The sequence below is a fragment of the Streptomyces sp. NPDC051105 genome, assembly GCF_040682795.1.
GTDB lineage: Bacteria > Actinomycetota > Actinomycetes > Streptomycetales > Streptomycetaceae > Streptomyces.
In genome coordinates, this window is sequence record NZ_JBFBBR010000009.1 from 335274 (window position 1) to 376332 (window position 41059).

A 41059-nucleotide genomic window follows, 5' to 3' on the forward strand; every position below is an offset into this window, starting at 1 on the left:
CGGTACAGGGCCGCCCGGTCGTCCAGGGTGTCCGGAATGGCGGAGTCCGGGGTGCCCAGGGCGCGGAGGAAGGAGCCCAGGACCGTCTCCGGTTCCGCCGCCCGGGGCCCCGCCCCTTGCAGGTCGACGTACAACTGGCCGTCCGGGAAGGACGATCGGGCCTGGTGGGCCACATGGACGGCCAGCGTGGTCTTGCCCACGCCGCCGATGCCGGCCAGCGCCGACACGGCCATCACCCGGCCCTCCGCCGACGCCAGCACCTCGCTCAGCTCGGTGACGCTGCCGGCCCGGCCGGTGAAGTCGGGCACGGTGGCCGGGAGCTGGGCGGGGCGGACCAGGGTGGCCGGGGGGTCCGCGGCGGGCGAGGAGGGTTCCGCCAGGGCCGGGTCGGCCTGCAGGATCCGCTGCTGGAGGTCCCGCAGGCCGGGGCGCGGGTCGACGCCCAGCTCCTCGCCAAGCAGACGGCGCGTGTCCGCGTACACGGCGAGGGCCTCGGCCTGCCGGCCGCTGCGGTACAGGGCCAGCATCAGCAGCTCGCGCAGCCGCTCCCGGAGCGGATGGGCCGCGGTCAGCGCGGTCAGCTCCGACACCGCCTCCGCGTGGCAGCCCTGCTCCAGGTCCATGTCCAGGCGGGACTCCAGGAGCTGCAGCCGCCACTCGTCCAGGCGGACCCGGTGCGCGTCGGCGTACGGGCCGGGGACGCCGGCCAGCGCCTCGCCGTCCCACTGGGACAGGGCGCGCCCGAGCAACTCCCTCGCCCGGCCCAGGTCCCCGCCGCTCCGCGCCTTCTCCGCCTCCGCCGACAGGTCCTGCACCACCGCCAGGTCCAGGGCGCCCTCGCCGAGGCCGCGCACCGCGTAGCCGCCGGACTCGCTGACCAGGACGCCCGGGTCCAGGATCTTGCGCAGCCGGGACGCGTACGTGCGTACCGCCGCCAGCGCCTGCGACGGCGGCTCGGGGCCCCACAGCGCGTCGATCAGCTCGGCCGCGGTCGCCGTGCGGCCCTCGCGCAGCAACAGGGCGGCGAGCAGGGCGCGTTGCTGGGGGGAGCCGGTGTTGAGCGGCTGTCCCTCGCGCCATGCGCGCACCGGACCGAGCACACTGAAGCGCAACGCCGCCTCCGCCGAGGAGGAGGGGCGCCGCTGCTCCGGTACCCGCGGTCCACCGTCCATGCCCGTCCCCCTAGACATCCCGATCCACCCCGTCAGTTTGCCTTGTTCACGGGAGTCGCGTCAGCCTGGCGAGACACCGATCACAGGGCGACACACGGTGGTCCACACAGTCTTCACACGGCAGTGGCCTCCGTGACAGGCCCGGTTCGTGAGGGAACGTTTCCGCCGGGCGGGGTCCGCGTCCTCCGCGCCGGAGCCCCGCAGTTCCTCCCGCACCGCCCGCCGAGCCGGTCCCGGCGGTGCGGCCGCCGCTCCCACCGGCCGGCCGTCCCCGCCCCGGCACCCCGCCCGCGGAGGTCCGGCCAACCGTCCCCCCACTAGCTGACGGTTCGTCAGATCGGCGCTACCGTGAGCGCCATGGACACCCATGACGGCACCTTTCCGCTGATCATCTCCGTCGACGACCACACCGTGGAGCCGCCGGACGTCTGGCAGTCCCGCCTCCCGAAGAAGTACCTGGACACCGGGCCGCGCATAGTCCGCGCCCCGCTCCGGGAGATGAGCTTCCTCGGCGGCCGGTTCAAGCCCGTCATGGGCAGGCCCGGGGAGGACGGCCCCACCGGCGACTGGTGGATCTACGAGGACCTGCACCGCCCCCTCACCCGCCTCGACACCGCGGTCGGCTACAGCCGGGACGAGATCAGGCTGGAGGTGATCACCTACGAGCAGATGCGGGCCGGATCGTACGACGTCCCGCAGCGGCTCGCCGACATGGACGTCAACCACGTCCAGTCCGCGCTCTGTTTCCCGACCTTCCCGCGCTTCTGCGGGCAGACCTTCACCGAGGCCAAGGACCGTGAACTGGCCCTGCTCTGCGTCCAGGCCTACAACGACTGGATGGTGGAGGAGTGGTGCGGCCCGCCGGCCCAGGGCCGTCAGATACCCCTCGCCCTCATCCCGCTGTGGGACGCCGGACTGGCCGCCGCCGAGGTCCGCCGCAACGCGGCCCGCGGTGTCCGGGCCGTCGCCTTCTCCGAGATACCCCCGCATCTCGGGCTGCCCTCCGTCCACACCGACGCCTGGGACCCCTTCCTCGCCGCCTGCGACGAGACCGGCACGGTCGTCGCCATGCACATCGGCTCCAGCAGCAAGATGCCCTCCACCTCCGCCGACGCCCCGCCGGCCGTCGGCTCCACGATCACCTTCGCCAACTGCTGCTTCTCGATGGTCGACTGGCTGATGAGCGGCAAGTTCGAGCGCTTCCCGAACCTGAAGGTGATGTACGCGGAGGGCCAGATCGGCTGGATCCCCTACATCCTGGAACGCGCCGACGTCGTCTGGGAGGAGAACCGCGCCTGGGGCGGCGTCGCCGACAAGGTCACCCGCCCGCCCTCCGAACTCTTCGCCGAGCACGTCTACGGCTGCTTCTTCGACGACGCCTTCGGCCTGAGGAACCTGGACGCCATCGGCATCGGCAACGTCCTCTACGAGACCGACTACCCGCACTCCGACTCCACTTGGCCGAAGTCACGCGAGGTCGGCGAGGCCCAGATGGGCCACCTGGCCCCGGACGTGGTGGAGAGGATCGTGCGGGGGAACGCGATCGAGCTGCTGGGACTGACGGCCGACGGGCTGTGGGCGGGCTGATCCGGATGCGCCGGCCCCCGTCCGCGGGGGTGCGGTCACCGTCCCGCGCCCGCGTCCCGGGCGCGGAACGCGCCCCGGTCGGACCGCCCTCACCCGGTGACAGGCCCGGGACATGACCACGACGGCCCCGGGCCGATCGGTCGGAGCGGCGGACGATCCGCACCGGACGAGCACGTCCCCCACCCTTGTCTGACGGTACGTCAGGTACGACGATGGCTCCGGCAATCCGTGATGTGACGACCCATCAGATTCAGGAGGGTTCGTGTCCGTCCAAAGCCTGCCGGAGGGGCGTCCGGCCTACGGGATACAGCTCCCCGTCCAGTCCCGGTCCACGATCTACGCCGAGGGCTGGGAGGCCGGGGCCGGTGCCGCGGACCTGGTCGAGATCGCGCGGGCCGTCGACCGGGCCGGCTTCGCCTACCTCGCCGTCTGCGACCACGTGGCGATCCCGCACCGGCTGGCCGAGGCCATGAGCACGGTCTGGTACGACCCGGTGGCCACCCTCGCCCACCTGGCCGCCGTGACCGAACGGGTGCGGCTGCTCAGCCATGTCGCCGTCGTGGGCCTGCGCCACCCCCTCCTCTCCGCCAAGCAGTACGCGACCCTCGACCACCTCTCAGGCGGCCGGCTGATCCTCGGGGTCGGGGCGGGGCACGTGCGGGAGGAGTTCGAGGTGCTGGGGGTGGACTTCGAGCAGCGGGGCGCGGTGCTCGACGAGGCGATCGACGCGTTGCGCGCCGCGCTCGGGCCGGACGAATTCCCGTCCCACCACGGCAAGTTCTACGACTTCGAGGGGCTCGGGCAGCGGCCCCGGCCCGCGCAGGAGCGGGTGCCGGTGTGGGTCGGCGGGTCCTCGCCGGCCGCCGTGCGGCGGGCCGCGCTCAAGGGTGACGGCTGGCTGCCGCAGGGCGACCCGCGGGACCGGCTCCCGGCGCAGATCGCCCGCCTGCGGCGACTGCGCGAGGAGGCCGGCGTCGAGGAGCCGCTGACCGTCGGCGCGATCACCGAACCGCTGTACGTCGGCACTCCGGACTGGGCGGTGGGCCGCCGCACCCTCAGCGGCACCCCGGAGGCCATCGCCGAGTCGCTGCGGGCCTACGGCGCGATGGGCGTGCACCAGATCCAGGTGCGGTTCCGCAGCCGGAGCCGGGCCGAACTCATCGACCAGATCGCGGCGTTCGGGGCGGACGTCGCGCCCCGACTCACCTGAGGGAGTGGCATGGGCAAGCTGGACGGGCGGGTCGTCATCGTCACCGGGGCGGCGCGCGGACAGGGCGAGCAGGAGGCGCGGCTCTTCGTCGAGGAGGGCGCGAGCGTGGTCGTGGCGGACGTGCTGGACGACCTGGGTGAGGCGCTCGCCAAGGAGATCGGGGCCCGCTACGTCCACCTGGACGTGGGCGTGGAGGCGGAGTGGCAGGCCGCCGTCGCCGCCACGAAGCAGGCGTACGGCCGGCTCGACGGGCTGGTGAACAACGCGGGCATCCTGCGGTTCAACGCGCTCGTGGACACGCCCCTCGACGAGTTCATGCAGGTCGTGCAGGTCAACCAGGTCGGTTGCTTCCTGGGCGTGAAGACGGTGGCGCCGGAGCTGGCCGACGGCGGGACCATCGTCAACACCGCCTCCTACACCGCGCTCACCGGCATGGCGGCCGTCGGCACCTACGCCGCGACCAAGCACGCGGTGCTCGGGCTCACCCGGGTCGCCGCGCTGGAGCTGGCCGACCGGCGGATACGCGTCAACGCGATCTGCCCGGGCGCCATCGACACCGCGATGTCCAACCCGGCGCGGCTCGACCCCACCGCCGACCCGGAGGAGACGAGCCGGGCCCTGGACGAGCTGTACCGCAAGCTGGTGCCGCTGGGCCGGATCGGGCGGGCCGAGGAGGTGGCCCGGCTGGCGCTGTTCCTGACCTCGGACGACTCGTCGTACATCACCGGGCAGCCGTTCGTGATCGACGGGGGCTGGCTGGCCGGGGTCTCGGTAATCTGACGGCCCATCAGCTATTGACGGTGGCAGCGGCCGGTGCGACAGTCGGCCAACGAACGGTATCTGACGGTGTGTCAGGAACTATGGGACGGTGAACCGCCTTGGAATTCGGGCTCTTTGTACAGGGATACGTGGGCAAGCGCGCCGAGACCGACCCGCTGGCCGAGCACAAGGCACTGATGGAGGAGACCGAGTACGTCATCGAGGCGGACAAGTCCGGCTTCAAGTACGCCTGGGCCTCCGAGCACCACTTCCTGGACGAGTACTCGCACCTGTCGGCGAACGACGTCTTCCTCGGGTACCTCGCGCACGCGACCGAGCGCATCCACCTCGGGTCCGGCATCTTCAACCCCCTCGCCCAGGTCAACCACCCGGTGAAGGTCGCCGAGAAGGTCGCCATGCTCGACCACCTCACCGGCAACCGCTTCGAGTTCGGCAGCGGGCGGGGGGCCGGGTCGCACGAGATCCTCGGGTTCATCCCGGGCGTGACCGACATGAACTACACCAAGGAGATCTGGGAGGAGACCATCGCCGAGTTCCCCAAGATGTGGCTCCAGGACGAGTACGTCGGCTTCCAGGGCAAGCACTGGCAGCTGCCGCCGCGGAAGGTGCTGCCGAAGCCGTACGGCAAGTCCCACCCGGCGATGTGGTACGCGGCCGGTTCACCGCCGTCGTACGCCATGGCGGCGAAGAAGGGGCTGGGCGTGCTCGGCTTCAGCATCCAGAAGGTCTCCGACATGGAGTGGGTGCTCGAGCAGTACAAGACGGCGATCGTGAACGCCGAGCCGGTGGGTGACTTCGTCAACGACAACGTGATGGTGACGACGACGGCGATCTGTGCGCCGACCCACGACGAGGCGATCCGTATCGCGGCGTCCGGTGGGCTGCACTACCTCCCCTCGCTGGTGTTCCGGTACCACGACACGTTCCCGCGACCCGAGGGCTTCCCGATGTGGCCGGAGACGCTGCCGGAGTACACGCCGGAGTTCGTGGAGCTGCTCGTCGAGGAGGAGCTGCTGATCTGCGGCGATCCGGACGAGGTGCTGCGGCAGTGCAAGCGGTGGGAGCAGGCGGGGGCGGATCAGCTGAGCTTCGGGCTGCCGGTGGGGGTGCCGAAGGAGGAGACGCTGCAGACGATCAGGCTGATCGGGGAGCACGTGATTCCGAAGATCGATACGGATCCGGTGCACCGGACTTCGCGGTTCCGCGAGGCTGCCTGAGGTCGTACGGCGGCTGCGGGTGCGTGGGGACTGGTCGCGCAGTTCCCCGCGCCCCTTTAGGTAGGACAACGCCCCGCGGTTTCAAAGGGAGCCCCCATGCTTGATCACCTCATCAAGGGCGCGACCGTCGTGGACGGGACGGGCGCGCCCTCGTACACCGCCGACGTCGGCATACGCGACGGCCGGATCGCCGTCGTCGGAACCGTCACCGAGGAATCCCGCACCACCGAGGACGCCACCGGGCTGGTCCTCACCCCCGGGTTCGTCGACCCCCACACCCACTACGACGCGCAGCTCTTCTGGGACCCGTACGCGACCCCCTCCCTCAACCACGGGGTCACGACGGTCGCCGCCGGGAACTGCGGGTTCACCCTCGCCCCGCTGAAACCGGGGGACGCCGACTACACGCGCCGCATGATGTCCAAGGTCGAGGGGATGTCGCTGGTCGCGCTGGAGGAGGGGGCGCCCTGGAGCTGGCGTGGCTTCGGGGAGTATCTGGACGCGCTCGAGGGGCGGATCGCCGTCAACGCCGGGTTCATGGTCGGGCACTGCGCCCTGCGCCGGTACGTGATGGGGCCGGACGCGGTCGGCGGGCAGCCCAGCGAGGAGCAACTCGCGGAGATCGTACGGCTGCTGCACGAGGCCATGGACGCGGGCGCCTGGGGCTTCTCCACCACCCAGTCCTCCACCCACTCGGACGGCGACGGACAGCCGGTCGCCTCCCGGCACGCCCGCCCGGCGGAGCTGCTGGCCCTCTCGCGGGCCGTCGGGGAGCACGAGGGGACGCAGATCGAGGCGATCGTCGCCGGCTGCCTCGACCAGTTCAGCGACGCCGAGATCGAACTGTTCGCCGAGATGAGCGCGGCGGCCGGCCGGCCCCTGAACTGGAACGTGCTCACCGTCGACGCCGCCGTGCCGGAGCGGGTGCCCCGGCAGCTCCAGGCCAGCGAGCGGGCCCGGAAGGCGGGCGGCCGGGTCGTGGCGCTGACCATGCCGATCCTCACGCCGATGAACATGTCCCTGGGCACCTTCTGCGCGCTGAACCTGATCCCCGGCTGGGGCCCGATCCTCGGGCTGCCGGTACCCGAGCGGATCGAGAAGCTCCGGGACCCGGACGTACGCGCGGAGATGCTGGAGCGCGCCCACTCGAAGGAGGCCGGTGTCTTCCGGCGGCTGGCGAACTTCGGCCGGTACGTCATCGGCGACACCTACAGCGAGGCCAACGCCGGACTGTCGGGCCGGGTGGTCAAGGACATCGCGGAGGAGCGGGGGCAGGACCCGTTCCACTGCCTGGTCGAGATCTGCGCGGCCGACGGACTCCGTACGGTCCTGTGGCCCATGCCCACCGACAACGACCCCGCCTCCTGGGCGCTGCGCGCCGAGACCTGGCAGCACGAGGACGTGCTGCTGGGCGGATCCGACGCGGGAGCGCACCTGGACCGGATGTGCGGGGCGCCGTACACGACCCGGTTCCTCGGCGACTGTCTGCGCGGCCGCAAGCTGCTCGGCCTGGAACAGGCGGTGAAGATGCTGACCGACGATCCCGCCCGGCTCTTCGGGCTGCGGGAGCGGGGCCGGATCGCGGAGGGCTGGCATGCGGACCTCGTGCTCTTCGACCCGGAACGGATCGCCGCCGGCCAGGCCACCCTGGTGCACGACCTGCCGGGAGACAGTCCCCGCCTGGACGCGAAGGCGATCGGGGTGCGGGCGGTCTGGGTGAACGGGGTCGAGGCCATCCGCGACGACGTGGTCAGCGGCGCCGTGCCCGGGAAGGTGCTGCGCTCCGGGCGGGACACCAGGACGGTGAGCACCCGGTGAGCGACACGGCCGAAGGACAGCGGCTGTTCGTCGGAGGGCGCTGGATGGACCCCGACGGCGGGCACTACGCCGTCGTCGACCCGGCGACCGAGGGGACCGTCGGCTGGGCCCCCGAGGCCTCCCAGGAACAGGTCCTGGCCGCCTGCGCGGCCGCCCGGGAGGCCTTCGACGGCTGGTCGCGGACGCCGGCGGCGGAGCGGGCGGCGGTACTCGGCCGGGCCGCCGACATCATCCGGGGCCGGCTGAAGGAGTACGCCGACCTGGCCCGGGCGGAGACCGGCGCGACCACCGGGACCGCCCGGGCGATGCAGGTGGGGGTGGCCGCGGCCCGGTTCCGCCGCTACGCCACCGTCGAACCCTCCGAGTGGGCGATCCCCCCGCAGATCAACGAGGCCGGGCAGGGGGGCACCTCCCACGCCTCTCGGGCGGTGGGGGAGGGGAAGGCCGGGGTGATGGGCGCGCTGGCCGTGCGCCAGCCGGTGGGAGTGGTCAGCTGCATCACGTCGTACAACAACCCCTGGGCCAACCCGGCGGGCAAGGTCGCGCCGGCGCTGGCCATGGGCAACACGGTGGTGGTGAAACCGGCCCCGCAGGACCCGCTCTCCGTCTACCGCATGGCGGAGGCACTGGAGGCGGCGGGCGCCCCGCCGGGCGTGGTGAACGTCGTCTCCGGACGGTCGACCGGCGTCGGCGAGACCGCCGTGGCCTCGCCCGACGTCGACATGGTGAGCTTCACCGGGTCCACGGCCGTCGGGCAGCGCATCGCCGAGGTGTGCGGGCGGGACATGAAGAGGCAGCTGATGGAGCTGGGCGGGAAGGGCGCGGCGGTCGTCTTCGCGGACGCGGACGTCGGCTCGGCGGTGGCGGGCATCGGCACCACCTTCTCCTTCTACAGCGGGCAGATCTGCACGGCGCCCACGCGGGTGCTGGTGCAGCGACCGTTGTACGACCGGCTGGTGGAGCAACTCGCCGCCTACGCAGGCCGGTTGAAGGTGGGCGACCCGGCGGAACCGGACACGGTGGTCGGACCGCTGATCACGGCCGAACACCGGGCGCGGGTGGAGTCGTACGTCGAACTCGCGGGGAAGGAGGGCGCGACGGTGGTGACGGGCGGGGAACGACCGCCTCTGGAACGGGGGTTCTACCTCGGGCCCACGGTGCTCGCCGACTGCCGTAACGACATGCGCGCCGCCCGCGAGGAGATCTTCGGCCCGGTCGTCTCCGTCATCCCCTTCGACGAGGAGGAAGAGGGCATCGCCCTCGCCAACGACTCCGACTACGGCCTCATCGACTACGTCTGGTCGGGAGACGTGGCCCGTGCCTTCCGGGTGGCGCGGCGGCTTCGGGCGGGGGGCGTCGGCATCAACACCGTCGGGCGGAACATGGAGGCCCCCTTCGGCGGCTTCAAGAAGAGCGGGGTGGGCCGGGACGTCGGCTCCTACGCCCTGCACGCCTACAGCGAGGTGCAGGCGATCGTCTGGCCGGGGTGAGGGACCGCGTCGGCAACGGCCGCTGCTCCTGCCGTGTGGTCCGCGCGGCGGGGCGCGCCGGGAGGCGGTCGGCGTCCCGTAGAAAGGCGGGGCGGGTTGCCGACTGTGGGAGGACGTCTTGCCGAGTACTGATCCGATCCTGGTCACCGGGGCCGCCGGTGGTGTCGGAGGCGTGGGCGGGAGGGTCGTCACGGAACTGCGCCGGCACGGGTTGCCGGTCCGCGCCCTCGTCCACCACGACGACGACCGCGCCACCGCGCTGCGGGCCGTCGAGGGCGTCGAGGTGGTCGTCGGCGACCTCACGCGCGGCGCGGACGTGGTGGCCGCACTGGAGGGGTGCCGCAGGGCCTACTACGGGATGAGCCCGTCGCCCGCGTACCTGGAGGCCACGGCGACCGTGGCGGCGGCGGTCCTTGCGGGCGGGCGCCTCGAACTGCTGGTGCACATGTCACAGATGACCGTCTCCCAGATGACCCTCACCAGCAGCGCGGAGTCGCACCAGCAGCGGCTGCACTGGCTCTCCGAACACGTCATCAACTGGTCCGGGCTGCCGGTCGCCCACGTCCGGCCGACGGTGTTCATGGAGAACCCGCTCTTCGGCATGCTCGCCGTCGCCTCCGTGCGACGCGACGGCACCATCCGCCTCCCCTTCGGCACCGCACGCACCTCGCCCGTGGCCGCCCGCGACGTGGCCGCGGTGGTCGCCCGGCTGCTGCTCGACCCGTCACCACCGGTCGGCCGGGTCTACGAACTGACCGGCGCCGCCTCCCGCGACATGACCGCGATCGCCGCCGAGTTCTCCGAGGCGCTGGGGCGCACCGTGACGTACGTCGACGTGCCGTACGACGAATGGATCGAGCACGACCTCAAGCCGCTGGGCCTGACGCAGCACGTCTCCGACCACATCGCCACGATGGCCCGCCTGCACGGGGAGAACCGCTACGACCGGGCGACCGACGACGTGACGGAACTCCTGGGCCGCCCGCCGTCGGGTTTCGACAGCCTGCTCGACGCGATGCCGGGATTGCGGGCGGGGCAGGGGTAGCCGCCGGGGCGGCAGCGGAGCGGGTCGGGTCCGGCGGCCGGCACCCGGGCCCGCTCAGGCGTCCAGGTCCACACGCACCGTCAGCAGGTTCGTCCCGAGCAGCCGTACGGCCGCGCTGTTGCCCCGGGGCAGGGTGCGCAGCCGGGCCACCGGGTCGTCGTCGGGCATGAGGTGGGCCGTCCCCGCGTGCCACTTCCCGCCGATGCGTACCCGCACCCTCGGGTCGGCCTTGATGTTGCGGACGTACTGCGAGTGCTCGCCGAACTCCGACACCAGCCAGAAGGCCCCGCCGACCCGCCGGCCGCCCAGCGGCGTACGGCGGGGCAGCCCCGAGCTGCGCCCGGTGGTCTCCAGGAGGGTCTGGAAGGGGAGGAGCCGGGTCAGCGGGTTGGCGATGTGCCGCTGGAAGGCGGTGGTGGCGCGGAAACGGGTGTCGGTGGGGCGGGGCATGGTCCGTGCGACTCCTCATGGTTGCGGCCGTAGCTGCCTTTGCTTCCATGGTCCCCGAACCGCACGCGAGATGCTTCCGCATCGGGCGGGAAACCGCGCGGTCGCCGCTGCCGTCTCACATGCCGACACCCATCACCTCTTCTGTCGGGGGCACCCAGGGCGGTGGTCGGCCTGTTATGGATCACCGAGGACGCCGTGTACCTGGGGGCCGACCCCTGTCGCCGGCGGCATCTACCAGCCGGTCGAGTACGAACTCTCCCGCACCCTCCTGGCCCGACCCGCCGACGGCGGTACGACCGTCGCCGACCAGCTGGCATGGCGCCGGGACCGCCCGCCCGACGGCACCCCGCCCCGCGAGGAACGCGAGGCACTGCTGCGCAAGTGGGCCGACGGCTAGCTCACGGCTGTCAACGAGGCCTGTTCGCTTGCCCTTTGGGGTCCGGGAGGCGTCCCGCGCGGGCAGGGATCGGGCAATCGGCTCCGGAAGCGGCGGCGGATCCGTAGCATCCGGACATGACAAGGGGGACGGCCGGTTTCCGGTCTGTCGATGTCCGGCCGCTCCCCTCTTCCTTTCTCTGCCACGCACGAAATCCTTGGAGACCACTCCATGAAGCACGTCAAGAGAATCGCCCTGACCGCCACGGCCGTCGCCGCCGCGGCCGCCGCCACCCTGCTCGGCACGACGGCCGTCCAGGCCTCGTCCGCGAAGCCCGCCGCCCTCCCGGCGGTGCACGCCCCCGCCGCGCTCGCCGTGCCCGACGGCAACAAGCTGACCGGCGTCTACTCCGCGCACGGCGTACAGACCTACACCTGCACCGACGGCGCCTGGAAGCTCCTGGAGCCCGCCGCCACCCTCTCCGACAAGAGGGACCGCGCCCACCACCCGGTCGCCCTGCACTCCCGTGGCCCGGTCTGGGTCTCCACGGTCGACGGCAGCGCGGTCAACGCCTCGGCGCTCGTCACCTCCCCCAAGGAGGGCACCATCCCCGAGCTGCTCCTGAAGGCCACGGCCACCCGCGGCGCCGGGACGTTCGAGGGCGTCACCTACGTCCAGCGCCTGAACACGGAGGGCGGCGTCGCCCCGGCCGCCGCCTGCACCGGCACCGACCAGGTGTCGGTGCCGTACTCCGCGACGTACGCGTTCTACAAGGCCGCCAGCTGAACTAGTCGGTGAGATCGACCCGGATCCGTCAGGAGCTGCGTCCCCAGCGGCCTTCACGGCCGTGCTGTTGCCCTCGGGCAGGGTGCGCAGCCGGGCGACCGGGTCGTCGTCGGACAGCGGGTGGGCGGTGCCGTGATGCCACCGCCCACCGATCCGCACCCGCACGACATGGTTCCTCGGTTTTCTCTTCTGCCGCCCTTCGGCGCCGGCGTCCTCTTCGATGTCTCTCATGCTTTCCCGACGAGAGACGGTGGGTCCGTGCGGATCATGACCTGGAACCTGTGGTGGCGCTTCGGGCCCTGGGCGGAACGGCAGAAGGCGATCCTCGCCGTGCTGCGTGAGCTGCGGCCGGACGTGGTCGGCCTGCAGGAGGTGTGGGCGGCCGACGGCGAGAACCTTGCCGGGTGGCTCGCCGGTCAACTCGGTCTGCACTGGGCCTGGGCCGCCTCCCCGGCCTCCGAGCGCTGGCAGCGGCGGATCGGGGAGCCGGGCACCGAGATCGGCAACGCGGTGCTCAGCCGCTGGCCGGTGGTGGAGAGTGCGGTGCTGCACCTGCCGGCGCCACCGGAGCTCGACGACGGTCGCCTCGCTCTCTACGCCCGCCTCGCCGCCCCCGCCCACCACGTGCCCTTCTTCACCGTCCACCTGACCTCACAGCTGCACCTGTCGGCCGTGCGCAGCGAACAGGTCACCGCCCTCGCCGAGTTCGTCGCCGCCCACCGTGCGGGCACCGGCTTCCCGCCCGTCGTCACCGGTGACTTCAACGCCTGGCCGGACTCCGACGAGATCCGCCGGTTCGGTGGGGTCCGCACCGCACCTGCCGTACCGGGCCAGGTCTTCTTGGACGCCTGGGAGTACGCCGACCCGGCGGCCCCCTCCGCCACCTGGGACAACACCAACCCGTACGTCCCTGCGGGCCTCGGCCCCAGCGTCCGCCTCGACTACATCCACGTCGGCGCACCGGTCGGCCCCGGCGGCATCGGGACGATCAAGGGGGTGCGACGGGCCGGGGACGGGCCGGTCGACGGGGTGTGGCCGTCGGACCATGCGGCGGTCGTCGCGGATCTGGCGGACGGCGGCCGTGCGGGCTCACTGTCCGGCGTCTGACTTCAGCAGGCCGAGAAGGGCACCGAAGGCCTCGGCGCTGCCCCGTCACCAGGAGCTGATCATGAGCGCACAGCCCGAGCACGGCTGGGGGACGACGCCCTCCCGGAGATCCGGACCCTGGACGACCTGCGCAGCGCGCTCAGCCGCCACGGTTTCCCGGGCGACCGCGAGCGACTCGGCCGAGGCCATCACGGTCGTGCACACGCACGCCTCGGGCATGGGGGTGACCGTCGTGTACTACTTCCGTGATCCACGGGTCGTGGACTGATCCGGTTCCGGGGAGCCCCAACAGTGCGATGATCGGCCAGTGGGCACAGCCATCGAAACAGCGCTTTTCATCACCGCCTTCTTCTGCATCGCCGCGGGCATCACGGTCGCCACGTCGTTCCGGACGTTTCCCCGGTTGGCCGGCAAGGTGTCCAGGCCCCGGTTGTGGGGCGCCGGGTACGCCTTGTTCGGCGCCGTCGTCCTCTACCACGCGGTAGTCGAACTGGTGCATGTCGACCCGACGGTGGAACTGGTGATGACGGCCGTGACCACGGTGACGGTCTTTGTCAGCCTCGGGATGATGTGGTCCGCCCAGCGAGTCGGTCGCGGGATGCAGTCGCCCCGTACCGGGCCCGGTGCCACCGACTAGCGGGGCACGAATCGACCACCGCGGACCCCTTTCACGTTGCGTACCCCGACTACCCATCGCTGGGAGGCGCCTCCACGAAAGTCAGAGGGCTGGACGTGTGAGAGACACGTCCTCACCGCCCCAGGAAGATCGGGTTCGTCAGCGCCGCCAGGGCACCGGGTACCGGGCCCGCTGCCGTCTCGTGGCGCAACTCCGCGCGGACGTACGCCGCGTACTGCGGGGTCGTCTGCCACTCGACCACGCCCGAGCCGGTCACCGGGAGCGGGTCGCTGGTCAGCAGGACGCCCTCGTCGGTGATGAAGCGAACCGTGCAGCGGGGTACGCCGGAGGCCTCCAGGCGGACGGTCACCGGGGTGTCCGCGGCCACCTCCAGCCGGTCGCCGATCCCGGCCTGCTCGCCGCGCCCGCCCGTCGCCGTGAAGCTCACCTGCACGTTCTTCGACTCGGCGATGTACGAGCGGCCCGCGCGCAGGCCCTCCTGGATGGCCTCACGGCTCAGGTCGTCGGCGAGGACGACGGTCTGGGGCACGCCGACGGGGTCCGGGTCGCGGTGCGCGTCGCTGTTGCCCATCGCCGGCAGCCACTGCTTGTTGTCGCGCACCGAGGCGACCAGCGTGGCGTCCCAGGCGGACAGGGCCACCTCGTCGTCGGGGGTGTAGGGGCCGTTCCACACCTCGACGGCGTCCGCCTCGCCGAACCCGAACTTCCAGGCGCAGCCCACGCACGTGGCGTGCGGATGCGCCGGTACGACCAGACCGCCGGCCTTGTGGATCTGGCGGGCGAAGCGGCCGAAGCGGTTGTCGCGGGCCCGGTAGCGCCAGTCGACGAAGGTCCCGGGGTCGGTGCCGAGGGCGACGACATGGCCGTTGCGGGTGGTGATCTCCTCGCCGAGCATGATCAGCAGGTCGTCGCCGGCCTGGTCCGCCCAGTGCGCGTGCGAGGAGTGCGTGTTGTGGTCCGAGGAGTTGATGAAGTCCAGGCCGGCGGCACGGGCGAGGGCCGCGATCTCGGCGGGGGTGCGGCGGCCGTCGGAGTACCAGGAGTGCAGGTGGCAGTCACCCCGGTACCAGTCCCGGCCCCGGCCCTTGGCGCGGGAGGGCGGGTAGACCGGGCGGACGGGGGTGCCGGGCTCGCCGTACGTCAGCGTGATCGTCAGCTCGTAGGTCAGGCCCTGCGGGGCCACCGTGTACGGGCCGAGGGCGACATACCAGGTGCCGGCGTGCACCGGGCCGGGGAGGTAGCCGGGGGTCGCGTCGTCGGCGCGGACGAAGAACTCCGTGCGCGCCCCGCCCGACCAGCCCCGGAAGCCCTTGCCGCCCAGCTCGGTGCCGTGCTGGTCGAAGAGGCCGATGTCGAGCGCGTTGCCCGTGGTGCCGGCCGGGACGCTCGGCCGGTCGTAGGTGTAGGCGACCTTGATCTCCAGGACGCCGGCGGGGACCTCGACCGGTACGTACACGAAGTCCGGGCAGCCGGGCGGCAGCGTGCCGCGTACCGTCTTCGTCTCCTGAGTCCCCGGAGTCCCCGGAGTCCCCGGAGTCCCCGGAGTCCCCTGGCCCTGACCGTCCGCCGCTGCGAAGCTCACGCTTCCCAACGTAAGGGCTGCCGCCGCGCCCGTCACGAACAGCGCGCGCCTGCCGATGCCGTGCGTGTCCTCACACATGCCGGTGACTCTCCTCTCCCGACGTGAACTCCCATGGAAGGACAGGGAATCCACAGGCATCCGTATGTCACGTGCGTAGCCGTGTGGACAGAAGTGTGAAAGGTGGGGCGCGTGATGCCGACCAGTCGGTATGGACATATCGCGCCACCCCCGGTACAGATGCCCCATGCGTATAGCCGTCACGATCTTCCTCACCGACGAGACCATCACCCCCGTCCGGCTCGCCCGCGAGCTGGAGGCCCGCGGTTTCGCCGGGCTGTACCTGCCCGAGCACACGCACATCCCGGTCGAGCGGACCACCCCGTACCCGGCCGGCGGCGACCTGCCCCGCGAGTACGGCCGTACCCTCGACCCCTTCGTCGCCCTCGGCCAGGCCGCCGCCGTCACCGAACGCCTCGGCCTCGGCACCGGCATCACCCTGGTCGCCCAGCACGACCCGATCGACCTCGCCAAGCAGATCGCCACCCTCGATCACCTGTCCGGCGGGCGCTTCACGCTCGGCGTCGGCTTCGGCTGGAACGTCGAGGAGGCCGCGGACCACGGCGTGGCCTGGCGGACGCGGAGGGAACTTGGCCGGGATCGGATGGCGTTGATGCGGGCGCTGTGGACGGGCGAACCGACCGCCTACGAGGGGGAGTTCGGGAGCGTACGGGCGTCGTCCGCGTATCCCAAGCCCGTCCAGAAGCCGCGTGGACCGGTCGTCGGTCCGCGCACGCTGGTCGGCGGGGCGGCGGGGCCGAAGCTGTTCGCGCACATCGCGGAGTACGCCGACGGGTGGCTGCCGATCGGGGGGCGCGGGCTCACCGAGTCGCTGCCGGTCCTGCGGGGCGTGTGGGCGGACGCTGGGCGCGACCCGGCGGCGCTCCAGGTGGTGCCGTACGCCGTCTTCCCGAGCGCCGGAAAGGTCGCGCACTATGCCGAGCTGGGCATCGAGGAGGTCGTGGTGCAGTTGCCTCCGGCGGGGGAGGCCGAGGTGCTGGGGGTGCTGGACGTGTACGCGGAGTATCTGTAGGGGTATCCGTAGTCGTCTGCGGGTGGGTGGGGGGTGCTCGCGCAGTTCCCCGCGCCCCCAACGCGCAGTTCCCCGCGCCCCCAAATTGAAGGGGGCGCCGCAGCGGGCGCTTCTTTCAGGGGCGCCGGGCTGTATCGATGTGCGGCTACCGCCGCGTGGGCGCGACCAGCCACCACGCACCGGCGCGTGCTCAGGTACCGCACGCCCCCAGCCCCCACTGACCCGCCGAGCCCGAACGTATGCTCAAAGAATGACGACTTCCGCGACTCCCGGAACCGGCCCCACCGACCGCCCCGGCGGTACCGGCCCCACCGAGAACTCCATGCGTCGCGCCCTCAAACGCGCCCGGGACGGCGTCGCCCTCGACGTCTCCGAGGCCGCCGTTCTGCTCCAGGCGCGCGGCGAGGCGCTCGACGACCTCGCCGCGTCCGCCGCCCGGGTGCGCGACGCCGGTCTGGAACAGGCGGGCCGCCCGGGTGTCATCACGTACTCGAAGAGCGTCTTCATCCCCCTCACCCGCCTGTGCCGCGACAAGTGCCACTACTGCACGTTCGTCACCGTCCCCGGCAAGCTCCGCCGGGCCGGGCACGGCATGTTCATGTCCCCGGACGAGGTCCTCGACGTGGCCCGCAAGGGCGCGGCCCTCGGCTGCAAGGAAGCCCTGATCACCCTCGGCGACAAGCCGGAGGACCACTGGCCGGAGGCGCGCGAGTGGCTCGACGCGCACGGTTACGACGACACGATCGCCTACGTCCGGGCCATCTCCATCCGCATCCTGGAGGAGACCGGCCTGCTGCCCCACCTCAACCCGGGCGTGCTGTCCTGGACCGACTTCCAGCGGCTGAAGCCGGTCGCGCCGAGCATGGGCATGATGCTGGAGACGACGGCGACCCGGCTGTGGTCCGAGCCCGGCGGCCCGCACCACGGTTCCCCCGACAAGGAACCCGCCGTCCGGCTGCGGGTCCTGGAGGACGCGGGCCGCTCCTCGGTCCCGTTCACCTCGGGCATCCTGATCGGCATCGGCGAGACGTATGAGGAGCGGGCCGAGTCCCTCTTCGCGCTGCGCCGCGTCGCCCGTTCGTACCACGGCGTCCAGGAACTGATCATCCAGAACTTCCGTGCCAAGCCGGACACGGCGATGCGCGGCATGCCGGACGCCGAGCTGGACGAACTGGTCGCGGCGGTCGCGGTGGCCCGTCTCGTCATGGGCCCGGCCGGCAACATCCAGGCGCCCCCCAACCTCGTCGACAGCGAGTACGAACGCCTGATCGCGGCCGGCATCGACGACTGGGGCGGGGTCTCGCCGCTCACCATCGACCACGTCAACCCCGAACGCCCCTGGCCGCAGATCGAGGAACTCACCGAACGGTCCCGGGCCGCCGGCTTCGAGTTGCGGGAACGTCTCTGCGTGTACCCGGAGTTCGTCCGCCGCGGCGAGCCCTGGCTGGACCCGCGACTGCGCCCGCACGTGGCCGCGCTGGCGGACCCGGAGACGGGGCTGGCGCGGGCGGACGCGGTCGTCGAGGGACATCCCTGGCAGGAGCCGGAGGAGGCCTTCGTCGCCACCGGCCGCACCGACCTGCACACCACCATCGACACCGAGGGCCGTACCGGCGACCGCCGCGACGACTTCGACGAGGTGTACGGCGACTGGGGCGCCCTGCGCGAGGCGGCCGCCCCCGGCATGGCACCCGAGCGCATCGACACGGACGTCCGCCAGGCACTGGCGACCGCGGCCGACGACCCCACGAAGCTGACGGACACCGAGGCCCTCGCCCTGTTCCACGCGGACGGCCCGGCGCTGGACGCGCTGACCAGGATCGCCGACGACGTCCGTAGGTCGGCGGTCGGCGACGACGTCACCTACATCGTCACCCGCAACATCAACTTCACCAACGTCTGCTACACCGGCTGCCGGTTCTGCGCCTTCGCCCAGCGCCGTACGGACGCCGACGCGTACACCCTCTCCCTGGACCAGGTCGCCGACCGGGCACAGCAGGCCTGGGACGTCGGCGCGGTCGAGGTCTGCATGCAGGGCGGCATCCACCCCGACCTGCCCGGCACGGCGTACTTCGACATCGCGAAGGCGGTGAAGGAGCGGGTCCCCGGCATGCATGTGCACGCCTTCTCGCCGATGGAGGTCGTGAACGGCGCGACGCGCACCGGCATGTCGATCCGGGAGTGGCTGACCGCGGCGAAGGAGGCGGGCCTGGACACCATCCCCGGGACGGCGGCGGAGATCCTGGACGACGAGGTCCGCTGGGTCCTGACCAAGGGCAAGTTGCCCACCGCCACCTGGATCGAGGTCGTCACGACCGCCCACGAGGTGGGCATCCGCTCCTCGTCCACGATGATGTACGGCCATGTCGACCAGCCCCGCCACTGGCTGGGCCACCTGCGCACGCTGGCCGGCATCCAGCAGCGGACCGGCGGCTTCACGGAGTTCGTGACCCTGCCCTTCATCCACACCAACGCCCCCGTCTACCTGGCGGGCATCTCCCGCCCCGGCCCGACCATGCGCGACAACCGGGCGGTGACGGCGATGGCCCGGCTCCTCCTCCACCCCTACATCCCGAACATCCAGACAAGCTGGGTGAAACTGGGCGCGGAGGGTGCGGCGGAGATGCTCCGCTCGGGCGCGAACGACCTGGGCGGCACGCTGATGGAGGAGACGATCTCGCGGATGGCGGGCTCGTCGTACGGCTCGTACAAGTCGGTACGGGACCTGATCGCCGTGGCCGAGGCGGCGGGCCGTCCCGCGAAGCCCCGTACGACGGTGTACGGGCCGGTCTCCGAGGAGCGCCAGCGGGCGGCGGAGGCGTCCGACGGGCACCTGCCGGAGCTGCTGCCGGTGCTGGACTGAGCGGAGCGAGTGGGCGGGCAGCGCACAGTACGATGATCCGACCCCTGTGCGAATACGTAGGGGGCCCTCATAACGGAGGAGATGCGTACCCGTGGCTGCCCGACTGCTGCCCTCCTGGGTCTGGGTCACCGGTCTGACGACCGGGGCGACGGTGGCCGTCGTCTTCCTCGCCCTCCAGGCCGACAAGGGGCCGCACCCCACGGCCGCGGCGGTCCGCCCGTCGGCGAGCGCGTCGGCGGGCGCCCACCCCTCCGTGTCTCCGAAGCCGACGAAGGCCCCCGAGGTACCGGCGGCCTCCGGCACCGGCCGCCGGATCGTCTACTCGCTGGGCGCCAAGCGGGTGTGGACGGTCGACGTGAGCGACAAGGCGACCCGCACGTTCACGGTGTGGCCGGGGACGGTGAGCCCCGACCCGGGCACGTACACGATCTCCAGGACCCTGTCCGCCACGACCGGCTCGGACGGCGTCCAGATCGAGCACGTCCTCTACTTCGCCGCGAAGTCGGGGCTGTCGATCGCCTTCTCCAACGCGGTCGACGGCTCCTCCCCGCCCCCCGCGGCCGGCAAGCAGACCAGCGGCATCCGCATGCACAAGGCGGACGGCGCGGCCCTGTGGACGTTCGGCACGGAACCGAACACCAAGGTGACGGTGGTCAAGTAGCCGTCAGGAGATGGCGCGGAGCCTCGGTGGCCTGCGGAGCCGCTCGACGGCCCCGGCCGTCTCCTCGTCGGCGGGCAGGAGTACGACCAGCTGCTGCGCGTCCTCGGTGATGTCGAGCGTCTCGCGCCGCAGGCGCAGTTCGGCGCCCGAAGGATGCCGTAGCCGCAGGACTCCGCGGGCCGGGACCACGTGCCGGTTCATCCGGCGGGTGAAGTCGGCCCCGGCGACGGGCGCCACGCTGTTCTCCACGGAGGGCCCGAGCCACAGGTCGAAGGCCTGCTCGTCGGCGACGGCGTCCCAGTCGGGGACGTGCTCACGGAGTTGCACGCGGTGACCCTCCGGGACGGCCTGGCCTTCCCGAACTGCTTCACCGCGTGGCAGGACGGCCGTCCCCTCGATCCCGAGGCTCCCGGCTATGCCAAGGCCCTCCTCGATCAGCTGGCCTGGTGGACGGCCGTCCTCCGCGCGGGCCGCCAGGCGGCTCCCTATCCGTCCTGATCAGCCCTCCTGGTCCGAGGGGCTCAGCTGGACGACGATCAGGGCGAGACCGGTCAGCACCAGCACCCGGGTCGCGGCGTCCAGCCCGTTCCAGGTCTTGGACTGCCACATCGAGAACCACTCACCGCCGATCCCGATGAACCCGGCGCCGAACAACAGCACGAGCATCAGCAGACCGTAGGTGGAGACGCGCCGCGCACGGACGTTGTCACGGCGGGCCCAGAGCCAGGTCCCGGCGATCAGCACGAGCGCGGCCAGCGTCTCCCACACGATGATGGCGACGTAGGCGGCGTTCTCGAGTCCCTTGTCCGTGACGGCCCGCCACATCAGGTCGTCGTCCTTGAACGTCGTGTCCATGGCCAGCACATGCTGGACGAAGGCCTGGTTGGTACCGAAGTCGGTGATGTTCCCGAAGGCGACGAGGGCGATGTAGAGAGCGACCGATCCGGTCAGAACGGCAGCGGCAAGCGAGAGCGCACGAGGCGCGTGGGAGGTGGACATGCCACCGTCCTTCCCGCTCCGCGCCGTTCACACCCCCTGTTCAGTCGATGCAGAACTCGTTGCCCTCGATGTCCAGCATCGGGATGCATGCGTCATTGCCGTCATACAGTGTGCGCACATGTACCGCGCCGAGCGGGACCAGTCGCGCGCATTCGGCCTCAAGCGCGGCGAGGCGCTCCTCACCCACGAGGCCGGTGCCGACCCGCACGTCAAGGTGCACCCGGTTCTTGACGACCTTCCCCTCGGGGACCCGCTGGAAGTACAGACGCGGGCCCACCCCGGTGGGATCGACGCAGGCGAACCACGCATCCCGCTGCTCCGGCGGCTGCGAGGACTTGTAGTCGTCCCAGGTGGCGAACCCCTCCGGTGGCGGCGGCACGACGTACCCCAACACCTCGCACCAGAAGCGAGCGAGGCGCTCGGGTTCCGCGCAGTCGAAGGTGACTTGGAACTTCCTGATCTCTGGCATCGGCGCAACGTACCAAGGGGGATGGCGGCTTGGCCGCCGGAGCCTCTGTCAGACTTCGCGTGGAGCGGCTGCGGGGGTGGTTCTGATGGGGTCGACACGGCCGTCGATGCAGGAGCTGATCGGGCGGCGCCGGAGGGCCGGGTTCGTCGGGCGGGTCGACGAACGGGCCGCGTTCCGGCGGAACCTGGAGCTGCCGCCGGAGGACGAGCGGCATCGGTTCCTCTTCCATGTGCACGGTGATGCGGGCGTCGGGAAGACACGCCTGGTAAGGGAGTTGGAGCAGATCGCCCGGGAGACCGGGGCGCTGACCGCGTACGTCGACGAGGGCGTAGCGAGTGTGCCCGAGGCGATGACGGCCATGACGCGTCAATTCGCCGCGCAGGGGCGACGGTTCAAGGAGCTGGAGCGGCTGCTGGCCGCGCACCGGGAGCGGCGGTACGAGGCTGAGGCCGCCCTGGTGATGGGCGGACCGGAGGAGCGGGAGGGGCCGTCGGCGGGGAGCCTGGCGGTGGCGCGGGCGGCGCAGGTGGGGCTGGGGATGGTCCCGGTGGCCGGTGCCTTCGCCGCCGCCCTGGACGCCGACCGGCTCGCCCAGGGCGCCGACCGGCTCCGGGCCCGCTTCCGCAGTCAGGAGGACGCCCAACTGGTGTTTTCTCCCGAGCGGGTGCTGACCCCGGTGCTGCTGACGGAACTGGCGGGCGCGGCCGACACCGCCCCCTGGATCGTCCTCTTCCTCGACACCTACGAGCGCACCGGCCCGTTCCTCGACCCCTGGCTGCACGACGTGATGACCACCGACCGCCACGGCAGCCTCCCCGCCAACATCGTCGTGGTCACTTCCGGCCAGCATCCGTTCGACATGGCTCGCTGGGGCAGCTTCGTGGACTTCAGGACGGACGTGCCACTCGGCCCGTTCACGGAGGCGGAGACCCGGGGGCTGCTCGCGGACAAGGGGGTGCGGGACGAGCCGGTGGTAGCCGAGGTACTGCGCCTGACGGGCGGACTTCCGGTGCTCGTCTCCACCCTGGCCGAGTCCGGACCCGTCGGCCCCGAGGAAGTGGGGGATCCGAGCGCCACGGCGGTCGACCGGTTCCTGAAATGGGAGCGGGACCCCGTGCGGAGAGCGGCTGCGCTGGCGGGCGCGCTGCCCCGGCGGCTGGACGAGGACGTGTTCCGGACGGCCGTGGGCTGTCCCGAGGACGACGCCCGGTCGCTGTTCGCCTGGCTGACGGGCATGCCGTTCGTGAGCGAGCGCGTGGACGGCGTGTACTACCACGACGTCGTACGGGCCCCGATGCTTCGCCTACAGCGTCTGCGTTCTCCGCGCTGGTGGCGGGAGAGCCACACCCGCCTGGCCGAAGCGTTCGGCCGATGGCGAGCAGAAACCGAGACGGGCCGGCACCCGGATGAGCGGTGGCCGGACGAGCGGTGGCGGGAGCTGCGCCTCGCCGAGTCGTATCACCTGCTGTGCGCGGGGCCCCCGTTCCCGCTGCCCACGGTGTCACGGGACCTCGTGGATGCCTGCGCCGAGGGTGATGCGGTGGCGCGGCGGTGGGCACGGACCCTGGTGCAGGCGGGCGAGGACGCGGACGCGGAGAAGACCGGCTTCCTGGGGAACCACGTGCTTGCGGCGCTGGACAGAGGCGGGGTCATCGCCGCGCTGGTGGTGCTGCTGGCGGAGGGGAGCCTCGACGCGCGGGGGCGAGCCGCGGCGTACACCGTGCGGGGGGTCGTACTGGGCAGGGCGGGGGAGCACACCGCGGCCCTGAAACAGTTCGACCGGGCCATCGAACTCGATCCGGCATCGGCGTCGGCCTACGAGGGCCGGGCGGTCGCCCGAGCGAACCGGCGTGACTACACCGGAGCCGTGGCCGACATGGACGTGGTCGTCCGGCTGGCCCCGGACACCGCCAGAACCCTCGCCATGCGAGGTGACTACTACCGGATGACAGGGGATGTCGAAGCGGCCCTGCGGGATCTGGACACGGCGATCGAGCTCGATCCGACGAGCCAGACGGCGTGGGCGGTCCGAGGAGCCGCCCGGCACCAGCTCGGCGACCTCGACTCGGCGATGTCGGACCTGGACCGGGCGCTCGACCTGGAACCGGAGTTCGGGTGGGCCCTGGTACGCAGAGCGCGTCTCTGGCGAACACGCGGCGATCACGAACGACGCCTTGCCGACCTGGACCGCGCCGTCGCCCTGGAGCGTGACCTGCCGTGGGTGCTGTGCGAGCGAGGCGACGCCTTGGTCCGTGCCGGTCGCCACGAAGCCGCTCTCGCCGACTACGACCGTGCCCTCGCCCTGAACGGCGAGTACGCCTCGGCGTACGCGAGCCGCGGAGCCTGCCGGACGGCGATGGGCGAACCGGAACGGGCACTGGCGGACCTGGACCGTGCGCTGGATCTCAACCCGGAGTATTTCTGGGCCCTTTGGCAGCGAGCCGGAACGCACCTCGCGCTCGGCGCGCTCGAAAGGGCCGCGTCCGATGCCGCGCGGATGCGGGCCCTCGACCCCGACCACTGGCAGTCACATCAGATCGTCCTGCGCATCCGCATACGACAACTGGTGACCGACGAGTCGTGGGATCGCCTCACGGAGCTTCGGGACGGGCTGGAGACCACGCACCCGGAACTCCCGGCGGCCGAGCGGGCCGACATCGCCGAGCGCCTGACGGAACTCCTCGCCGGGCGATCAACGCCTGGCGAACGCCACGAACTCGGCCCATGAGGCGTCCCCGAAGGCGAGCCGTGCGCCGTCCTTGTCCTTGGAGTCACGGACGTGGACGGTGGCTTCGGCGGGGGCTATCGCGATCTCGACGCAATCGGGGCCTTCATTGCTGCTGTAGCTGCTCTTGAACCACTCCAGGGCGGTCATGTCTCTTCTTCCCCCAGCACTTTCTCGATGAAGGCGAGTGACTCCCGAGGCGGGAGAGCCTGGGACCGGATGATTCCATAGCGCATCTCAAGCGGCTGTACTTCCCTGGGATCACTGACCAGGCGGTTGTAGGACTGCCCTTCCTCGTGGGCCATGGTCTTGCCGTCCCGTAGCTTCAGCAGGCGGATCGGCCCGCCCATGCCCGCGTGGTCCTCACGGTCCGTGGGCATCACCTGGATTTCCACGTGCCTCAACTTGCCGAGTTCCAGTAAGTGTTCGAGTTGTCGACGCAGCACCATTCTGCCTCCGATCGGCCGATACAGCGTCACCTCTTCCAGGACAAACGTGAGGGCCACCAGGGGCACGCGTTCGAAGACGACCTTCCGTGCCATGCGGGCGGCGACGTACTGATCGATCTGCTCCTCTGTGTACGAGGGGCGTCGCATCACGTACAACGCCCTTGCGTACTCCGAAGTTTGCAGCAGGCCATGGACGTAGTGGCTGGCGTAGGCCCCCATCTCGACGGACTCGTCCTCCAACCGCGCCAGATCCCGAACCTTCTTCGGATACCGCGCACGCTCCACGTCCTCCTTCATGAACGCGAGCTTCCCGCTCGCCCCCAGCACCTCATCGGCCTTCTCCAGGAAGTCCGGCTTGGGGATCCGCCGCCCCCGCTCCACGGCCGACACCATCTCCTCGCTGTACCCGATGGCGGTGCCGAGTTCGGCCTGCCGCATCCCGGCGGCCTCCCGCCACACCTTGATCTGCCGCCCGACGGCCCTGAGTACGGCCTCGGCCTCCTCGTCCTCCACGCCCGCTCCCTCCGACGTACCACCCGTACGGCACCGACCGACACCCGGACAGTCACTCTCTGTGCCTGGTGTGTCGCTGTTCAGAGTAGAGAGCCGCGACCACGCTGGGTGACATGAACCAGAAATCCCTTTCACGGGAAGTGACAGTTTCCGCGCGCCACTTCACGGTCCAGCTGTCCGCGACGCGAAGGGGTGCCCGCCTCGCGCGGCGGCTCACGGAACGCCAACTGGACGACTGGGGGCTGACGTACGAGGCGGCCGTGCACGTCGTGGCCGAGCTGGCGTCCAACGCCGTGCTGCACGGACGCGTCGCGGGACGGGACTTCCGGCTGGGGCTACGGCTGGGCCCCGACCGCACACTCCGTATCGAGGTGACCGACGCCCGGGGCGACCGTGTCCCGAGCGTCCACGATCCGGCAGCCGCCGACGCGGAGTCGGGGCGCGGTCTGCTGATCGTGGGGGCGTATGCCTACCGTTGGGGCACGGACGAGGCACCGGCCGGTTGCAAGGTCGTCTGGGCGGAGCTGGGGGCACCGGGTCGCGGGAGCCCATGACCCGGGCGCTCCCGACGCCAAAGACCAAAGAACCGGGGAACGAACCCAACCCTCCCCTACCGTCCCCGTCGATCACCCGCCGAAGTGAATATGCCGAACTCAGCTGGCCGCCCCCTTCCTCCCCGCCTGACCACCCCTTACCTTGCCGAAAGCTGCCCCCTGGGCAGCACACAACCCACACGTCGCATACCTAACTGTCCCCCGAACGGACCGTTCCCGGTCGATTACAGTGCTGGCTGTCGTACGTACGGACGGTGCCCGTGAGGAGGTCATGGTGGGTGCGACAGCGGGTACCGTCTGGGGCCGTGCCGAGCAGCAGGACTTCCGGAGCCGGGTGCGGGGCGCGTTGCTGGGGTCGGCGGTCGGGGACGCGCTCGGCGGGCCCGTCGACGGGATGACGCTGGAGGAGATCCGGGCGGCCTACGGGCCGGAGGGGCTGGTCGACCTCGGGTTCGGGTACGGGCGGCGCGGGACCGTGACGCATCACACCCAGCTGACCCTGTTCACCGTGGACGGGTTGATAAGAGCCCAGGTGAGACGGGATACCGGCGCCTGGCATCCGCCCACCGACCTGCATCGCGCCTATCTGCGGTGGGCGGCCACCCAGCGGGACTGGGGCCCGGACGAGCGGCGCAAGGAGGACGGGTGGCTGGCCCGGGAGGAGTGGCTGTACGCCCGGAGGGATCCGACCCGCGCGCTGCTCATCGGCCTCGGGGACGAGACCATGGGGACCCTGGAGTCGCCGAAGAACCCCGATGACATGGGGCCGGAGGCCGTCGCCCGGTCCGCGCCGTTCGGGCTGCTCGTCGGCTGGGAGCCGCAGCTCGTCGTGCAGCTGGCCGTGGAGTGCGCGGCGCAGACGCATGGGCATCCGACCGCCTGTCTGGCGGCGGGCGCGTACGCGGTGATCGTGCACGCGCTGGCCCGGGGCGACTCCCTCGACGGGGCCGTCCAGCGGTCCCTCGCCATCCTCGCCGCCCGGCCGGGGCACCAGCCCGTCTCCGACGCGTTGCAGCACGCGCTCGGCGCCGTACGGCAGGGGATGCCCTCCCCGGCCCGGGTCGAGGAGCTGACCGGGGACGGGGCGGCGGACGGGATGCTCGCCGCGGCCGTGTACTGCGCGCTCGTCGGCGAGGACGTACGGCACGGGCTCTGCCTGGCCGTCAACCAGGCCGGGCCCTCCGCCGTCGCCGGCGCCCTCACCGGCGGCCTGCTCGGCGCCCTGCACGGCGAGACGGCCCTCCCGCCGGCCTGGGTGGCCGAACTGGAGGGCCGTCCTACGATCCTGGAGCTGGCCGACGACTTCGCGATGGAGATGACCCAGGGTCCGGCCCTGCACAGCCCGGCGGGCGCGGCCCCCGGCTGGCTGTCCCGCTACCCGCGAGGCGCCTGAGCCGGCCGGCCCAGGGACCGCCGGTCAGTCCCGCAGTACCTCCCCGCCGCCCGCCGGAGCCTGGGCCTGGGCCTGGGCCGGCACCGGGGCCGTCGCCGCCGCGCTGTCGTCGTCCGTGTTCACGGTCTCGATGATCGCGAGGCGCTCCGGGGTGTCCTCCGGCTTCAGGTAGCCGATGAGGATGTAGAGGACCAGGGAGACGGCCAGCGGGATCGACACCTGGTACTGGAGCGGTACGCCGCCGTCGACGTTCCAGTTGATCGGGTAGTTGACCAGCCAGAAGGCCAGCAGGCCCGCCGCCCAGCTGGTGAGCGCGGCCGTCGGGCCGGAGCGGCGGAACGGGCGGAGCAGGCCCAGCATCATCGGGATCGCGATCGGGCCCATCAGACCGGCCACCCACTTGATGACCACGGTGATGATGTCCTTGAACGTGGGGGAGTTGACCTGGGTGGCCACCGCCATGGACAGGCCGAGGAAGACCACCGTCGTCACCCGGGCCGCGATCAGGCCGGAGCGCTCGCTCCAGGACCGGGCCCGCGACGAGAGCACCGGCGCCACGTCACGGGTGAAGACGGCCGCGATCGCGTTGGCGTCGGAGGAGCACATCGCCATCGTGTGGGAGAAGAAGCCGACGACCACCAGGCCCAGCAGGCCGTGGGGGAGGAGCTGTTCGGTCATCAGGCCGTAGGAGTCGGAGCCGTCCGGCTTCTGGGCGTGGACCAGGAGCGGCGACATCCACATGGGGAAGAACAGGACCACCGGCCAGATCAGCCACAGGGCCGCGGAGAGGCGGGCGCTGCGCTCGGCCTCCTTCGGTCCGGCCGTCGCCATGTAGCGCTGGGCCTGGTTGAGCATGCCGCCGTTGTACTCGAAGAGCTTGATGAAGAGGAAGGCCAGCAGGAAGACCGTGCCGTACGGGCCCACCAGCGGCTTGCCGTGGCCGTGCAGGGCCGGCTGGTCGAAGGCGTCGAAGAAGCCGATGCCCTTGTCGTTCAGCTTCAGGACGACGGCGACGAACATGGAGACGCCGGCCAGCAACTGGATGATGAACTGGCCCAGTTCGGTCAGCGCGTCCGCCCACAGGCCGCCGATCGTGCAGTAGACCGCGGTGATCGCGCCGGTGATGAGGATGCCCTGGTTGAGGGACACACCCGTGAACACCGACAACAGGGTGGCGATCGCGGCCCACTTGGCGGCCACGTCCACGATCTTCAGCAGCATGCCGGACCAGGCCAGGGCCTGCTGCGTGGACAGGTTGTAGCGGTTCTTCAGGTATTCGAGGGGGGACGCCACATGGAGCCGGGAGCGCAGGCGGTTGATGCGCGGTGCGAAGAGTTTCGAGCCGATCGCGATGCCCAGCGCGATCGGGAAGGACCAGGTGATGAACGACGTCACGCCGTAGGTGTAGGCGATGCCCGCGTAGCCGGTGAACATCACCGCGCTGTAGCCCGACATGTGGTGCGAGATGCCGGAGAGCCACCAGGGCATCTTTCCGCCGGCCGTGAAGAAGTCGCTGACGTTGTCCACGCGTTTGTGCGACCAGATGCCGATCGCGACCATCACGCCGAAGTAGCCGATGAGCACGGCCCAGTCGAGCCCGTTCATGTGCCCCCCTTCCAGGGTCCGCCTTCTGAACTCCGCTCAGCTGGTTGGCACTTCGCATAAGCGGAGCGGGGACGGGGAAGGCCGCGAAGTGCCCGCTCATCGTGGGTTCGGTTACGCGGGCACGACAAGCGGGCGTAGGGTCAAGGGGCAGTAAAATCGTTCGCCGTGCTGACCTTGATTCATGTGCGTGAACGATCCGGCGCGGTTTCGACGGCCGGAAACAGTGCCTCAGCGCATCAGCTCCCCCGCGTTGACCAGCAGCGACTGTCCCGTGATGGCCCGTGCCCGGTCCGACGCCAGGAACACCGCCGCGTCCGCCACGTCCCCGTCCGTCGCCAGCTCCGGCAGCGCCATCCGCCCCGTCAGCCGTCCCAGCACCTCGTCCTCCGGCACCCCCTCCGTGTGCGCCGTGAACTGGACGTACGCCTGCACCGGCGGCCCCCACATCCAGCCCGGCAGCACCGTGTTGACCCGGATCCGGTACGGCCCCAGCTCCCGCGCCAGCGAGTACATCGCGCTGGTCAGCGCCCCCTTCGAGGCGGCGTACGCGGCCTGCTTCACCTGCGAGGGCGCGGCGACGGCCGACTGCGTCCCGACGAAGACCACCGAGCCGCCGCCCGCCTCCTTCAGCGCCGGCAGGCATGCCCGGGTCATCCGCAGCGTCCCCAGCAGGTTCACGTCGACCACCGACGCCCAGGTCGCGAAGTCCGCGTCCTCGACCCCGCCGAAGTAGGAGTCCCAGGCGGCCACGTGTACCACCGCGTCGATGCCCCCGAAGCGCTCCCGCGCCAGCGCCGCCAGTGCCTCGCACTGGCCCTCGTCGGTGATGTCGGTGGGGCGGTACGCGGTCCGGCCGCCCTCCGGATCGATCCCGGCCGCGCTCTTGGCGAGGTTCGCCTCGGTCCGCGCACCGAGCACGGCGTTCCCGCCGTCCCGTACGACGGCCGCCGCGACCTGGTGCCCCAGCCCGGCGCCGACCCCCGAGACGACGACCGTCTTGCCCGTGAGCAGTGACATCGATGACCTCCCGACTCTGGCGCTTTATCTGACGGAGCGTCAGAGTATGGGCGAGTGCAGGCGGAAGGAAGGGAAGGCGCATGAGCGAGGACACGCGCAGCGATGTGTACGCCGAGCTGGCCGCGGTCGGCCCCTACGGCGTCCGCCCCGGCCACGCCCTCATCACCATGGTCGAGCCGCACCCCGGGCACGAGTACGCGTACAACCGCTGGTACGAGGACGACCACTACTACGCCGGCGCCATGGCCATGCCCTGGATGTACGCGGGCCGCCGCTGGGTCGCCACCCGCGACCTGCAACTCCTGCGCTACCCCGAGAAGTCGGCGATCGCCCAGCCCGTCACCACCGGCTGCTACCTCTCCGTCTACTGGATCACCGACGGCCGCTACGCCGACCACATGAAGTGGACGGTCGCCATCAACCGGAGGCTGAACCGGGACGCCCGGGTGTACCAGGACCGCACCCACGTCTTCACGGCGTTCCAGGACCACGAGGCGACGGTGTACCGGGACGGGGCCGCCGGTCCCCGCGACTTCCACGCCCTCGACCACCCGTACGCCGGGCTTGTGGTGCAGGTCATCGACAGCGAGTCGCCCGAGCAGCGGACGGAACTGCTGGAGTGGCTGCGCGGCCGGCACCTGCCGAAGCGGCTCGCCGGTTCACCGACGGCCATGGTCACGGTCTTCCGCCCGACGCCCATGCCCGGCGACCGGATGACCTATGTGAAGCAGGTGGAGGGCGTCGACACCCGGCTGACGCTGCTGTGGTTCCTGGAGACGGACCCGAGGCAGTGCTGGGACGCCCACTTCACCGGCCTGGACGAGGACGTCGCCGGGTCCGGACTGGGCACGGTGGAACTGGTGGCACCGTTCGTACCGACCGTGCCGGGCACGGACCGCCATGTGGCGGAGCTACGCGGCTGACCCGGTCACTTCAGCTCGTCGGGACACGGCGTGCCCCGCGGCAGCTGGTACGGCGCCGCCAGCCGGTAGGTCCCCGCCTTCGGCGCGAGCAGCATCGTCCACTGGTCGCCCTTCGCGTCCTCCGGCGTCTCCATCAGGCAGCCGTTGACGTTGACGTACGTCTTCGGCGTGCCCTCGGCCCGGTGCTTGGACGCCTGGGTCTCCTGCGGCGGCTTCAGGCTCTTGCCGTCCGCGTCGACGATGCTCAGCCACGGCGAGTACGGGATCCGTATCAGGATCCGACCGGCCCTGCGCACCTCGATGGTCAGCTCGCCCTGCTCGGCGCTGTCCACCACCGAGTCGGGCTCGGCGAGCGGCGTCGGGTCGGTCACCCGGAACAGCTGCCAGTTGGCGTCGCCCCAGACCTGCTTCAGATACGGCATCCCGCGCTGGACCAGCGCCCGCTCGCGTTCGCCGCCGTCCCCGTCGGGGTCGCCCTTCGGCAGCACCACGAAGTGCACGGCCCAGCGCTGCAGCCACTCGTGGTAGTTCGCCGAGTTGAGGGTGTCGTCGTAGAAGAGCGGGTTGCGCTCCATGTCGGCCTGGCGGTTCCAGCCACGGGCCAGGTTGACGTACGGCGCGAGCGCGGACGCCTCCCGGTGCGAGCGGGCCGGGACCACCTCGACACGGCCCTTCTCGGCGCCGACCTGCTGGAGCTGGTTGACGAGCGGGGCGAGTTCGCGGGCCCAGGACGCGGCCGGGGTCGTATGGACGATGTCGTCGACCGCCTTGAAGCCGATCCAGCCGACGAAGCCGAGGAAGGCGAGGACGGTGACGTAGTACTTGCGCGAGCGCGGCACGGTGTACGGGAGCGCCGCGATCAGGGTGGCGCCCGCGAACAGCATCGGCAGCCGCGAGATGTTGGAGCCGATCTGCGAGCTGACCAGCCACACCAGCACGACCCCGAGGCTGTACACGGCCGCCGTCAGCCGGACCGTCTTCCACTCCTTGGGCACGAGGAAGAGACAGAGCAGGCCGTACAGCAGGGGCATGATCACCGAGCCGAAGCCCATCGGCTGGGTGCCGGAGAACGGGAACAGCCAGGCGGAGACGGCGACCACGACCGCGGGTGCCACGCCGAGCGCCCAGGCACCCGGGCGCCGCTTCTGCAGGAACAGCGCCACCGCGACCAGGCCGACGAAGAGCCCGGCGACCGGCGACGACATGGTCGCCAGGGCCGCCAGCGGGGCCGCGACCAGTGCCTTCGCCCACCGTTTGTAGCGCCAGCGGTACGGCCAGCAGAACACCGCCCCCACCGAGGCCAGCGCGAACACCGTGCCGAGCCCGAAGGTGACGCGCCCGGACAACGCGTTGCAGATCAGCGCGAACACCCCGGCGAGCGAGGCCCACAGGGGGTTCTTCACCACGCGGCTGCGGATGAGGAGCAGGGTCAGCAGTCCGGCCGAGACCGTGCCGGCGATCATCATCGTCGTACGGACGCCGAGCACCGACATCAGGTACGGCGAGACCACGCTGTACGACACCGGGTGCATACCGCCGTACCAGGCGAGGTTGTACGCCGAGTCCGGGTGCCGGCCGACGAACTCGGCCCAGGCGTCCTGCGCCGCGAGGTCGCCGCCGCTGTTCGCGAACGTGAACAGCCAGATGATGTGCAGGACGCCGGCGAGGGCCGTGACCGCCAGCACCGGGTGGCGCGACGGCCACTCGCGCAGGGGTTCGTCCAGGTCGAGAAGGTGACGGAGCCCGCCGTTACGCCGCGTGCTCGTCCTGCCCCGCGCGCCGCCTGGTGCGCTCTGCGTGCTCGGGGCGGTTCGTGTGGTCCGGGCGCCGTGCGCGCCGTGCGGACCGGTCTCGGGCAGGGCTATTCGCGAGCCGGATACCGAGCCCGGATCGGCGTCGTCGGCGCGTGTCGGCTCCGCTGTGGCCACCTGAAGGCACTCCCCGTGTCCCGTCTTCTGTTCTCGGCCGCGTTCCACGGTGTTACCGGCCGCTTCTCGTCCAGTTCTCGGCCGTGTCCCGGCGGCCGACGACCTGCCCCGATTCGTGACGCTAGCACGCACCCCGCCGCGGGGCCCTGGGGTGGGCCGCCATCGGCGGGGTGCGGGGACGGAATGTGTGTCCTGTGTCAGCCGATACGGGTCAGCTTGTTCGTGAACCCGGGCTCGGCCAGATCCTTCTGCAGGGCGACCGGGACCTGGACCGCGGAACCGGAGCCGTCACCCACGGTGAGGGCGCCGACCTTGGTGCCGGCCTTCGCGGTGTGCGGCACGTCGTCGGCCTGGAAGGTCAGCTTCACCTTCAGGCCCGACCAGCCGACGGCGGTGACGTCCTTGGTCGCCACGACCGGGGTACGGCCGCCGAGGCCGTCGTCGACGTACCCGACGACAGCACCCTTCTTGTAGATCGTCGCCGACTTCAGCGCGCCCTGGGCGGCCCGGATCAGTTTGTCGCCGCCGTTCAGGGCCGCGGTGAGGATGCTGTTGTCCGAGGCGGCGCTGGCCGGCTGCCGGAGCACCGCGCCGATGATCGTGCGGGACTCGCCGTTCACGTCCTTCTTCGCGGCGAAGACCAGGTTGCCGAGGGCGGAGGTGGTGGTACCGGTCTTGATGCCGACGACGTCGTTGCGACCGACGAGCTGGTTCCAGTTGCCGTGGTTGGCACCCTTGTAGTCGTCGTACGACATCATCGCGGCGACCTCGCGGAACGAGGGCTCGCTCGACATGGCCGCCTTCGCCAGCTTCACCTGGTCCACGGCCGTGGAGACGGTGGAGTCGGTGAGGCCGGAGGGGTCGGTGTACGTCGTGTTCGTCATGCCGAGCTTCGTCGCGGTGGCGTTCATCTTCGCCACGAACGCCTTCTCGGAACCGGCGTCCCAACGGGCCAGCAGCCGGGCCACGTTGTTGGCGGAGGCGATGAGGATGCCCTCCAGGGCCTCGCGCTGGGTGATCGAGTCGCCCGCCGTCACGTCGACGGTGGACTCCTGGCCGGCGTTCGACTGGTCCTGGGCCGTCTGGTCGATCTTGATCTTGGGGCCGGCGGCGCCGCTCTTCAGGGGGTGGTCGCGCAGGACGATGTACGCGGTCATCACCTTGGCGACGCTCGCGATCGGTACGGGCTTCTGGTCGCCGGAGGAACCGAACGAGCCGATGCCCTGGACGTCGAGGGCGGCCTGGCCGTCGGCCGGCCAGGGGATGTCGGCCTTGCTGCCGTCGAAGACGTAGGTGTCCTTCGCGGTGAGGTCGAGGGTGGGCTGCGGAAGCGGACGGAGAGTCTGTACGACCGCAAAGATGATCAGGAGGACGATGACCAGGGGCGTCCAGATCTTGACCCGCCGGACGAAGGTCCTGACCGAGGTCTCCGGCGGCGGAGGCGTGTTGGTCAGCTCGGCGAGCAGGTCCAGCGGGGGCTTCGGCGGGAGCGGCAGCTGGGTGGTGCGCTCGGGGCCGACCTGGGGGATGGCGGTGGTACGGGTGGTGGAGGCGGCGGTGCCGGGCTTGGCGTCCGGTTTGTCTCCGGGCTTCGCGGCCGGCTTCGTGCCCGGCTTGAGGTCGGGCTTCGTGCCCGGCTTGAGGTCCGGCTTCGTGCTCGGCTTGAGGTCCGACTTGAGGGCGACGAATCTGCTGGTGCGCTCGGGGTCGGACTCAGGGGTCTTGGGCTGGGGCTTGGAGCCCAGCTTGAGGGTGGTGGTGGGCTGGTCGACCTGCGGGGGGCGGGGGGCCTTGAGCATGGTGGTGGGCTGATCGACCGCGGCGGCGGCAGCGGGGGCGGCAGGGGCGGTGGCTGCGGCCTGGGCCTCGGCCTGGGCCTCGGCCTGGGCCTCGGCCTCGGCTTCGCCGGTGCCGTCCTCGCCGTCTGCGGGCGCGGGTCCGTCGCTGGTTGCGGTCTTGGTGTCCCCACCCGCACCACCCGTGCGGCTCTCGTCGTCGACTGCGGGTGCCCCCTGCGGGTCGTCCTCGCCGTCGGCGTCCGCGCGTTCGGCGGTTGCCTTGGGGTTGTCCTCGGGTTCGGCGTCCTCGGGCGCGGCGGGTTCGGCGTCGGCCTTCGGGGCGTCCTCCGGTGCGGCGTCCTCGGGTTCGGCGTCCTTGGGTTCGGCGTCGGCCTTCGGGGCGTCCTCCGGTGCGGCGTCCTCGGGCTCGGCGTCGGGCTTCGAGGCGTCCTCGGGCGCGGCGTCTTCGGGCTCGGCGGTCGCCTCGGGCTTGTCCTCCGGTGCGGCGTCCTTGGGCTCGGCGTCGGGCTTCGGGGCGTCCTCGGGCGCGGCGTCTTCGGGTTCGGCGGTTGCCTTGGGGTTGTCCTCGGGGGTGGCGTCCTCGGGTTCGGCGTCCTTGGGCTCGGCGTCGGCCTTCGGGGCGTCCTCCGGTGCGGCGTCCTCGGGTTCGGCCGCGGGCTTCGGGGCGTCCTTGGGCGGGGTGTTCCCGTCGCCGGTGGGTGCCGGTGCGGCGTCCTTGGGCTCTGCCTCGTTCTCCGGGGCCGCCTCGGTCGTTGCCTCAGGCGTCGTATCGGCCTTGTCGGCGTTCTTCGGTGGCTCAGGGGCCTCCTGGGGCTCCTCGGCCGTCTCGGGGGCCTCCGTGACCGCCTCGGGCCGCTCAGGGTCCTCCGGGGCGCCGTGCTCGCCGGAGTCCTCAGCCCCCTCCGCCGACGGACCCGTGCGGACCCACGCCGCCACCGCCTCGCGGAGCTTCGTGTCGTCGTCGCCGGCCGGCTTCGCGTCCCGTACCGAGAAGATCCGGGTCGCGGTGTCCACGCCGCCGGCGGTCTCCCTCTCGTCCTCGGCGGCCACCGCCAGTCGCGGGTCGCGTGGTTCGGGAACCGTTCCCGCACTCCCCGACGTCGGTTCTGCCGACGACTCGCGCTGCTTCGACCTGTCGGGGGACTCGCCCGCCACCGATGCCTCCTCCACGCTCCGCACGTTGCCGTGCGCTGTCCGAACCATGTACCAGTGTCCTGTGTGCGGGCTTAGCCCCTGCGGTAGACGAGAACGACATACCTTCCGGTTCCCTTACAAACCGGTCACGCGCCCTCGACAGACCAATGTGAGAGGGGTCACCCTGTCATTCATCCACGCGGGGAGGCATGGATGGGCAGGAGCCGCAGAACACTTCCGGAGGAGCTTCTGCTGCTGGCATTGGACCCGACCACGGGTACCACTGCACAGCCGCAGTCGCTCGACCTCGGTCTGGCCGGAGCACAGCTAGTGGAGCTGGCGCTGGCCGGACGGATAGCCCCAGACGGGGATCGTATCGCCGTGGTGCAGCCACGGCCGACTGGAGATCCGACTTTGGACTGCGCGTTGGAGTTGCTGCGAAGGCGTGGCGCTCCCGTGCGGGCTGTGAACTGGATCGGCGGGCCACGTCTGGGACTTCGCCAGACGTACCTCTCGCATCTGGAGCGGTGCGGCATGGTGCATGCCGTGGCGGGCCAGATGTGCGGGGTGCTGCCGACGACCCGGTACCAGGCGACGGACAACGAGATCTGCCGGGACATCCGTACCCGGCTGGATTCGGCGATCCGTACCGGCGTACCACCGGACCCGCGGACCGCGGCGCTCGCCGCCCTGGCCCACGCGGTCGGTCTCGGCAAGCACCTGTATCCGGGGAACGAGGGACGCTCCTCGCGTTCCCGGTTGCGGGACTTGATCCGGCATGACCCGATGGGCGGGCTCGTGGCCCACGCCGTCATGGACGTGCAGAACGGCGCGGGCGCCCAGCCACGCCGCAACCCGGCCGGCCCGGCCGGGCGTCAGACCGCACCGGCCGCCAGGCCCGGTGCGCCGGAACCCGCCCGCGGTGTTCCGATGCAGCCGCGCCGAGGCGCGGCCGCGATGGCACGAGCCGTGGTGCACTGAGCCGCAGTGCCACGGCGGCAACAGCCGGCGACACGGCACACACAAGCACAACACAGCACAACACAGCACCCCTGAGACCCGGTTCGGGAGCCGCTGGTCCGAGCGGGGCGGTGAGGCGCACGCGGTACGCGCCCCGCCGCCCCGCTCGGTATTTCCCGGCACTTCCCGACCCACCGGCCTCGTCCGGCGCCCGGAGAATCCGGAACGTGCCCGAACTGACGCGTACGCGCCGCATATCCACAGTTTCCCAGCGGTAGGAACCACCTTGGTGGCAGTCTGCTCAACAGCAGATACACAAAGTGGTAGTTACAGGCAGGCAGCCGGAGGTGCACGTCCCGTGGCGTCCAATGTCAATCCCACCGTCAGGCGACGCCGGCTGGGCCAGGAGCTGCGCAGGCTCCGCGAGCTCAAGGGCATGACGGCGGAGGAGGTGGCGGAGCGGTTGCTCGTCTCCCAGTCGAAGATCAGCCGGCTGGAGAACGGGCGCCGGAGCATCAGCCAGCGCGATGTCCGCGACCTGTGCGGGGTCTACGAGGTCGAGGACCAGCGGGTCGTCGACTCCCTGATGGAGATGGCAAGGGATTCGCGGCAGCAAGGATGGTGGCATGCGTTCGGTGACATCCCGTACAGCGTCTACATCGGCCTGGAGACCGACGCCGAGTCGCTGAGGGTGTACGAACCCCAGTTGGTCACCGGACTGTTGCAGACCCGCGCCTACGCCGAGGCGCTGGTGCAGGGCGCGTTGCCGGAGACCTCCGCCGCCGACATCGAGAAACGGGTCCAGGTGCGGATGCGTCGACAGGAACGTATCACCGCAGAACACAACCCCCTTCGCCTGTGGGTGGTGCTCGACGAGGCCGCGCTGCGCCGGCTCGTCGGCAACAGGCTCGTGATGCGCGAGCAGCTGGAGTACCTGATCGAGATGTCCCAGCAGCCGCACATCACCGTCCAGGTGCTGCCCTTCGAGGTGGGCGCGCATCCCGGCCTCAACGGCCAGTACGCGATCCTGGAGTTCGCCGACGCGGCCGACTCCAGCGTCGTCTACCTGGAGGGCGTGACCAGCGACCTGTACCTGGAGAAGGCCCACGACGTGCAGAAGTACGCCGTGATGTACGAGCACCTGCGGGCCCAGTCCCTGAACGTCGAGCAGTCCCGGCAGTTCATCGCCGACGCGGCCAAGGAGTACGCCCGCTGAGTCCTCCCGGGGGGCTCCAGGGGGCGTTCGGGGAACGTTCGGCGGCCTTTCCGGACGGCGAGCGCCGGATCTTACACTGGCGCCCCGCTCCAGCGGAAGTCTCCACTGGAATATGCCATCCGGTCGAGTGAACGAGTGCTCCGGGCGAGGGAGTTGGCTAGTAGCGTCGATCACGCCAACCGGTCAGACGGTTGGCGTGAATCGCACTACATCAAGCACCACAGCAACTCGCTACAGGAGTGGACATGGCACTGCTTCAGGGCACCACGGAGACGTGGACGAAGTCCTCCTATTCCGCAGGGAACGGGGCGTGCGTCGAGGTCAAGTCGCCGACGACCGCTGGACTCGCCGTACGCGACTCCAAGGTCGAGGAGGGCCCGGTCCTCGCGTTCCCGACCGGCGCGTGGAACGCATTCGTGGCTTCGGTCAAGGCGTAGGGGCTTCGCTGACCCATCGGCCACGCTCCCCACACCCACAACCACAACTGCACAAGCGTCACCTCAAGAGCCCTCTCGACTAGCTCGCCGTCCTTGCCGAGGGGGCTCGGCTTGTGCCCGTCCGACCGGTCGTCGGACCGGCCACCGCGTCACCTGCGGACGGGGAAGGCCACATCGCACACCGGGTCCTCCGGGCCCGCCGCGTCCCAGTCCGCGAAGTAGACCTCCCGGCACGGGCCGTCATACTCCAGAGCGCCGTCCAGAGCGCCGTCCAGAGCGCCGTCCTGAGCGCCGTCCGGGCCGCCCTGCCGGGCCACCCACCGCTCCACCGCCTCGAAGGCCGCCACGATCTGCGGATGCGCCACCTGCGCCTTGCTGATCCGCGTGTACGCCAGCGTGCGCGCCGGCTCGATGCGCACCTTCATCTCCCGGCCCCGCCCGTGCCGCTCCGCCCAGGCCCGGGCCGCCGCCTCGTCCGCCACCGGGACACAGGCCTCGGCCGGCCCGTCGCTCTCCATGGACACCTCCGCGTAGTACACGACGAACGGCGCCCCGGCCACACCCCCGCACTCGCGGGCCGCCGCCTCCAGACGGCCCAGCGATGCGGGGATCCAGACGGGCAGCTCGTCCGCCAAGGTGTGCCGCGTCTCGGTGATCACCACCTGCGCGGGTACCTCCACCGTCTCCACCGCGAACGTCTCGTACATCTCCGAACTCCTCCCTGACAGCCGTCCACGGAGATATGCGACAAGGGTCCGCTGCCCGGCGATCCGCCGCTCGACATCCGCCCAGTAGGCGGCCAGCAGCCCGGCGGCCGTGCTGCCGGCGGCCGCGCCACCGGTGGGCGTATCGCCGTCCGCCGTGTCGCCGTCCGCCGTGTCGCCGTCCGCCGTGTCGCCGTCCGCCGTGTCGCCGTCGGTCGCGCCGCCGTCCGCCGCCTCGATCACCTCGGCGATCCGCGCCAGGGGCATGTCCAGCTGCCGCAGCAGCGCCACCAGCCGGGCGCGTTCCGTCTGCCCGGCCCGGTAGTACCGGTAGCCGGTCGTCCCGTCGACGTACGCCGGGGCAAGCAGCCCCAGCCGGTCGTACCGGCGCAGCGCCTTCGCCGAGAGCCGGGACCGCGCCGCGAACGCGCCGATCGTGAGCAGTTCCTCGTCCACAGCGTCCTCCACGGCCACATCCTCCGTCACCGAGCACCCGTGGCCCGGCGCGACCGACGCTCGCCCCTGCCCCGGGGGCAAGGTCAAGCGGCGGGGACGGAACGTCGACGGCGGTCACGGGAGACCCTCTCCCGTGACCGCCGTCGTGAGGTGAGACTCGGGGCGTCAGCCGATGGCCTTCTCCACCGCGGCCACGACCTCCGCCGACTCCGGCTCGGTCTGCGGCGCGAACCGGGCGACGACCTGGCCGTCCCGGCCGATCAGGAACTTCTCGAAGTTCCAGCGGATGTCACCGGTGTGCCCCTCGCCGTCGGCGAAGTCCACCAGCCGCTGGTAGAGCGGGTGCCGGTCATCCCCGTTGACCTCGACCTTCTCGGTCAGCGGGAAGGTCACGCCGTACGTCGCCGAGCAGAACTCGGCGATCTCCTCGGCGCTGCCGGGCTCCTGCCCCATGAACTGGTTGCAGGGCACCCCGAGCACGGTGAAGCCCTGCGCCGCGTACCGCTCCTGGAGCCGCTCCAGGCCGCTGTACTGCGGGGTCAGACCGCACTTGGAGGCCACGTTGACAATGAGCACGGCCTTGCCGGTGTAGCCCGGCAGGTCGGCGGAACCGCCCTGGAGAGCACCGATCTCGATGTCGAGCACGGACCCGTTGTTCTCGGTAGTCGTCATAACCGGATGCTAACTCCGCTAAGTGGACGACCGGGTCCCGGCCTCCACCAGCACGTCTCCCGCCGCCGTCCGCGAGTACAGCACCGACCGCCCGGCCCGCCGCCGCTCCACCAGCCCGGCATCGAGCAGGACCCTCAGATGCCGCCCGACCGAGCCCAGCCCCTGCCCGGTCACCGCCGTCAGATGGGTCGTGCTCAGCGGGGCGTCGAGCAGCACCAGCACGGCGGCGCGCGCGCCGCCCAGCAGCGCCGAGAGGGCGGCCGGGACGGTCTGCGCGGCGGGGTCGGAGAGCGCCCCGGCGCACGGGTAGACCAGCGCGTAACGGTCCGGCTCCTCCCAGCAGACCCAGCCGCTGTCGGACGTGACCGGGACGAGCAGGAGGTCGGCGCCGGAGATGTCGCGGGGCGGGTACTCGTGCAGGTTGACCTGGAGCCGGTCGGCGCCGAGCCAGCGGGTCCGCCCCGGCCGCACCGAGTCCAGCACCTCGGCCCAGCCGCCCCGGCTGACCTGCGTGGTCCGGGCCACCACATCCGCCTCCAGGATCCGCCGCCGCCGCTCCCAGTACGGCCGTACGGTCGCCTCCCACACGTACGTCAGCAGCTCCGCCGCCCGCTCGGGCAGGTCGTCGCGCTCCAGGGCGGCGGGGAGCGCACCGGCGACGGCGACCCGCAGATGCGCGCGGGCCGCGTCGGGGCGGGCCGCCCGCACCCGCGCGATACCGGCCTCGGCGCTCTCCCCGTCCCGGGGGGTGGGGGTGAGGAAGTCGGCGGTCCAGACGCGGCCGAGTCCGGTGCGGATCAGCAGCGCGGTGACGGGGTCGGCGGCGAGCCGCGCCCGGTAGGCGGGCAGATGCGCGTCCAGCCAGCGCCGCTCGCCGGGGTGGGCGGCGGTGCCGTCGTGCAGCAGCCTGAGGCTCGCGAAGGTTTCGGCGAGGGGAGAGAGCAGAAAGCGGCTACGGGCGAGCGTGTCCGCGTTGAGCTGCCACCAACCCAAGGGGGTCTCCCTGTTGTTAGAGCCTCTTGCTGGGGTGAGGGGGTGAGGGGGTGAGGGGTGACGGGGTGGGCGGTTGTTACGGCTTCTCACGGTCGGGAGGGGAAGCCACGTCCGTTAGTGCCCCTCATGCTCGCGAGAGGTCCACCGTCCGTTAGTGCCCCTCATGCTCGCGAGAGGTCCACCGTCCGTTAGTGCCCCTCATGCTCGCGAGAGGTCCACCGTCCGTTAGTGCCCCTCATGCT

Annotated in this window: 36 protein-coding genes and 3 pseudogenes (1 of these 39 running past the window's edge); 23 read left to right on the forward strand and 16 right to left on the reverse strand. The window is 71.4% G+C overall.

What is annotated here, in order from left to right:
• On the reverse strand, window positions 1–1172 hold the 5' portion of the coding sequence (locus tag AB0N16_RS24030; protein ID WP_365799836.1) for a BTAD domain-containing putative transcriptional regulator. 1777 nt of this gene lie to the left of the window's left edge; only the first 1172 of its 2949 coding nucleotides appear in the window; it begins with the start codon at window positions 1170–1172; the stop codon falls past the left edge of the window.
• Window positions 1173–1529: 357 nt separating this feature from the next.
• On the opposite strand from AB0N16_RS24030, the gene AB0N16_RS24035 reads away from it, so the two are divergent.
• From AB0N16_RS24035 to AB0N16_RS24065, 7 genes are all read left to right on the forward strand, one after another.
• Entirely contained in the window at window positions 1530–2759 is a 1230-nt protein-coding gene (locus tag AB0N16_RS24035) for an amidohydrolase family protein (RefSeq protein WP_365799838.1), read from the forward strand.
• Window positions 2760–3021: 262 nt separating this feature from the next.
• Complete coding sequence (locus AB0N16_RS24040) at window positions 3022–3969, forward strand: LLM class F420-dependent oxidoreductase (RefSeq protein ID WP_365799840.1); 948 nt, start codon at window positions 3022–3024, stop codon at window positions 3967–3969.
• 9 nt (window positions 3970–3978) lie between these two features.
• Window positions 3979–4749: a glucose 1-dehydrogenase gene (locus tag AB0N16_RS24045; protein WP_365799842.1), complete on the forward strand. Its 771-nt coding sequence runs from the start codon at window positions 3979–3981 to the stop codon at window positions 4747–4749.
• A 98-nt stretch (window positions 4750–4847) separates the two neighbouring features.
• A complete protein-coding gene (locus tag AB0N16_RS24050) occupies window positions 4848–5966 on the forward strand; it encodes an LLM class flavin-dependent oxidoreductase (protein ID WP_365799844.1) in 1119 nt (372 codons plus the stop codon).
• Between the two features lie 96 nt (window positions 5967–6062).
• Window positions 6063–7784: a D-aminoacylase gene (locus tag AB0N16_RS24055; RefSeq protein WP_365799846.1), complete on the forward strand. Its 1722-nt coding sequence runs from the start codon at window positions 6063–6065 to the stop codon at window positions 7782–7784.
• A gap of 44 nt (window positions 7785–7828) precedes the next feature.
• Window positions 7829–9274, forward strand: a complete 1446-nt coding sequence (locus AB0N16_RS24060) for an aldehyde dehydrogenase family protein (protein WP_365800029.1) — start codon at window positions 7829–7831, stop codon at window positions 9272–9274.
• A gap of 118 nt (window positions 9275–9392) precedes the next feature.
• A complete protein-coding gene (locus tag AB0N16_RS24065) occupies window positions 9393–10319 on the forward strand; it encodes an NmrA family NAD(P)-binding protein (protein ID WP_365799848.1) in 927 nt (308 codons plus the stop codon).
• Window positions 10320–10373: 54 nt separating this feature from the next.
• Here AB0N16_RS24065 and AB0N16_RS24070 read toward each other — a convergent pair whose 3' ends face one another.
• Window positions 10374–10769: a nitroreductase family deazaflavin-dependent oxidoreductase gene (locus tag AB0N16_RS24070; protein WP_365799850.1), complete on the reverse strand. Its 396-nt coding sequence runs from the start codon at window positions 10767–10769 to the stop codon at window positions 10374–10376.
• Between the two features lie 70 nt (window positions 10770–10839).
• On the opposite strand from AB0N16_RS24070, the gene AB0N16_RS24075 reads away from it, so the two are divergent.
• Complete coding sequence (locus AB0N16_RS24075) at window positions 10840–11166, forward strand: hypothetical protein (protein ID WP_365799852.1); 327 nt, start codon at window positions 10840–10842, stop codon at window positions 11164–11166.
• 210 nt (window positions 11167–11376) lie between these two features.
• Entirely contained in the window at window positions 11377–11931 is a 555-nt protein-coding gene (locus AB0N16_RS24080; RefSeq protein ID WP_365799854.1) for a DUF3455 domain-containing protein, read from the forward strand.
• Window positions 11932–11973: 42 nt separating this feature from the next.
• On the opposite strand, the pseudogene AB0N16_RS24085 reads toward AB0N16_RS24080, so the two are convergent.
• A pseudogene (locus AB0N16_RS24085) lies at window positions 11974–12096 on the reverse strand (nitroreductase/quinone reductase family protein); the annotation flags it as partial.
• Between the two features lie 102 nt (window positions 12097–12198).
• On the opposite strand from AB0N16_RS24085, the gene AB0N16_RS24090 reads away from it, so the two are divergent.
• The 3 genes from AB0N16_RS24090 (at window position 12199) to AB0N16_RS24100 (ending at window position 13675) form a co-directional block, all read left to right on the forward strand.
• Window positions 12199–13038, forward strand: coding sequence for an endonuclease/exonuclease/phosphatase family protein (locus tag AB0N16_RS24090; RefSeq protein WP_365800031.1), 840 nt, complete (start codon window positions 12199–12201; stop codon window positions 13036–13038).
• Between the two features lie 61 nt (window positions 13039–13099).
• Window positions 13100–13306 (forward strand): hypothetical protein, encoded by a 207-nt coding sequence (locus tag AB0N16_RS24095; RefSeq protein ID WP_365799856.1) that lies wholly within the window; start codon window positions 13100–13102, stop codon window positions 13304–13306.
• Between the two features lie 39 nt (window positions 13307–13345).
• Window positions 13346–13675 (forward strand): hypothetical protein, encoded by a 330-nt coding sequence (locus AB0N16_RS24100; RefSeq protein WP_365799858.1) that lies wholly within the window; start codon window positions 13346–13348, stop codon window positions 13673–13675.
• Window positions 13676–13787: 112 nt separating this feature from the next.
• Here AB0N16_RS24100 and AB0N16_RS24105 read toward each other — a convergent pair whose 3' ends face one another.
• Window positions 13788–15335 carry a CehA/McbA family metallohydrolase gene (locus AB0N16_RS24105; RefSeq protein ID WP_365799860.1) on the reverse strand — a complete coding sequence of 516 codons (1548 nt, stop codon included), beginning with the start codon at window positions 15333–15335 and terminating at the stop codon, window positions 13788–13790.
• A 166-nt stretch (window positions 15336–15501) separates the two neighbouring features.
• Here AB0N16_RS24105 and AB0N16_RS24110 point away from each other — a divergent pair, with 166 nt between their 5' ends.
• The 3 genes from AB0N16_RS24110 (at window position 15502) to AB0N16_RS24120 (ending at window position 19871) form a co-directional block, all read left to right on the forward strand.
• Window positions 15502–16347 (forward strand): LLM class F420-dependent oxidoreductase, encoded by an 846-nt coding sequence (locus tag AB0N16_RS24110; RefSeq protein ID WP_365799862.1) that lies wholly within the window; start codon window positions 15502–15504, stop codon window positions 16345–16347.
• 250 nt (window positions 16348–16597) lie between these two features.
• The gene (locus AB0N16_RS24115) at window positions 16598–19210 is read left to right on the forward strand and encodes a bifunctional FO biosynthesis protein CofGH (protein ID WP_365799864.1); all 2613 of its coding nucleotides are present in this window, start codon (window positions 16598–16600) and stop codon (window positions 19208–19210) included.
• A gap of 91 nt (window positions 19211–19301) precedes the next feature.
• Window positions 19302–19871: a hypothetical protein gene (locus AB0N16_RS24120; RefSeq protein ID WP_365799866.1), complete on the forward strand. Its 570-nt coding sequence runs from the start codon at window positions 19302–19304 to the stop codon at window positions 19869–19871.
• A 3-nt stretch (window positions 19872–19874) separates the two neighbouring features.
• Here the strand turns inward: AB0N16_RS24120 and AB0N16_RS24125 are convergent.
• A pseudogene (locus AB0N16_RS24125) lies at window positions 19875–20174 on the reverse strand (transcriptional regulator); the annotation flags it as partial.
• On the opposite strand from AB0N16_RS24125, the pseudogene AB0N16_RS24130 reads away from it, so the two are divergent.
• A pseudogene (locus AB0N16_RS24130) lies at window positions 20172–20369 on the forward strand (NADPH-dependent oxidoreductase); the annotation flags it as partial. The pseudogenes AB0N16_RS24125 and AB0N16_RS24130 overlap by 3 nt on opposite strands.
• Here the strand turns inward: AB0N16_RS24130 and AB0N16_RS24135 are convergent.
• Window positions 20370–20870: a DUF2165 domain-containing protein gene (locus tag AB0N16_RS24135; protein ID WP_365799868.1), complete on the reverse strand. Its 501-nt coding sequence runs from the start codon at window positions 20868–20870 to the stop codon at window positions 20370–20372.
• A 40-nt stretch (window positions 20871–20910) separates the two neighbouring features.
• The gene (locus AB0N16_RS24140; protein ID WP_365799870.1) at window positions 20911–21339 is read right to left on the reverse strand and encodes a VOC family protein; all 429 of its coding nucleotides are present in this window, start codon (window positions 21337–21339) and stop codon (window positions 20911–20913) included.
• 85 nt (window positions 21340–21424) lie between these two features.
• Here AB0N16_RS24140 and AB0N16_RS24145 point away from each other — a divergent pair, with 85 nt between their 5' ends.
• Window positions 21425–24067: a tetratricopeptide repeat protein gene (locus tag AB0N16_RS24145; RefSeq protein WP_365799872.1), complete on the forward strand. Its 2643-nt coding sequence runs from the start codon at window positions 21425–21427 to the stop codon at window positions 24065–24067.
• Here AB0N16_RS24145 and AB0N16_RS24150 read toward each other — a convergent pair.
• Both AB0N16_RS24150 and AB0N16_RS24155 read right to left on the reverse strand, forming a co-directional pair.
• Window positions 24032–24214: a DUF397 domain-containing protein gene (locus AB0N16_RS24150; RefSeq protein WP_365799874.1), complete on the reverse strand. Its 183-nt coding sequence runs from the start codon at window positions 24212–24214 to the stop codon at window positions 24032–24034. The two genes, AB0N16_RS24145 and AB0N16_RS24150, sit on opposite strands and share 36 nt — an antisense overlap.
• The gene (locus tag AB0N16_RS24155) at window positions 24211–25026 is read right to left on the reverse strand and encodes a helix-turn-helix transcriptional regulator (RefSeq protein ID WP_365799876.1); all 816 of its coding nucleotides are present in this window, start codon (window positions 25024–25026) and stop codon (window positions 24211–24213) included. The genes AB0N16_RS24150 and AB0N16_RS24155 overlap by 4 nt, the downstream gene beginning before the upstream one ends.
• Window positions 25027–25139: 113 nt before the next feature.
• Between AB0N16_RS24155 and AB0N16_RS24160 the strand changes: the two genes are divergently transcribed.
• The gene (locus AB0N16_RS24160; RefSeq protein ID WP_365799878.1) at window positions 25140–25580 is read left to right on the forward strand and encodes an ATP-binding protein; all 441 of its coding nucleotides are present in this window, start codon (window positions 25140–25142) and stop codon (window positions 25578–25580) included.
• A 274-nt stretch (window positions 25581–25854) separates the two neighbouring features.
• A complete protein-coding gene (locus tag AB0N16_RS24165; protein WP_365800033.1) occupies window positions 25855–26973 on the forward strand; it encodes an ADP-ribosylglycohydrolase family protein in 1119 nt (372 codons plus the stop codon).
• A 24-nt stretch (window positions 26974–26997) separates the two neighbouring features.
• On the opposite strand, the gene AB0N16_RS24170 is transcribed toward AB0N16_RS24165, so the two are convergent.
• Both AB0N16_RS24170 and AB0N16_RS24175 read right to left on the reverse strand, forming a co-directional pair.
• Window positions 26998–28578 carry a sodium:solute symporter family protein gene (locus tag AB0N16_RS24170; RefSeq protein WP_365799880.1) on the reverse strand — a complete coding sequence of 527 codons (1581 nt, stop codon included), beginning with the start codon at window positions 28576–28578 and terminating at the stop codon, window positions 26998–27000.
• A 228-nt stretch (window positions 28579–28806) separates the two neighbouring features.
• Window positions 28807–29595 carry an SDR family oxidoreductase gene (locus AB0N16_RS24175; RefSeq protein ID WP_365799882.1) on the reverse strand — a complete coding sequence of 263 codons (789 nt, stop codon included), beginning with the start codon at window positions 29593–29595 and terminating at the stop codon, window positions 28807–28809.
• A gap of 80 nt (window positions 29596–29675) precedes the next feature.
• Between AB0N16_RS24175 and AB0N16_RS24180 the strand changes: the two genes are divergently transcribed.
• Complete coding sequence (locus AB0N16_RS24180; RefSeq protein ID WP_365799884.1) at window positions 29676–30518, forward strand: hypothetical protein; 843 nt, start codon at window positions 29676–29678, stop codon at window positions 30516–30518.
• A 5-nt stretch (window positions 30519–30523) separates the two neighbouring features.
• Here AB0N16_RS24180 and AB0N16_RS24185 read toward each other — a convergent pair whose 3' ends face one another.
• Together AB0N16_RS24185 and AB0N16_RS24190 are read right to left on the reverse strand one after the other, a co-directional pair.
• Entirely contained in the window at window positions 30524–32446 is a 1923-nt protein-coding gene (locus tag AB0N16_RS24185) for an MFS transporter (RefSeq protein ID WP_365799886.1), read from the reverse strand.
• Between the two features lie 197 nt (window positions 32447–32643).
• Entirely contained in the window at window positions 32644–35448 is a 2805-nt protein-coding gene (locus AB0N16_RS24190) for a D-alanyl-D-alanine carboxypeptidase (RefSeq protein WP_365799888.1), read from the reverse strand.
• A gap of 144 nt (window positions 35449–35592) precedes the next feature.
• Here AB0N16_RS24190 and AB0N16_RS24195 point away from each other — a divergent pair, with 144 nt between their 5' ends.
• The 3 genes from AB0N16_RS24195 to AB0N16_RS24205 all read left to right on the forward strand — a co-directional run bounded on the left by AB0N16_RS24195 (window position 35593) and on the right by AB0N16_RS24205 (window position 37992).
• Window positions 35593–36360, forward strand: coding sequence for a GPP34 family phosphoprotein (locus tag AB0N16_RS24195; RefSeq protein ID WP_365799890.1), 768 nt, complete (start codon window positions 35593–35595; stop codon window positions 36358–36360).
• Window positions 36361–36697: 337 nt separating this feature from the next.
• A complete protein-coding gene (locus AB0N16_RS24200; RefSeq protein ID WP_365799892.1) occupies window positions 36698–37555 on the forward strand; it encodes a helix-turn-helix transcriptional regulator in 858 nt (285 codons plus the stop codon).
• A 245-nt stretch (window positions 37556–37800) separates the two neighbouring features.
• Window positions 37801–37992, forward strand: a complete 192-nt coding sequence (locus AB0N16_RS24205) for a DUF397 domain-containing protein (RefSeq protein ID WP_351737387.1) — start codon at window positions 37801–37803, stop codon at window positions 37990–37992.
• 149 nt (window positions 37993–38141) lie between these two features.
• Here the strand turns inward: AB0N16_RS24205 and AB0N16_RS24210 are convergent, their stop codons facing one another.
• The 3 genes from AB0N16_RS24210 to AB0N16_RS24220 form a co-directional block, all read right to left on the reverse strand.
• Window positions 38142–39182 carry a MerR family transcriptional regulator gene (locus AB0N16_RS24210; protein ID WP_365799894.1) on the reverse strand — a complete coding sequence of 347 codons (1041 nt, stop codon included), beginning with the start codon at window positions 39180–39182 and terminating at the stop codon, window positions 38142–38144.
• A 135-nt stretch (window positions 39183–39317) separates the two neighbouring features.
• Window positions 39318–39824, reverse strand: coding sequence for a glutathione peroxidase (locus tag AB0N16_RS24215; RefSeq protein ID WP_365799896.1), 507 nt, complete (start codon window positions 39822–39824; stop codon window positions 39318–39320).
• 18 nt (window positions 39825–39842) lie between these two features.
• A complete protein-coding gene (locus tag AB0N16_RS24220; RefSeq protein ID WP_365799898.1) occupies window positions 39843–40817 on the reverse strand; it encodes a winged helix-turn-helix domain-containing protein in 975 nt (324 codons plus the stop codon).
• Window positions 40818–41059: the final 242 nt, after the last annotated feature.

What these genes read in the sequence shown, in the direction of transcription:
- AB0N16_RS24035 (WP_365799838.1), top strand. Translation starts at nt 1,530, where the DNA reads ATGGACACCCATGACGGCACCTTTCCGCTGATCATCTCCGTCGACGAC.
- AB0N16_RS24045 (WP_365799842.1), top strand. Translation starts at nt 3,979, where the DNA reads ATGGGCAAGCTGGACGGGCGGGTCGTCATCGTCACCGGGGCGGCGCGC.
- AB0N16_RS24055 (WP_365799846.1), top strand. Translation starts at nt 6,063, where the DNA reads ATGCTTGATCACCTCATCAAGGGCGCGACCGTCGTGGACGGGACGGGC.
- AB0N16_RS24060 (WP_365800029.1), top strand. Translation starts at nt 7,829, where the DNA reads ATGGACCCCGACGGCGGGCACTACGCCGTCGTCGACCCGGCGACCGAG.
- AB0N16_RS24070 (WP_365799850.1), bottom strand. Translation starts at nt 10,769, where the DNA reads ATGCCCCGCCCCACCGACACCCGTTTCCGCGCCACCACCGCCTTCCAG.
- AB0N16_RS24075 (WP_365799852.1), top strand. Translation starts at nt 10,840, where the DNA reads ATGCTTCCGCATCGGGCGGGAAACCGCGCGGTCGCCGCTGCCGTCTCA.
- AB0N16_RS24080 (WP_365799854.1), top strand. Translation starts at nt 11,377, where the DNA reads ATGAAGCACGTCAAGAGAATCGCCCTGACCGCCACGGCCGTCGCCGCC.
- AB0N16_RS24090 (WP_365800031.1), top strand. Translation starts at nt 12,199, where the DNA reads ATGACCTGGAACCTGTGGTGGCGCTTCGGGCCCTGGGCGGAACGGCAG.
- AB0N16_RS24095 (WP_365799856.1), top strand. Translation starts at nt 13,100, where the DNA reads ATGAGCGCACAGCCCGAGCACGGCTGGGGGACGACGCCCTCCCGGAGA.
- AB0N16_RS24105 (WP_365799860.1), bottom strand. Translation starts at nt 15,335, where the DNA reads ATGTGTGAGGACACGCACGGCATCGGCAGGCGCGCGCTGTTCGTGACG.
- AB0N16_RS24110 (WP_365799862.1), top strand. Translation starts at nt 15,502, where the DNA reads ATGCGTATAGCCGTCACGATCTTCCTCACCGACGAGACCATCACCCCC.
- AB0N16_RS24115 (WP_365799864.1), top strand. Translation starts at nt 16,598, where the DNA reads ATGACGACTTCCGCGACTCCCGGAACCGGCCCCACCGACCGCCCCGGC.
- AB0N16_RS24135 (WP_365799868.1), bottom strand. Translation starts at nt 20,870, where the DNA reads ATGTCCACCTCCCACGCGCCTCGTGCGCTCTCGCTTGCCGCTGCCGTT.
- AB0N16_RS24140 (WP_365799870.1), bottom strand. Translation starts at nt 21,339, where the DNA reads ATGCCAGAGATCAGGAAGTTCCAAGTCACCTTCGACTGCGCGGAACCC.
- AB0N16_RS24145 (WP_365799872.1), top strand. Translation starts at nt 21,425, where the DNA reads ATGGGGTCGACACGGCCGTCGATGCAGGAGCTGATCGGGCGGCGCCGG.
- AB0N16_RS24150 (WP_365799874.1), bottom strand. Translation starts at nt 24,214, where the DNA reads ATGACCGCCCTGGAGTGGTTCAAGAGCAGCTACAGCAGCAATGAAGGC.
- AB0N16_RS24160 (WP_365799878.1), top strand. Translation starts at nt 25,140, where the DNA reads ATGAACCAGAAATCCCTTTCACGGGAAGTGACAGTTTCCGCGCGCCAC.
- AB0N16_RS24170 (WP_365799880.1), bottom strand. Translation starts at nt 28,578, where the DNA reads ATGAACGGGCTCGACTGGGCCGTGCTCATCGGCTACTTCGGCGTGATG.
- AB0N16_RS24175 (WP_365799882.1), bottom strand. Translation starts at nt 29,595, where the DNA reads ATGTCACTGCTCACGGGCAAGACGGTCGTCGTCTCGGGGGTCGGCGCC.
- AB0N16_RS24180 (WP_365799884.1), top strand. Translation starts at nt 29,676, where the DNA reads ATGAGCGAGGACACGCGCAGCGATGTGTACGCCGAGCTGGCCGCGGTC.
- AB0N16_RS24190 (WP_365799888.1), bottom strand. Translation starts at nt 35,448, where the DNA reads ATGGTTCGGACAGCGCACGGCAACGTGCGGAGCGTGGAGGAGGCATCG.
- AB0N16_RS24195 (WP_365799890.1), top strand. Translation starts at nt 35,593, where the DNA reads ATGGGCAGGAGCCGCAGAACACTTCCGGAGGAGCTTCTGCTGCTGGCA.
- AB0N16_RS24205 (WP_351737387.1), top strand. Translation starts at nt 37,801, where the DNA reads ATGGCACTGCTTCAGGGCACCACGGAGACGTGGACGAAGTCCTCCTAT.
- AB0N16_RS24215 (WP_365799896.1), bottom strand. Translation starts at nt 39,824, where the DNA reads ATGACGACTACCGAGAACAACGGGTCCGTGCTCGACATCGAGATCGGT.